We start from the raw sequence: 56,728 nt of genomic DNA, 5'->3' as shown, positions 1-56,728 counted from the left end.
GGTCGAGGGCGACGAATTCGCCGGCCTCGGCGATGCGCTTCTTGACGTCGTCGGGGTCTTCGAGGTCGCCGCTCTTGGAGGTGATGAGGCCGAGCACGACGATCTTGTCGCCCTCGGGCAGGAAGCGCAGCGGCTCGAACCCTCCCGCGCGTTCCGTGTCGTACTCGAGGAAGTACCCGTCGTAGTCGCAGCCGGCGAGCAGGTGCTCGGCGACCGGCTCGTAGCCGCCCGAGGAGATCCACGTCGACTTGAAGTTGCCGCGACAGACGTGGGTGGTGATGACCATGTCGGCGGGCTTGTCGCGGATCGAGTCGTTGATGAGTTTCACGTACTTGTCGGCGATTCCCTCGACATCGACCCCGCGAGCGGCGGCCTTCTCGATCTCGGCCTGAGAGCACAGGTAGGCCCAGGTGGTGTCGTCGAACTGCAGGTAGCGGCATCCGGCGTCGTAGAACGCCTGCACAGCGGCACGGTAGGCGGCGGCGAGGTCGTCGAGCATCGCGTCACGGTCGGGATAGAAGGCCGAGTCGATGCCCGACGATTCGGCGCGCCAGTGCAGCACCGTCGGCGACGGGATCGTCATCTTCGGCGTGACCGTCGTGTTCGCCGCGACGAAGGCGAAGTGGTCGAGGAACGGGTGGTTCGCCGGGAAACCGATCTTGCCGACGATCGCCGGGCTCTTCGGCTTGGTCTGCACACCCTGGAACTGGATGCCGTGGTCGATTTCGACGATCTCGACCCCTTCGAGCAGGCCGATGAAGTCGAAGTGCCACCACGACCGGCGGAACTCCCCGTCGGTCGCGAGCTGCAGGCCTGCCTTCTCCTGTTCGCGGATCAGGTCGATGATCTCCTGATCTTCGATGCGGCGCAGCTCAGCCGCATCCAGCTCTCCTGCTTCGTGCCGGGCGCGAGCTTCTTTGATGGCGGCCGTGCGCAGGAAGCTCCCCACCTGGTCAGCGCGATAGGGCGGTGTCGTACGGGGCATGTCGCTCAGCTTAGGGTGGTGCCATGGGTCGCCTGATCGCACCGTGCGTGGTCGCACACCTCCGTCCCGACGCGGGAACGGTCGGCACGACCGCGATCGACAAGCAGCCGGTCGACGGCCCGGTGAAGGTGGGCAAACTCGGGCTCTACGCCGACGTGCAGGCCGACCGCAAGCATCACGGCGGCGAAGCGAAGGCCGTCTACGCCTACGCCGCCGAGGATGCCGATTGGTGGGCCGAGCAGCTCGGCCGCGACATCCCGCCCGGTCTGTTCGGCGAGAACCTGCGGGTCGCGGGGCTCGAGGTCAGCAACGCCCGCGTGGGGGAGCGTTGGAAGATCGGCGAGAAGGTCGTGCTCGAGGTGACGGTGCCACGAACCCCGTGCATGACGTTCGCGCGCTGGATGGGGGAGGAGAACAGCGGCTGGGTGCGCCGCTTCTCGGATGCCCGCCGTCTCGGTGCCTACCTGCGGGTCGTGTCGACGGGTTCAGTGAGTGCCGGCGACGGGATCGAGGTCGTGCCGGCGCCCGAGGGTGCACCCACGATCCTCGACATCTACCAGGGCATCTAGTCTCGGTGGTCGAGTAACGGCCGAAGGCCGCGTGTCGAGACACTACGCACCCACGAATTCCGCAAGGTGTTGGCCTGTGAGGGTCTTCTACGCCTTCACCAGTCCGGCAGGGGTGCCTTCGAAGACGACCTTTCCGCAGTCGTGGCCGGCACCGGGGCCGATGTCGACGATCCAGTCGGCGTGCGCCATCACCGCTTGGTGGTGCTCGATGACGATCACCGACTTGCCGGCCTCGACGAGCCGGTCGAGCAACCCGAGCAATTGCTGCACGTCCGCGAGGTGCAGGCCGGTCGACCGAGACCCTTCAGTTTCGCGCGGTCGTCGAGGTGGCGGCCGGTGAGGGTGTCGCTGGCGCGCAGGGCCTCGACGGTGCCTTCGAACTGGATCTCGCCGCCCTTCGTGCCCGCGCGCGGCCCGAGGTCGACGACGTGGTCGGCGAGCTCGATCATCTCGGGCTTGTGTTCGACGACCAGTATCGTGTTGCCCTTGTCGCGCAGCCGCTGAGATTCGGCGGCGATGGTGCTGAAGACGAGGCTCGACTTGCCCGACCCGGACACGCCCGTGAACACCGTCAGCCAGCGCTTGGGGATGTCGACACTGATGTTCTTGAGTTGTTCTCAGGCGCACCGATGACGCGGGCTTCCTCAATCCTGCTCGAGCGCGAACTGGCCGGCGATCGAAATCGGGCGGGGTCGCACCCTTTCACTATTCGACGTCTGACGCCACCCCCCTGTGCGATCTCATCGGGCCGCGCAGACTCGAAGTATGGGAATCGGTCGACTTCTTCTGCGATTCGACGGGCCGGGCCCGCTCTCGGTGGATGCGGTCATCGGCAAGCACCGCTGGGGGGTGTTCTGGGGTCTGCTGGGTGCGGGCGCCGGAGTGCTCGCGTCGTCACTCGCTGTCGGGGCGGGGGAGGATGCCGCCCCGTCAACGCGCGCTTGCGCCTAGGGCGGGTCGGCCCCGACCTGTTCAGTGGTGCGGGTGGCGACTGCTCGAGCCGGTCGTGATCGATGTCGTCGACCGGTCGGGGACACCCAGTCGACGGTGCCGTCGGGGTGGATCGCCTCGATGCGCCAGCGCGTCTGGTGTTTGAGGGTGTGGTGGCCGCGACACAGGTGCCCGAGGTTGCAGTCGTCGGTGTGGCCGCCCTCGGCCCAGTCATCCTTGTGGTCGACATCGCAGGCCGCCGCGCGACGGAAGCAGCCAACAAACCGGCAGCGACCGTCGCGCACAGCGAGAAAGAGCCGCAGGTCTTCGGTGACCCGGTAACGTGTGCGGCCGAGAGCGAGGATCGCGTCGTCGCGCGGGTCGGTGAACATGCGGCGCAGCACCGGCGCTTGGGCGGTCAGTTCACGGGCCGTCGCAGCGTCGATCGGGCCGTAGCCGACGAGTTCGGCGAAGGTGTCGGATGCCCCCATCAGCACCGAGATCGGGACAGTGACGACGACGGTCGGTTTGGCATCCCCGAAGCGGCGTGAGTCGCGGCTGTCGCGGTCGAGCATCACGTCGACAAATGCGTCGGCGCGCAACTGTGCCATGGTGCGCCCGTCGGCGCTGAGTCGGGCGAGCCCACGCGCGTGGTCGTCGAGCCGGCTGTCGATCGCCAGAAGCTCGGGCGCCGGCAGATGCACGACAAGCCAGCCCATCCCGTCGCGCCCGGGCTGCGTGGTGACGTCTCGCTTCTCGAATGCTCGGCGATGCCGATCGATCGCCTGGTCGGCATCCCGGGTTTCGCGCAGGCGCTTCACGGCACGCTGGAACGACGTCGCCGACTGATCGGCTGCATCGAGCATGCGCTGCTCGAGCTCGGCACGTTCGTCGTCGTCGAGGTTGCCGAGCTCGTCGATGAGGATGCTGGCATGGCGGGGCGTGATGCGCCCTTCGGCGAGGGCGGCGCGGGTCGAGGGCAGGTAGCGGGCGAGGATCTCGGCCTCGTCGATGAGAGTCTCGGCGCTGCGTTCCGAGATGCGCAGGGCCGTCGCTAGTTCGGCGCGGAACTCCCGCTCCGCCAGTGCATGCGGCATCGGGCCGACCTGAGTGAGGTGGGCGAACTCGATGAGCTCGAGCTTCGCGGCGGTGATGGAGGCGATCATCCGGTCGGCTGCGACGATCGCGTCGATCACGCCGGCATCGGCATCCATGCGCGCTTCGAGGCGAGCGAAATCGTCGCTCGAGGGCTCGTCGCGGAAGGTGACCACGGTGATAGACAAGCGGCAACCACCGACATCGGATCGGCTCGCGCGGGTGCCCCCGCGAGGTCGGCTAGAGTAGGAGGCCGTGCCGCACTCCGCTGTTGGGGAGCGGCGCGATGCCACGGGCTGTGGCGCAGCTTGGTAGCGCACCTGACTGGGGGTCAGGGGGTCGCAGGTTCAAATCCTGTCAGCCCGACAAAATTGCCTGATCAGAGGGCACATCTTGGCCGGAGTCGAAGTCGGTCGGCCCGGGGACGACGCCGGGGCTACGAGTGCTGACCAACGGAGAACAATCGGGGACCAACCGCCCGGAAATCCGACACGTCGACAAAGCGGACGGATCTGAGCCCTCAGGGCTGCGATCAGGGCTGTAATCAGGCTGCGATCAGGGCTGCGATCAGGGCTGCGACCCGAAATCACGGAAACTCCCGCACGGGAGGACCTAAGGCCTTAGTGCGCAGCTCGCGTTTGGAGAATCGTTGCCTCCGTGAGGGGCTGCAACCACAGCCCCTCGGACGATCACCAACGCTGAGGAGGCACCATCATGATGTGGGGATACGGATATGACGGCTGGGGCTGGATGTGGCTGGTTGGCGGCCTCGTCCTCGTCGGAATCGTGGTTCTCGTCGTGTTCCTGGTCCGCAGTTTGGCGGCCTCGACCAGGTCCGGCCCGACCGTGACGGTACCGACGATGTCCATGCCGAAACAGATCCTCGCCGAGCGGTACGCGCGCGGCGAGCTCACCACCCAGCAGTACCGCGAACGAGTGGAGAACTTGGGCGGCACGGGCTCCCCCGGCGAGGGGGAACGGTGATGCGGGTACCCCGCCGCCGCACGGGTCCGACAGGGGCAGGGCCCTCGGCGCGAAAGGCGAGCATGAGATCCCGCCTGGCAGCAACCGCAGTCGCCGCTCTTGTGCTCCTCGGTAGCGTCGTGATGGCATCCCCGGCACGGGCGGACGGCGGCCAGTCGGTCGACGAGGGCTACGTCATGGTGTTGCAGGCGCTGAGTTTCCTCGTCAACGACCCCGGTCCGGACGGAACCGCTCAGGCGCTGGCCATGGTCGATGATGCGCTCTCGGCGGAGGACCAAGACGGGGTCGACGTTCAGACGCTGGAACGGGCCGCGATCAGCCTCGAAGCGGGACAGGCCGAGGAGGCGCGAACCCTGTTGCAGGAGTCGATCGCCGAGGCGGTCGCCGCCCTGGAGCCCGCGATCGGCGAAGAGAGCGGCACAACAGTGATGCTCGCGCCTCTGCCGCCCCGAGGAGCGCTGTCGGTGACGGACTGGTTCTTCCTCGTTCTCTCCGTCATCGTGGCTGCCGTCGGCATCGCGCTCGCCGTGATCTTCCGACCGCACGAGAGCCTTCGAGAGCTCAGGCGCGAGATCACAGCTGCTAAAGGCACCCGCGGCGACGCCGCATCGACCCAGGAGGAATCATGACGTCAACTGGACCGGGGACTCCCGTCGCCGTGAGCGATCGAGTAACCCGTAGCCGATCTCGTCGGGCTCTGGATGTCCTCGATGAACGACTCGGCATTTCAGCGTTGGCCTATCCGGTGCCGGAACACGCCAATCGCTTCGCCTGGACGCTCGGGGGAATCACCGCGATCAGCTTCTTCTTGCTGATCGGGTCGGGCATCCTGCTGGTCCAGTTCTATTCCCCGATGCCGGAAACCGCCAACCAGTCCATCCGGACGATCGAGACGGAGGTCTGGGGCGGCAGTCTGATCCGCGGCGTGCACTTCTGGGCATCGCAGGCGATGTACGTCAGTGCGCTGCTGCACATGATCCGGATCTTCTTGACCGGTTCCTACAAGAAGCCACGGGAGGGCAACTGGCTCATCGGGGTCGGGATGCTGGGTCTTGTCACGTTCGCGATCTTCACCGGCACGGTGCTCAAGTGGGATCAGGAAGGTTTCGAAGCGCTCGGGCACAACGTCGAGATCGGCTCCCTGCTCGGCGGTCTGGGCTTCTGGTTCTCGCCGGAGTTCGCGGGTCAGATCTCCATCCTGCTGCGCCTGTACGGAGCGCATGTGGTCATCATCCCCGGCATCATCCTCGTGCTTGTCGTGCTGCATTTCCTGCTCGTCAAGCGGCACCGGATGTCGCCGCACCCGCTCCTCCCGGCCGGCACGTCGACCGAGCAGGCCGCCGAGGCTGAACCGACCAAGCCGTTCACCCACCACATTCGCCGACTGGTCGCTTTCGGGATCGCACTCACCGGGATCCTCGGCATCCTGGCGGTGCTCCTCCCCGCTCCGCTGGGGTCGACTCCGGTTCCCGGAATCGAGATCACCAAGCCGCCATGGATGTTCTGGTGGCCGTTCACGCTGGAGAACTGGTTCGGCCTGTCCGCGATCGTGTGGGGTGAGCTGGCGTTCTTCTCGCTGCTCGCGATTCTGCCGTTCGTCGACCGGAATCCGAAACGCTGGTGGCGCCGTCGGCCGGTGGCGATGGGGGTCGCTCTCGTGCTCCTCGCGGTACTGGTGGTGCTCACCGTCCTCCTGGCGGTCACGCCGACGGAGGTCCACCTGTGAGCCGTCCCGAGGGGCTCCGCCGGCCCCCGGCGTCGCCGCTTCGGCGGGCGCACCGGTCGCTGTGGGTGCTGATCGCGGTCTCGATCCTGGCGTCGGGCGGGCTCTCGGCCGCCGTCTCGGCACCGCCCACCCCGACGACCGGGATGTGGTTTGCGTTCAGCGCGGTGGTGCTCGTCGTCGCTGGGTTCCTGGCGGCGCGCGTCGTCGTCGCGCTCGAGCGTGCCCGTCGCGCAGCGCGCCCGCCGGCCCAGCCGCTCGCGACCGGTTTTCCGGTGGTGAGTCGACTTGTCGGGATCCGCCGGGTCACGTCGGTGGCCGGGCATCGGGGGACAGGAGCCGACTCCAATGCCCCGTGAACTGCTGCGAACCCTCGGCAGCTTCTCCGGAGGCCGGAGCATGGCCGCAGGAGGTGGGCTCGTGAATCGTGACGGGCGATGAGATCGTTGACCTTGATTCCCGTCATCCGCTCGAGGGTGATGACGCTCTTCGTCGTCATCTCCCAGAAGACCCTCGGGACGACGACGCCGTCGTCCGCCGCGAAGTTCGCCCGGATCCGCTCTGCATTCCGGCCTTCCTGCAGATAGTCGAGTTCCGCGCGGAGGCTGACGGCGAATTCCGCGGCGATCCCCGGCAGGTCATAGTCGCGCGCGAAGTCCCAACTCTGGGTGGCTCGGGCCGCGAGGCTCTGCAAGATCTCGAGATCTTCCTCTACCTGGGCGACGACTCCGGGCCGTCGCACCTTCACGACGACCGACGTGCCGTCCCTCAGCGTCGCGGCATGAGCCTGCCCGATGGAAGCGGAGGCGAGCGGCTCGGGATCGAACCACGCGAAGAGCATCTCCGGTTCGGCGCCCAGCTCCGCGTGGATGGTCTGGCGGATCTCGTCGATATCGACGGGCGGGGCCGCGTCCTGAAGCTTGGCGAGCTCGGTGATGAAGTCGGGTGGCAGGAGGTCGCCGCGGGTGGAGAGAATCTGACCGAGCTTGACGAACGCCGGCCCGAGCTCCTCCAGCACCAGCCGAAGGTGCTCAGGGGTGGCGTACGACCGGTCTCGTCGTCGATGACCGAGGAGTCCGTGATGGAACGGCACGAGCGAACCAGCGCCGATGACGCCGACGAGGAAGCCGAGGCTGTGTCTGCGGAGGATGGCCCGGATCTGCCGAGAGCGTGCCGCGGTGGGGTTCATGGCCGACTCTCTCGCTCCGCGACGGGCTGCCGCAATTTCGACACGACGATGAGGAAGGCCATCGACGCAATCACGGCGGCGGTCCCGACCCAGCCCACCGCGCTCTGCCGCTCCTGCAGGAGTACGACCGACAACGTCATGCCGAAGACCGGCACCAGAAGCGTCCAAGTGGTGAGGATGCCCAGCGGCGCCTGCCGGACTTCGACGAGCCAGGCGACGTTGGTCGCGGCCGTTCCCACGAGCGCCAGGTACAGCAGCACGACGACGAAGCGCACCCCCCAGTCGATCGCGGGCGGCCCTTCGACGACGGCGGCCACCAGCGCGAGTACGGCTCCGCCGATGAGAAGCTGCCAGGCGGCGACGACGAACGGATCGGCGTCGACGACGCGGGCGATCAGGGTGCCTGCTGTGACAGCTGCCGCCGATGTCAGCGACAGCCACGCCCCGGTACCGAAACCGGACGGAATGGCGACCAACAGGAGGCCGGCGAAACCGACGAGCATCGCCGCGAAAGTCGGCCACGTGGGAGATTCACGAAAGAACAACCAGGCCGGCAGGAGGATGAGCAGCGGCTGGGCGTTGGCGAGCACCGACGCTGCCCCGGTCGAGAGTCCGATGATTCCGCCGAACATGGCCGCGTAAGCCAGCGCGACGTTGACGAGTCCCAGGGTGACGATCAGCATCCACGGCCGCGGACCGCGGGGGTATGGCGCGCGTCGCACCGTGGCGACCAGCAACACCGCGGCGCCCGCGACCAGCGCTCGAAGTGCGGCAAGCCACAACAACGGAGCGTCCTGCAGTCCGATGCTGATGGCGACGAAGCAGGAGCCCCAGGCGAAGGTCACCCACAACATCCGCCACGTCTTCGGGTTGCGCAGGGCGGGCGATGAGTTCCCTGTCGACGCGGGGATGTCCGGAGAAGCCGGGGCCCGCGTGGGCCTCATCGCGGGCTCTCGGCGGGCCTGAGGAAGTCGCTTTGCATGCCGAGGGTGTCGTCGGTGATCTTCATCGAGGTCGCGGCATCCGGCGCCGCGCCGGTCAGCGCCCGGATCGCGTCGATCGTCTCCGGCACGACGATGGCCTCGTTGTAGACCTGATACGTCAGGAACGCCTCATCGCCCTGCACGGTGACGAGGTCCTCCCACACGGCCACCTCCCACATGTCGCCGCGTGGCCGGCCGAGGTCCCGCATCAGCTCGATCGTGGAGTTGAGCGCGACCAGTCCGTCGGACATCCGGATGAACGCTATCCGTGGTGCGGCACGAAGGGCGTCCAGCACCTCGTCCCGGGACGCCTCTCGTGTCAGCTGAAGCGTCCAGTAGTGGTTGTGGGTCTGGGTGTGGGCGCCCTTGGCGGCGATGGTGACCAGGTCGAGGCCCGGCAGCACGGTCTGCGCGTCCGGGCCCTGATGCGAGGGGATGGTGGGTTCCGGGACCATCGTGTTCATGATGCCGCCGAGGTGTGATTCCCAGGGATCGGTGGCGCGGCGGATGAGCACGCCGCGCGCGCGCCGGAGCAATCCCGCCCCGTCGAGTGCCCCCAGCACCCGGACGATGCTTGTCGTATTGCACGACACCACCCGGGTGGTGTCGCGGCCGAGTGCGCTCTCGTAGTTCGCCTGCGCGACGAACGAGTGGCCGGTGGTCGCGTGGGATTCGCCGCCCTGGAATACCGCCTTGACCCCTGCCGTGCGATAGCGCTCCAGATTGCCGGCCGCCACGTGCTTGGGCGTGGTGTCGACGATGATGTCTGATCGCTCCAACAACTCATCGAGGGTGCCCAGCGGCCGCAGCCCGGCGGCCGCCATCGCCGCCTGGGCATCCGCAGTGGAGGCGAAGAGCGGCAGACGGTTGGCCGCAGACTGGATGCGCCAGTCGGTCGCGATGTCGGCGACGCCGACGAGTTCCATGTCGGGCTGCAACAACACGGCGTCGGCGACGCGCTTGCCGATGACCCCGTAACCGTTGACGCCTACTCGGATATTGCTCATTGACGTGCCTTTCTCATCGATCGCCGCTTCGCTGTGACGGTGACAGCGGGAACTCGTAGGACTGGCCCCCGCCGAGCGTCACCTGTGACGTTCCGGCGGAGAATCGGATGGGCTCGGCCGGACTGGGAAGCAGGTGCAGTCGCAGGGATTGGTGATCGAGGTCCACGTCGATCCGGTGCCCCCGATAGGCGAAGGGGAAGCGGACTCTCGCCAGCCGTGTCGGCAGCCGCGGTGTGAACTCGATCTGATGCGAGGCCAGGTTCAGGCCGGCGAACGACCGGGCGATCAGGTCGACGGAGCCGGCCATCGCCCCGAGGTGGATGCCTTCCCGGGTCGTTCCGCCCTGGGTGTCATCGAGGTCGGCGATCAGGGTCTCCCGGAAGAGCGCCCACGACCGTGATTCGTCGAGTCCGGCGAGCACGGAGGCATTCACGACTCGGCTCAGTGTCGAGCCGTTCGAGGTGCGGTCGAGGTAATAGTCGACGGTGCGCACGAGATCGTCGTGCGAGAACGGGTAGCCGAGCCTCGCCAGCTGTCGTCGTACTCCCTCCCGGCCGAGCAGGTAGACGAGCATGACGACATCGGGCTGCTTGGCGAGCTTGTAGCGATTGGTGGCGTCGTTCTCGGATTCGAGGATGAGGTCGAGGCGACCGATGTTGCCGTATCGCTGCCGGTAGTCGGCCCAGTCGAGTTCGAGGAGGCTCTCATACCCGTCGAATTGGCTGAGGATCCCGTCGGAATGGATGGGGACGGCGAGCCGTCGGCTCAGCTGCGCCCACCGGGCCATCTCATCGGGGTCGATGCGCAGACGGTCGACGACGTCGTCGCGAGCGTGGCCGGCCAGCTCATCGAGAGTCTCACCGGCGCGCTCGCAGACCCAGGCGGCCATGACGTTCGTGTAGGTGTTGTCGCGGACTCCGTCCCCCGGCGCGTCCGGGTAGCCGTCGTGGTACTCGTCGGGCCCCATGACGCCCGTGATATGAAAGCGATCTGTCGCGGCATCGTGCACGGCGGAGGCGGCGAAGTACCGGGCGACCTCGATGATCAGTTCCGCGCCACGGTCGGCCAGCCAGTCGCGGTCGGCGGTCACCTGGAAGTACTGCCAGGCGTTGTACGCGACCGCAAGTCCGACGTGCCGCTGGCGACTCGAGTTGTCGGGCATCCAGCGGGCTGAGCGCGGGTTGTACAACGTGTCGGGTGTCTCCTCCCGGCCGTCGCTGCCGCTCTGCCAGGGGAATAGTGCCCCCCGTAACCCTGCCGCCCGCGCCGCGCTGCGGGCCGCGTCCAACCGGTGCCATCGGTAGTCCAGCAGGGCTCGAGCCACATTCGGCAGCCGGAGACCGAGCACGGGAAGTACGAACAGCTCATCCCAGAAGACGTGCCCTCGGTAGCCCTCGCCGTGTAGACCGCGGGCGGGCACCCCGGCATCCAGCTCGGCGGTGTGCAGCGAGAGGGCCTGAAGCACGTGGAAGACGTGAAGGTTCAGCACGAGCCGGCTTCGCGGGTCGGCATCGATCGTGATGGCGAAGCGCTGCCAGAGACGCTCCCAGGCCGCCCGGTGACGATCGAGCGCGCCCTCGGTGTCTCCGGCGTGGTCGCGAAGTCGCGTGACCGCCGCCAGCTCGGGCGACGCGATCGCGGCGTCGCGGGAGGAGAAGATCGCCGCCGTCTTGGTGAGCGTCACCGGCTCGCCGTCCGCGACGGCGAACCCTACCGAGCGGCTATATCGACGCCCGCTCCTCGCGCTCGGTTCCTTCCAGACGCCGTCCGCTCCGGCGAGACGCAGGTGGACCGCAGTGGCGATCCGGATCCGGCTCTGCCTGGTCTCCACCGCGCAGAGCAGGATGTCGTCGATGGTCGTGAACGTCGGCGAGCTCAGATGGGTCGTATCGGAACCACGGTAGGCGGCGACGTTGGTGTTGCGAACCCCCGCGTCGATGCCCGCTCGGAGGGTGACCCGGCCACCCCATCCGCGCGCGACGAGAGTGGTCTCCAGCACCGCCAGGTGCGGGTCGTCCATCGAGACGAAGGACCGTTGGACGACGTTCAGGTGATTGCCGCGCGGGCCCACGAGTGTCGCGGATCGGGTCGAGATTCCCGACCGCAGATTCACCTCACGTCGTTCGTCGAGTGTCTCGACTCGCCCACTCGACCACCACGGACCCCCACCGATCCGAATGTCCAGCGGAAGCCAGTTGGGCAGGTTGACCAGGTGCTCCTCCTCGAGGCTCCGGTCGTGAATGGTGCTGACGAGGCGGTTATAGACCCCCGCCAGATACGTCCCGGGATAGTGCGTCCCGTCGTCGGCGAACTCGGGGCGGGCGCCCCGCGTGGCCAGGTATCCGTTGCCCAGGGCGGTCAGCGCTTCGCGGTGTCCCTCGTGGGCCGGGTCGAACCCGTGATACACGAGCACCCACGGATCGGTGGCGGATGCTCCCAGGTCGAGTTCGCTCACGTCGTTGAGGACGACGTCGGCTCCGGCCGCCTCGAGCTCCTCGCGATGCCCCAGGCGGGCGATCCCGACGACGAGACCGAATCCACCCCGACGAGCCGCCTCGATCCCCGACACGGCGTCCTCGACGACGGCCGCGCGCTCCGGGCGGACACCAAGTCGTCGGGCCGCCTCCCGGAACATCGCCGGGTCGGGTTTGCCGGGAAGTCGGTGCTCCAGCGCGGCCTGGCCGTCCACAACGGTGTCGAACAGGCCCGCGAGTCCGGCGGCCGCGAGCATCTGCTGGGCGTTTCGGCTTGCGGTGACCAGACCGACGGGCACACCGGCGTCGCGGAGCCGGGCGAGCAGCGCCGTCGTCCCGGGGTAGGTGCGCAGGCCGCGCGCATCCAGTTCTGCCAAGAACAGGTCGTTCTTGCGGGCGGCGAGGCCGGCGACCGTCCACATGTCAGGAAGGTCGTCAGGCTTCCCCGGCTCCAGGGTGATTCCGCGGGCGCCCAGATAGGCGGTGACGCCGTCTTCGCGGCTTCGGCCATCGACGTACCGACGGTAGTCGACGACGGGATCAAAGGTGCGCTCGGGATCGGCCACCCGAACCCGCGGGTCCTGCAGCACCTGGTCGAAAAGCTGCTTCCAGGCGGCGGCGTGGATCCCCGCGGTATCGGTGACCACGCCATCCATGTCGAACAGCACCGCGTCATAGACCGTGTCGACACGATGGGTTCCGGGAAGGCGGGGCACCTCGTTCATCTGAGCGGATCGACCGGGAGGAGCGGTTCGCGGTCAATCTCCTCCCACGTCCAGTCGCGGATCTCGGGCATGTCCTGCCCGTTCTCGCGGATGTAGACACGGTGCCGGATGAGGGCCTCGGTCAGGTCCTGCCGCACCTGCACGGACGCGTCGTGCAGCCGGGGAACCCGGTCGATGACATCGATGGCCAGGTGGAACCGGTCGATTTCGTTGAGCACGCACATGTCGAACGGGGTGGTGGTCGTGCCCTCCTCGCGGTAGCCGTGCACGTGCAGGTTGCCGTGTCCCGCGCGCCGGTAGGTCAGCCGATGGATCAACGAGGGGTAGCCGTGGTAGGCGAAGACGACAGGCTTGTCGGTGGTGAACAGCGCGTCGAATTCCTCGTCGGACAGTCCGTGGGGATGCGCGCGCGCGTCTTGGAGGCGCATCAGGTCGACGACATTGACGACACGAATGCGGAGGTCGGGGAGCGCCGCACGCAAGATCGAGACAGCCGCGAGGGTCTCCAGGGTCGGAACGTCGCCGGCGCAGGCCATGACGACGTCGGGTTCCTCGCCTGCGTCATTGCTTGCCCAGTCCCAGACGCCGAGGCCGTTCGTGCAGTGCTCGATCGCCTGCTCCATCGTCAAGAACTGCAGCTCGGGTTGCTTGCCGGCCACGATCACGTTGACGTACTGGCGACTGCGCAAGCAGTGATCGGCCACCGACAGCAGGGTGTTCGCGTCTGGCGGCAGGTACACCCGGACCACGTCGGACTTCTTGTTCACCACATGGTCGATGAACCCGGGGTCCTGATGCGAGAACCCGTTGTGGTCCTGCCGCCAGACGTGCGAGGTGAGCAGGTAGTTCAGAGAGGCGATCGGGCGACGCCAGGGGATGTCGTTAGCGGTGGTCAACCACTTCGCGTGCTGGTTGAACATCGAGTCGACGATGTGGATGAACGCTTCGTAGCAGGAGAAGAAGCCGTGCCGTCCGGTGAGCAGATAGCCCTCCAGCCACCCTTGGATGGTGTGCTCGGAGAGAATCTCCATCACCCGACCATCCGGTGCCAGATGATCGTCCCCGTCGATGGTGGCGGCGTTCCAGGCGCGGTTGGTCACGTCGAGAACCGCGTCGATCCGGTTGGAGTTGTTCTCGTCGGGCGAGAACACCCGGAAGTTGTCCATGTTGCCGCTCATCACGTCGCGCAACAGAACGCCGAGCGCCCGCGTGGACTCCGCAGTGGAGACGCCGGGACTCGCGACCGGAACCTCATAGCGCCGGAAGTCAGGCATCACGAGGTCCTTGATGAGAAGTCCGCCGTTGGCGTGCGGGTTGGCACTCATCCGCCGCGAACCCGATGGGTGCAGCGTGGCCACCGACGGGACCGGCGCGCCACCCTCATCGAAGAGCTCCTCCGGCCGATAGCTGCGCAGCCACTGTTCGAGGATGGCGCGGTGCTCGTCGTTCTCCCTCGCCTGGGAGAACGGAACCTGGTGGGCTCGCCAGGTTCCTTCCACGTGTTTGCCGTCAACTTCCTTCGGGCCAGTCCAACCTTTCGGAGAGCGCAGCACGATCATCGGCCAGCGAGGTCGTTCGGTGTCGCCGGCGCGCGCCCGGCGTTTGATCTCCCCGATCTCGTCGAGGCAGGCGTCCAAGACCTGAGCGAAATCCTGGTGCATCTGAACCGGGTCGTGACCCTCGACATAGAACGGGGTGTGCCCGAAGCCGCGCAAGAGGTGATCGAGCTCCTCCGCGCTGATCCGAGCCAACACGGTGGGGTTGGCGATCTTGTAGCCGTTCAGGTGCAGAATCGGCAGCACCGTTCCATCCCGAGCGGGGTTGATGAATTTGTTGGACTGCCAGCTCGCGGCCAGCGGCCCGGTTTCGGCTTCCCCGTCGCCGACCACCGCGGCGACGATCAGATCCGGGTTGTCGAACGCCGCGCCGTAGGCATGCGAAAGGGCGTACCCCAGCTCGCCGCCTTCGTGGATCGATCCGGGCGTCTCGGGGGCGACATGGCTGGGGATGCCTCCGGGAAAGGAGAATTGGCGGAACAGCCGTCGCATCCCGTCGGCATCCTGAGTGATCTCGGGGTAGGTCTCGGTATAGGTCCCCTCCAGCCAGGCGGCCGCGACGGGCCCCGGTCCGCCGTGGCCGGGACCCATGACGTAGATCGTGTCCAGGTCGCGCTCCATGATCGCCCGGTTCAGGTGGGCGTAGATGAAGTTCAGCCCCGGCGTGGTACCCCAGTGGCCGAGCAGCCGGGGTTTGATGTGCTCGGGGAGCAGCGGTTCGCGCAGCAGCGGGTTGTCCAGCAGATAGATCTGTCCCACCGAGAGGTAGTTCGCCGCTCGCCACCAGGCATCGATGCGATCGAGGTAGTCCTGATCCACGGCATCTGGAGCGGAAGTCGGATTGTTCACCGGTTCTCTTTCATGCTTCGACGTGCTTGGGGGGTTGCCATCGCATCCTGCGTTCGGGTCCGGCGTCGGAGGTGTCTCAGTTGGAGCAAGCTCACAACGAAGATGAGCAGCTGAATCGCCGACTGCTTCGGGAAGTGGTGACCCGAATGTGGGGATGAAATCGCTGGACACGTGCTGCTGCCTGACACCAGCCCCACGGCGAAGATGCGGCCCTCGACCTCGATTGCTCCGCTTCCCGCGTTCGGGCTAACGGGTAGTGACATCGGCTTCACCCTTCGACCGTTCCACCCGATCACCGGACGCCGCTGCGGAGCGAGACGCGGCGGCGGGCAGCCGAAGCCGCTTGAGGAGGAGGGCGTTGACCGCGACGATGACCGACGATCCGGACATGCTGATCGCGGCGATCTCGGGGCTGAGCATCAGCCCGAAAGCTGGGAAGAACACTCCGGCGGCGATCGGCAGGGCGATCGCGTTGTAGCTGATCGCCCATGTCAGGTTCTGCCGCATCTTCCGCAACGTCCCCTTTCCGATCCGCAGTGCGACGGCCACGTCCAACGGGTCGGAGCGCATAAGTACGACGTCGGCGGTCTCGATGGCCACGTCGGTACCCGCGCCGATCGCGATTCCGAGATCGGCACGGGCGAGCGCCGGGGCGTCGTTCACGCCGTCGCCGACCATCGCCACCCTCTTCCCGGCCTGCTGCAGCTCGGCGATCTTCGCGGACTTGTCTTCCGGAAGGACTTCGGCGATCACGGTATCGATCCCCAACATCGAGGCGATCCGCTCGGCGGTGGGCCGATTGTCCCCGGTGAGCATGACGACTTCGATCCCCGCCTCGTGCAGCGCGTCGATCGAATCCCGTGCGGTTTCGCGCGGTGCGTCGGCGAGCGCGATGACGCCCGCGATGCTCCCGTCGACGGCGAACATGATCGCGGTGCGGCCCCCATCTGCCAGAGACTGCTGCGCGCTTTCCACGGCCGAGACGTCGATGCCCTGTTCGGCCATCAGCCGGGGGTTGCCGAGTACCACCTGCCGACCGTCGACGGTGGCGATCGCGCCCCGCCCCGCGACGTTACGGAAGGCCGACGCGGTGCGGCGGGTGATCTTCCGGCCGTCGGCGTAGGCGACGATCGCTTTGGCCAGCGGATGCTCGGACTCCCGCTCGACGGCGGCGACGAGGGACAACAGCTCGAGCTCGTCCGTCCCGACGGGCAAATAGTCGGTGACCTCGGGCTCGCCCTTCGTGAGGGTTCCGGTCTTGTCCATGACGACGGTGTCGATGCGCGCGGCGGTCTCGATGCCGGTGGCGTTCTTGAAGAGCACCCCGCGCTTGGCCCCGAGTCCCGTGCCGACCATGATCGCCGTCGGCGTGGCCAAGCCCAACGCGTCCGGGCAGGTGATCACCACGACGGTGATCGCGAACAAGATCGCGGTCGGGAGGGGAGCGCCGGTCAGCCACCAGATCAGGAAGGTCAGGCTACCGCCGACCAGCGCCACCAGCACGAGCCAGGACGCGGCGCGGTCCGCGAGCCGCTGCCCCGGGGCTTTGGAGTTCTGAGCCTCCTGCACCAGCTTGACGATCTGAGCCAGCGCCGTGTCCGCGCCGATCTTCGTCGCCCGGATCCGCAACGTACCGACGGTGTTCACGGTGGCGCCGATGACCGCCGAGCCGGGGCCCTTATCCACCGGCAGGCTCTCGCCGGTGACCATCGATTCGTCGATCGCCGATTCCCCGTCTTCGACCTTCCCGTCGGTGGGAATCTTCGCGCCGGGCCGGACCAGCATGAGATCTCCCGGGACGACTTCGTTCGTGGGTATCTCGAGTTCGTTACCGTCACGGATCACCACGGCGCGCGGCGGTGCGAGCTCCAACAGTCGGCGAATGGCGTCGTTCGCCCCACCGCGGGCGCGCATCTCCACCCAGTGCCCCAGCAGGACGAAGGTCGCCAGTACCGTGGCTGCCTCGTAGAAGACATCGCCTCCGCCGCTGAGGGTGACGATGAGGCTGTAGAGCCACCCGGCCCCCACCCCCACCGCGACGAGCACCATCATGTCGAGGGTTCGGGCACGCAGCGCTCGGAAGGCGCCGTCGAAGAAGATCCAAGCCGCGTAGAACATGACCGGGAGTGAGAAGATCAGCGCGACGACGTCATCGCGGAGCCCGAACGGCGCCGGTACCGTGAAGCCGAGCACCTCCCGGCCGATCGGCGAGAACAGCGTGATCGGGATCGACAGGATCAGCGCGACAAGGAACCGGTTGCGCATGTCGCGGACCATCGACTCCATCGACATGCCGCCGTGCCCCCCGCCGTGTCCCATCACCTCCTGCGCGCTCCGCACCGGTGTCGCGTCGGCACCGTGACCGGCGCCCTGACCGGCTTCGTGACCGGCGCCCTGACCGGCTTCGTGCCCGGCGTGCGCGGTGTGGTCCTCGGGAGCTTCCGATGGGCCCGACGCGGCAGAGTGGACGGCAGGGGCAGGGTCGGGAGTAGGCGACGGGTGATGGTCGCCGTGCGACATCGCGTGCGGGTCGTGGGCGGGGTCGCAGATGTGATTCGGGACGGATTGACCCGAGCAGTGGTACCCGCACTCGATAACCCATTGCCGCAGATGAGCTTGGGAGGTGAGTTCGGGATCGTAAGACACGTTCGCCGTCTGCGAGACCGGGTTGGCCTCCACCGCGATCACACCTGGCTGACGCAGCAGGGTCGCCTCCACGACAACCTTCGAGGACGCCCAATGCACGCCGGACACTTCAAGGACGACAGTTCGTGTGCTCATCGTTCGTGGCCTCTTCGTTCTCGTGATCTCAGGTGGCTTGGTAACCGAGGATGGTCATCATCCCGGTCTCGGCGTGGTAGATGTTGTGACAGTGCGCCGCCCAGAGACCCGGGTTGTCGGCGTCGAACTCGACGGTCAGCGACGTGCGCGGGAGCACGATCGAGGTGTCCTTCCGCGGCCCGCCGCCGGCGTGCTGGTAGGTGTGGCCGTGCAGGTGGAACGGATGCCACATGTCGGTGGTGTTCTCGATGCGGAGCCGCACCCGTTCGCCCTGCCTCACCCCGAGTGCGCCATCGAGGGGGTTTGCTGGGTCGAATCGGCGACCGTTGATCGCCCAGTCGTAGGCCATCATCGAACCCGAGAGCTTGGCCGTCAGCTCGCGGTCGACGGTGCGGCTCGGGAACGCGACGGTCGGGTCGGCGGTGAGCGCGTCGGCCATGAGGACCGACCTCGACAACTCGGGGATCGTAGCGGAGGGGCGCGGCGTCTCGCCGGCCCCGGTGCGGACGATCGCGAGCGCCGTCTCGCCCTTGCCCTCCGCGACGGCAACGAACGGGAACACGCCGTCGCCGAGCGTGACGAGCACGTCGTACCGTTCGCCCATGCCGATCAGGATCGCGTCGGTGTCCACCGGGTTCACCGGGAACCCGTCGCTGTGGGTAACGGTGAGCCGGTGACCGCCGAGCGCCACCCGGAACGCCGTGTCGCTCCCGGCGTTGATGATCCTGATCCGCACCCGCCTGCCGGGGGCGCTCGTGAACGTCTCCGGGTCGGCGGGCGGGCGGCCGTTGATGAGGTAGAGCGGGTAGAACACATCGCCGGCGTCGCCGCCGAGCAGGTCTGAGCGAGCACCCATCAGCATGTGACTGCCCGAGCCGCCCATCATTCCCATCATCCCGCCGCGGAGCTCCTCGAGCACCTCGTCCGGGGTGCCCGTCACTCCGTCGAGCCAGTCATCGAGGATGACCACCCACTCGTCGTCGTAGACCAGCGGCTCGTTCGGATCCTCGACGATGAGCGCTCCGTAGAGACCGCGATCCAATTGCGGTCCGACGTGCGGATGGAACCAGTAGGTCCCGGGCTGCGCAGCGACGAACTCATAGCTGAATTCCCCACCCGCGGGGATGGGTGCCTGAGTTGCGCCGGGCACGCCGTCCATGTCATTCCGAAGCGCCAGGCCGTGCCAATGCACGGAGGTGTCGGCCGGGAGCTGATTGCGCACATTCGCGAGCAAGGTATCGCCCGCCGACAGACGGATCGTCGGCGCGGGCACCGACCCGAAGCTCCACGTGTCCGCGGTGGTACCGGCAAGGTCGACTTGGGTGGGAGCTGCGACGAGGTCGACACGGGTGACCCGGCCGGTGCCTCCGCGGGCTGCCTCCACCTGTTGCACCACGGCCCCGGTCGGGGAGAGGAATCGAGGTGGCGTTGAACACGAAGCCAGGGTGATCGCGGCGAGGGTGCCGGATCCGACCGCGAGGAAGCCCCGCCTGGTCAGGCTCGCGTGCTTGATTTCGGAATGCATATCGGTTCTTTCTCGTCGGCCGGTTCTCAGCCAATTTTTGTCGGGTGACTGTTGTTGGGGGAGAGGCGAAAGTCCTACCCTGTCGTCGGCTACCGGGTGCGCGCGGGGCAGACGGGTGCTGATGCTGATGCTGATACGGGCGAGGTCACGGTCGACACGAGGGCTGCGGACCTGACCGCCGCGGTCGAGTCGCCGCGCGGCGCATCAGCTTGTCCACAGCACGGTCCAGGTACCTCCGTCGTCGTCCGAAGCTGAGATGCCGCGGTCGTCGGCGACGATCAGTCGTCCGCTTGTGGGTACGACGAGCATCGCTTGGGGCGTTCCAGAGACCTGACCGCCGGCACTCCACGTTCCGGCTCCCTCGCTTCGGGTCCAGACGGTTCCTGCGGTGTCGATCCCGACGAGGCCTCCGTGTTCCGTTCCTCCGTCGCCGACCAGATAGAGCGGCGGCGAGTCCGGCACGAGGGTGAAGGTCGCGCCCCCATCCCGGCTCACCATGAGGCCCTCCGGGGTGGTCGCGAACAGGGTGTCCGAGTCGCCGGCCGGACTGAGGATGTCGCGAGCGCCGATCGTCGCGACGCTCGTCCAGGAGAGGCCACCATCGTCGCTCCGCTCCACGGTGGAGCCGGCTAGCCCGTAGATCCTGCTGACCCGGGATTCGCTGATCGCCAGGTCGTGGAAGTCGGTCGTGCCGACCAGCGAGACGTTCGTCCAGCTCGCCCCACCGTCCGCCGAGCGGATCAGCCCAAGGCTTGGGCTGCCGAACGTGGCGGGCGTCGACGGGCCCGGATGGCCCGACGCGTAGGCGACGTCGCCGACGAGCGTGAAACCCATCGCATCGATGTCGAGGTCGCCGACCGGCCCGGTGACGGCGGCGGGGGTCTCTTGGATGTCGAGCCGGAAGACGCCGCCGTGCGTGGCGACGACGAGCGCATCCTGTCCCGAGTCGAAGGCGAGCCCGTGAATGTGGGTGAGTGCCGCCGGAGCGGCATCTTGAGGCGATGCGACCGCGCATCCGGCGAGGGTCATCAGGACGAAAGCGGTCGCGACAAGTCGTGCGCTCATGGCTGTCATCTCAGGCGATGTGAGGGTCAGGGGGCAGCCGTGTGCGACCACCCCCTGACGAACTCACAGCTGCGCGAGAAGCTCCTGAATCTCGGCGATCTCCGCCGTCTGGTCGTCGATGATCGTCTGCGCGAGTTCGAGCGCGGCAGGGTTCTCACCGTTGTCCAGTTCTTGCTGAGCCATCGCGATGGCGCCGGTGTGGTGCTGGACCATCTGCTCGAGGAACAGCTTCGAGGCCTCGGAGCCGGTCGCGGCTTCGAGAGCGGCCATGTCGTCTTCCGACATCATGGCCCCTCCGCTGTGATCCATTCCTTCCATTCCGCCGATGTCGGAGCCCACGCCCCATGCTTCCAGCCACGAGGTGAGGAGATCGATCTCGGGCTGTTGAGCGGCTACTATCCGCTCGGCCAGGGCGACGACTCGCGGGTCGACGCCCTCCTTGTCGAGCACCATGGAGGCCATCTCGACAGCTTGTTCGTGATGAGGGATCATGCCACTCGCGAACGTTTCATCTGCGGCGTTGAAGGTGGTGTCGATAGGCGCCGAGGAGGGCGAGGCGCTGCTCCCGCCTTCCATGCCTTCCATTCCTTCCATGCCGTCCATTCCAGCCATGGAACATCCGGCGAGTACGAGTGCGATGGCGAGCGCCGTTGAGGCGATCGCTGCGGTGCGAAACTTCATGATGGTTGCTTTCTTTCAGTTGAGTCGATTCGGATTTGGGCGCGCGGATGCGCGCACAGGCACGCCTGCGTGACCGCAGGCTGGGCCGAATCACGTTCTACTGATGGAAAGGGCTATCAGAGAGGGCGGGACTGGGAGCGCTGCCCGCAGGGCGGAGTGCAGCACTCGGCCACCGGACCGCAGTCTCGCCAACCAGCGCGTGACGTAGGGCGCTGCCGCGAATGCCACGGAGGCGAGGATGAGGGCGAGAACGCAGATCATGAAGCCCATGGCGTGCATCGGCTCACAGCCAGATGTGCCGCAGTCACCCGATGTCGCGGGCGGTTCTGCAGAGCGGGCGGCCGCACCCGCTTGGTGCTCCATCGACGATACCGCCGCAGCCGGGATGTGGGTCGTTTCGTCAGGGCTGAAGGGGTGCATCGCCAGGAGGCCGACGACGACCGCGGCGATGCTGAGGAGACTCAGCATCGCCGTCCGCACCGCCGCGGTGCGCGGGTATGCGGCCGCTCGAATCGCTGAAAGTGTCACCATCCCACTCCTAGCGTAGCTGCGTTACCGTCAGATCGCCTGAAGCCACCGTCCGTCTCGATGGCAGCGAGGACCGACTGGCACCCTCCGAGCGCACGGGGCTTACGACCGCACCAGTCGCGCGATCGCTGCGGTGGCCTCGCGCAGCTTCTCCTCCGCGACCGGGCCACCTTGTGCGGTGGCTTCGGCGACGCAGTGCGTGAGGTGATCCTCCAGGAGCGCAAGCGCCACCGCCTCGAGTGCCTTGGTGGTGGCCGCGACCTGAGTCAAGACGTCGATGCAGTAGGTGTCGCCATCGACCATTCTCCCCAGCCCACGGACCTGGCCTTCGATCTTCCGAAGCCGACTCAGCAGCGCATCCTTGTTGCCGATGTATCCGTGCGTGCTGTGATCCACTGTCGGCGAGTGTTCAGTGTGCGGCATGTTGCGGGTGGCCATAGCGGTGCGGATCTGCATCGAAGGTGTCGGCGCAGCCGGTGGAGCAGAAGTAGAACGTCGTGCCGTCGTGCTCGCGCGTCGTCGCGGCCGTCTTCGGGTCGATCTTCATGCCGCAGACCGGGTCGGTGACAAGAGTGGTGTCGCCGGTCGTGTGCTCGGTGTGGTGTTCCATGGAATGTTCCTCATCTGATTTCTGGTTGCCGATCTCGACCACCGGGTCGGTGGTCGAGGCCGCAGCCGACGTGGCCACGGGCTTGGGGGTGAACCGGCGCAGCCGGCTGGAGTTGGTGACGACGGACAGCGATGACAGGGCCATCGCCAGGGCGGCGATCACCGGGCTGAGCAGCAGCCCGAACGCCGGATACAGCACGCCCGCCGCGAGGGGAATGCCGACCACGTTATACCCGAACGCGAACACGAGGTTCTGCCGGATGTTGCGCATCGTGGCGCGGGACAGGTCGATCGCGGTGACCAGGCCACCGAGGTTCCCTGAGATCAGGGTGATGTCGGAGGCCTCGATGGCCACGTCGGTTCCGGTTCCGATTGCCGAACCGACATCAGCCTGAGCCAGCGCGGGGGCGTCGTTGATGCCGTCCCCGACCATCCCGACGACCCGCCCTTCCGCTTGGAGGCGTCGCACCTCGCTGGCCTTGTGCTCGGGCATGACCTCCGCGACCACCCGTCGGATGCCGACCTGACGCGCGATCGCGGCAGCGGTTGCGCGGTTGTCGCCGGTCATCATCACGACCTCGATCCGGCGGGCTGCCAGCTCGGCGATGGCGGCGATCGAACCGTCCTTGATCGTGTCCGCCACGCCGACCACGCCGGCCGGCCGCCCGTCGACGGCGACAAGCATGGGGGTCTTGCCGTCGGCGGCCAGCGCTTCCATGCCCGCGGTCAGGCTCGAGGCGTCGACGTCGGCCGCAGCCAACAGCCGCGCGTTGCCGACGAGCACGGTCTTGCCATCCACGTGGGCGCGCACGCCTTGGCCGGTGATCGACTCGAACGTGCGTGCCCGCGGGATGCCCAGGCCGCGGCTTTCCGCGCCGGCCACGATCGCGGTCGCCAGCGGGTGCTCCGAGTCGCGTTCGGCGGCGGCGATCAGCGCGAGCAGCGCATCGGCGTCGAATCCGTCGGCCGGGAACACGTCGGTCAGGATCGGGGTGCCGTTGGTGATGGTGCCGGTCTTGTCCAGCACGACCGTGTTCACCTTGTGGGCGGTCTCGAGGGCCTCCGCGGAACGGATCAGGATGCCGTGGCCGGCGGCCTTGCCCGCCGCGACGGTGATGGACAACGGGGTGGCCAGCCCGAGCGCGCACGGGCAGGCGATGATCAGCACGGCCACCGCAGCAACCAGGGCATACACTCCGGCCGGCGGCGGTCCGATCAACCACCAGACGGCGAACGTCCAGATCGCGATGGCGATGACCGCCGGGACGAAGTAGCTGGAGACCTTGTCGGCCAGACGTTGGATCGGGGCCTTCGAGCCCTGCGCCTCACGGACCAGCCGGATGATCTGCGCCAGCATCGTGTCCGCCCCGACCTTGGTCGCCGCGTAGCGGAACGAGCCGGTCTGGTTGATCGTCGCGCCGATCACCGTGTCGCCGGCGGACTTGACCACCGGGATCGGCTCTCCGGTGATCATCGCCTCATCGACCGCGGAGCTGCCTTCTGTCACCTGGCCGTCGACCGGGAGTTTCTCGCCCGGGCGGATCACCACGACGTCGCCCACCACGACGTCACCGACCGGGATCTCCAGCTCGCTGTCACCGCGGACCACCCGTGCGGTGCGGGGCTGGAGACCGATCAGGGTGCGGATCGCCTCGCCCGTGCCGGCCTTGGCCCTGGTCTCGAGGAGGCGGCCGAGCAGGATCAGGGTGAGGATGACGCCCACCGCTTCGAAGTAGACCCCGCGTGCGTCGGCGGGCAGCACCCAGGGGATGAAGGCGGCCACCAGGCTGAATCCGTATGCGGCGATCGTGCCCAGCGTGATCAGCGAGTTCATCTCGGCCTGCCGGTTGGCCAGTGCCAGCCACCCGGTGCGGTGGATCGGCCACCCGGTGTAGAACATCACCGGCGTCACCAATAGGAATTGGAACCACGGTGCGAGCAGCAGCGGCGGCATCCATGAGGCCCCGAACACGTCGTGGGCCATCACCGCGAGGAACACCGGCAACGTGAGCACCGCGCCGACGATCACCCGACGGCCGAGGTCGGCGATCTCCTTGGCATGCTCCGCAGCCTCCTGGGCACCGTCGTCGTCCATCGCGTCGGCGATCGACCCGGTCGTGCCCGTCTCGTCGACGGTGGGCGCTTCGAGCACGGCGGTCGCGGTCCGCGGCGCGTCAGCCGATGCGGGCACGACCCTGACCGTGCCGTGCAGCATGTTCATTCCGCACGCGAAGCCGAAGTCACCGACCTCATCCGGCATGAACTCCACGGCGGTCGTCGCGTAGGCGGGCAGGCCCTGGTTGACCTTGAACTCCGGGAGCACGACTCGGGAGGAGCACTCGCCGGCCTCCTGCCGGTCGAAGAGCAACCGGGTGCGAACGCCCTGCACGACCTCGATCACGCTGGGCGAGTAGCCACCCCTGACCGTGATCGTCTGCACCTGGAGATCGCCTTCGACCGTGGCGCGTTTCGACGCACGCGGGGCGAAGAAGTACCACGCCAACAAGCCGGTCAACAATACAGCTGCGACCACGACGAACACACTCACGGCGTCACTCCTTCTGTCGGTCGGCGGCGAAGCGCCAGACCCCATCCTCGACTATACCCTGTGGGGGTATAAGTCGTGGAGTGGCGGCGATATTCCGTCAAGCACGGGAATTCGATGTCGGCCCCGCGGCGGACCAAGACCTCGCGAAGAAGAGTTCACCGCCGAGTCGTCGTCGCGACCGCCCGTCTGCGGGTGACTGACGCCCCGGCCCAGATCAGTAGGGCAGCGCCCAGGCCCAGCAGGAGTGCACCGACAAGGATCTGTCCGGGCGGCGGAGCGACCGCACCCCCGACCGGTTGGTACAGGTCGCGGCGCTCAGTCGTGGTCGAGGCGAGCATCTGATCGACGGGCAACCACACTTCAAGCGTTCGCCCCCGGTCGGTGAACTGGGCGTAGACGAACCACAGGCCAGGTTGCGGCAGCTGCACCGACCCTGAGAAGCTGCCCGCGCGCTCGGCGCTCGCCGACAGCGGTCCGGCAACGGACTCACCGGCACGACGTGCCACGACTCGGACCGGGGTCGGGCTCTCCGCTGTTTCGGATTCCAGGTCGGTGACGGACACCGCTACGAGGCCGGCGCCCTCGCCGGAGACCGTGATCGTCGCGGTCCCGAACGAAGCCCCTTGTCCCGGGTCGTGGGCCTGGGCGGGTGACGGCTCGGGCGCGGCCACCAGCGACACCACCAGGAGCAACCCGGCGAGACCCGCGCCCGCGACCCGGCGCCGCCTCACCGCCAGGAGCACTGCAGTTGCAGCCAGAACTGCTCCGACGACCACCAGCGACTGGGCGACGGGGACGAGTCCCACGCTGCTGAGGCCGGTCACCGACGCGGCGACGTGCAGGATGCCGATCGCCGCTGCCGCCAGGATCCACCGCCACGGCCCGACGGGGATGGTGAGGGCGAACAGCCCCACCAGCGCCAGAGGTGCATCCGGCGCAATCCAGCCCACCGCCCCGAGGGCGGCCAGCACGATCATCCGAAACGCGAGGTAGCCGGCGACGGCAGCCGGGAGCGCACGCCGGTCCGCCGTCAGCGCCGTGATGACCCACGCCGTACCCAACGCGGTGGCGATGAGCAACGGCAGATAGAACACCTCGGCGAATTGGGGGACATCGGTGTCGTACTCCATGACCACGATCTGAGACGCGCCGAGAAGGGCGGCACCGAGCGACGCGCGGGCCGCCAGCCCGGCGCGCGCATCCAGCCCGATCAACAACGCCACCAGAAGGACGATCGTGGCGATGACCGAGAGCAGGTGCGGAGGCGACCACAGGACCGCGTCACGACCGAAGGCGTTATGCCAGAAGGCGTCCGCGGGAGCAGCGACGACCGTGGCCGCGGCCGCCGCTGCGGCGAGTGCGAAGCCCGGGGTGCTCAGGAGGGCGCGCAGCGAGCGCCCGTGCCGCAGCACCCGGATTCCCCAAACGGCCAACACCAGCCCCACGAACACGATGGACGAGTACAGCAGCAGGTGCGGGGGGATCAGGGCGCTGTCGCGGCCCAGAGTGGTGTGCCAGGCATCGTCCCAATAGGCGGAGAGAAGGCCGGCGCCGGCACCGATCGCCGCGGCCACTGCCTCCCTCCCGTTCAGTCCCGGTTCCGTGACGTGACGGTCAGACTCCGACAACATGTTCTCCTCCCCGACGTGGGACCGAGACCGCCGACGAAGGCGTCTCGCGTATACCCTAGTGGGGTATGGGACGGATGTCTCGGTCGCCGAGGCAGGATCGGATTGCTGGACGCTCGGCGATTCGCGATCGCCCGCGATCGCCGCAGGTCTCCGGAGCTCCCGGACGGCGTCGGCGACCGGGGTGCCCGACTATGATTCTTAGATCGACAGGGCTCCGGAGATCGTCGGGAGGCCCGGGAGGTGCGGATGACGAGTGTGACCACGCACGCTGACCGGCGCGTGCTGCGCCGGCTGGCGCTCGGTGTGCTCGGTGTTGCCGCCCTCGTCGTCTGTCTGCTGGCCCTCAACCACGGGGCCGGCTACTCCGCGAGCGGTTCAAGCAAGGTGGCCGTGGCGGCGCAGACGGCACCGTCGCCCGACCAAGTCACGACCTCGGCCCGCGATCGAGGCACGCCCCCGCTGAGCCGCGAACCGTGCGGTGTGGCGTGCGCGCCGACCCTGGGGGTGGTCGCCGTGGCGTGTCTGCTGGTCGTGCAGGTTGCCGTGGCACTCCTCGTCGCCGACCTGATCCTGACCCGTCGCAGTTTGCTCCATCAGATCCTTGTCGATCTCGCCGCCAAGGCGGCTGCACTTGCGCCGCCCGCGCCGCCTTCCCTCGTCGTGCTCTCGATCAGCCGAACCTGATTCTCTTGACGTACGGTCAACCCAGGGCATGCGGTGCCGATGGGCGCGTTCATCGGTGGAAGCCACGCTGCCGAACCTCGTCGATGTCGAACGACGTGCACCTGTCGCGCACAGGGATATGCTGCCCCGGGCTCGCCATGGGGAGACCGCTTCGCTTGACGATCCTTCATCCTTGACCCGCGGGCGTTCGCGTCCGAGAGAGTGAATCTTGAGTTACTCCGACCCCCGTATCGGCGCCGATCCCCGTCGTCTCGTGACGCAGGCCCATCTACCTGTCGCGATCTCTCGTCGACGGGCACGGGCTGGGCTCATCCTCCTGGCAGCCGTAGCCCTCGTGGCGGCGCTCACCGGGTGCGCGTCCGAGTCCACCGACCTCCGCGATGCCGGAGGCGACTACATCACCGGGACCGGAACCATCACCGAGATCCCCCGTGACGAGCGGGGAGCCCAGATCTCCTTCTCGGGCGAGCTCGACTCCGGCGGCACTGCGGACTCCGACGACTGGCTCGGGTCGGTCGTCGTCGTCAACTTCTGGTACGCCGCCTGCCCGCCCTGCCGCGCAGAGGCCCCCGATCTGGAGTCGCTGTATCAGCAGTTCCTTCCGGACGGCGTCGTCTTCATCGGTGTCGATGTGCGTGACGAAGCAGCCACGGCACTGGCCTTCGCCGAATCCTTCGGGATCTCCTACCCGTCGATCCTGGACACCCGGGGCGGTGAGGTTCAGCTCGCGTTCGCGGGTGAGATCGCTCCGAATGCCGTGCCGACGACGATCGTCCTCGATCGTGAGGGGCGCGTGGCCTCCCGGATCATCGGGCAGATACCCGATCGATCGGTGCTCGAGACGCTGATCGAAGATGTGGTCGGAGAAGAGGGATGATCTTTCCGCAATCAGCCGCGTCCATTCCGAGTCCGGACATCAGCTACATCGATCTCGGCCCGCTTCGGTTGCACTTCTACGCGATCTTCATCCTCATCGGCGTCGTCCTCGCGGTGCTCCTGACGGGGCGGCGCATCCGGGCCAGCGGGTTCACCGGCGGCGAGGCGATCGACATCGCGCTGTGGGCGGTCCCGTTCGGAATCGTCGGCGCTCGCCTCTATCACGTCGTCACCCATCCGGGCGACTACTTCTATCCCGGGGCCGATCTGCTCAAGGTCCTCTATGTCTGGGAGGGGGGAGTCGCGATTTTCGGCGCCGTCGTCTTCGGCCTCGTCGGCATCTGGATCGGCACGCGTCGGACGAAGATCCCGTTCCTGGTCTTCCTCGACGCACTGGCCCCGGGGATGCTCATCGCACAGGCGATCGGTCGCCTCGGCAACTACTTCAACCAGGAACTCTTCGGTTCGCCCACGACGCTTCCGTGGGGTCTGCAGATCGACCCGAGCAGCCCCGCCTTCCCCGCGGGCCTGCCCGCAGACACTCTGTTCCACCCGCTGTTCCTCTACGAGCTTCTCTGGAATCTGGCCGGCGCCGCGACGATCCTGTTGGTCGAGCGAGCCGTCTTCCGCGACCGCAGGCCCCGTCCCGGCACCGGCCTGAGCCTGGGTCTCTACCTCGTGTGGTACGGCATCGGTCGTGCCTGGTTCGAATGGTTGCGCCTGGATCCGACCGAACTGCTGGTGGCGGGAGTGAAGATCAATCTGATCACGGCACTCGCGGCCGCGGTGATCGGCATCCTCATCGTTGTCAACGCGCTTCGAGGCGAGAGGCGCCGTGAACCCGAGCCCGACAGAGCTCTCGTTGGGCAACGCTCATGACTCGGACCGAGGACGCGGGAGCCGCCAGCGGGATCGTCCGGGTGGACCGTCCCGCCGACCACATCGACCAGTCGGAAGCCGCCATGCGCGCCCCGCAGCTCGGACCAGCGGGCTGGGCGCGCTGGGCCTGGCGGCAACTGACCTCGATGCGTACCGCGTTGTTGTTGTTGCTGCTGCTCGCCCTGGCAGCCATTCCTGGGTCGCTGTTTCCTCAACGTAGCGCCGACCCCAACGGGGTCGTCCAGCACTTCGCCCGTGACCCGGCCGGTGCCAGAGTGCTCGACTGGTTCCAGCTTTTCGACGTGTATTCCTCGGTGTGGTTCTCGGCGATCTATCTGCTGCTGTTTCTCTCGCTCATCGGCTGCCTGGTGCCTCGAATCCGTCACCATCTGACAGCGATCCGCTCGTCGCCACCACTGACCCCGAAGAACCTCGGCCGGCTCCCGGCGCACCGGGAGGAGATCATCGACGACGTTCCGGTGGCGCGGGCGATCGAGGAGGCCGAACGGGTACTCAGGTCCTCGCGTTACCGCGTGGTCCGAGTCGACGAAGCGCAGGGGCGGGTCAGCCTGGCGGCGGAACGCGGGTACCTGCGCGAGACCGGCAACCTGATCTTCCACCTCGCGTTGATGGGGATGCTCGTCACCGTGGCGATCGGCGGTGGTTTCAAATACATCGGTCAACGCGTGCTCGTCGAGGGGCAGACCTTCGTTAATTCCCGGTTGGCATTCGACAGCTTCAACGCGGGGCGATTCGTCTCCGACGACTCTCTTCCTCCCTTCTCTTTGACGCTCGACCGTTTCACGGTCAGCTATGTCACCGACAACGTCAACGCTCTCGGTCTTCCTCGTTCCTTCATCGCGGATGTCTCGATCGCTGGTCAGGGCACCGACTCACGCACGAGCGCGACGATCGAGGTCAACAGCCCGCTGTCGGTCGCGGGATCGGAGGTCTACCTGCTGGGGAACGGGTATGCGCCGCGGATCACCGTCCGCGATCCGGGTGGAACCGTCGTCTTCAGCGACACGGTGCCGTTCCTGCCCCAGGATTCCAACCTCACGAGCCTCGGGGTGGTGAAGGTTCCCGACGGACTCAGCCGACAAGTCGGCATGATCGGGTTCTTCTACCCGACCCGAGCCAACAGCTCTTCGGGCGCGTCGTACTCCAGCTACCCCGACCTCGTCTCTCCCGTGCTCACGCTCAACGTCTACGTCGGCGACCTGGGGTTAGACGCGGGGAATCCCAAGTCGGTCTACCAGCTCGATACCTCCGGCATGACCGAAGTCGCCGGCGGCGACTCGGGCGTGTCGGCTCTCGAACTCACGCCGGGCTCACAGACCGAGTTGCCCGACGGTCTCGGCACCGTCGAGCTCGAGGACATCCCTCGATTCGCCTCGTTCGATATCGCCTACGACCCCACGCAGGTTCCGGCTCTGCTCACTTCGATCGCAGCTCTCGTCGGCTTGGCCCTTTCGCTCTTCGTCCCCCGGCGACGGATCTGGATCCGAGCGACGCCACTCGACGACTCCGTCCGACTGGAGTACGGCGGCCTCGCTCGGGGGGACGATCCGCAACTGCTCCCGAGCGTCGAGAGTCTCGCCCGACGCGTCTTCGACCGCTTGACCCCCACGACCCCAAGGGAATCCGCATGACATCTCAGCTCGACCCGATCTCGCTCGTTCTCACCTACTCGGCGATCGCCGTCTACGTCGCCGCGTTCCTCAGTTACGTCTTCGCTCTCGCCGGACACGCCACCAACGCGCGCAGGCAACTGGTGAGCGTCGGAGGGCCGACCGTCAGCCAGCGCGGCGAAGAAGCCCAACCCGAGGCCGCGCCTGACAGTCGCTCGGCGAGAGTCGGCTACGCCCTCACCGCACTCGGCTGGGTTCTGCATCTTGCGGCGGCCGTGGTCCGCGGCGTCGCGGCCGAGCGAGTTCCCTGGGCCAACATGTTCGAGTTCTCGCTCACGGGCACCCTCCTCATCGTCGCGGTGTTCCTCGTCGTGTCCCGCCGAGCGCGCATCCTCATCCTCGGCCCGGTGGTCGTCGGACTCGTGATCCTCCTGCTCGGGGGCGCGACGGTGGCGTTCTATGTGCCCGTGATCCCGTTGCCGCCGGCATTGGAGTCGGCGTGGCTCGTCATCCACGTGCTGGTCGCGCTCCTGGCGACGGCATTCTTCGGAATTGCAGCCGTACTGAGCGTCACCCAGCTCGTCAAAGCCCGTCATGAGAAGCGAAGCGTCCCCGCCGTTCGCACCGCGAGGCTGCTGGACGCGATCCCCGCGGCGGACTATCTGGACCGCCTCGCCTACCGGCTGACGATCATCGGGTTCGCGCTCTGGACGTTCACCCTGATGGCGGGCGCGATCTGGGCGGGACGAGCCTGGGGACGCTACTGGGGCTGGGACGTCAAGGAGGTATGGACCTTCGTCATCTGGGTCGTTTACGCCGCCTACGTCCACGCGAAAGCTACCCGCGGATGGGAGGGCAACCGCGCCGCCTGGCTGTCCATCATCGGCTTCGCTGCGGTGTTGTTCAATTTCGGAGTTGTCAACGTCTTCTTCACGGGCCTGCACTCCTACTCAGGCCTGTGACGCCCCCATCCGCCAACCGAAGAAAGGGAAACCCCAGTGGTTGCCAAGAAAGTCGCTGAAAGCACCCCGAACGAGTTCGAACGCAGTTGGAGGCTTCATCGCCGACTCGTGCGCATCGGCCAGCTGCTCATGATCGCCGGAGCCCTCGTCGCAGCTACCCACTGGCTGGCCCATCTCGAAGCCTTCGGACCCGGGCAACCCCCCGGGTGGCTCGACCTCGTGGCCGGATACCCCACCGGCCTCCTCCTGCTGGTGGCCGGCGCGATCATGGCGGGCCGGAAGCGGCCGTCCAAGCAGACCCGATGAATCCGGCCATGACGTCGGGAAGCGCGAACCTCACGGTCAAGCAGCGCCGGGCGGCCAAACGCGAGGAGAAGCTCGCGAAGCTCCGACGACAGCAGCAGCGGAGCCGCCGCAACCGACGGATCGCCGCGATCTCGATCCCGGTCGCGGTGCTCGCCGTCGTCGCGGCGATCGTGCTGCCCGCGATCCTGATTCCGAAACCGCCCAGCTACGAGGCCGGAGGATCGGGAGCCGTGGTCGAGGGGGTGTCGACGTTCGAGAACGTCTCGACTCACGTCGAGACACCGGTCAGCTACCCCGAGACGCCGCCTGCGGGCGGTGACCACAGTCCGACGTGGTTGAACTGCGGCGTCTACACCGAGCCCGTCCCGGATGAGAACGCGGTGCACTCGCTCGAGCATGGTGCGATCTGGGTGACCTATGACCCCTCGCTGGGTGCGGATCAACTGGGGGTCCTTCGTTCCCAGTTGCCGGCCACCCATGTGATCCTCTCGCCATACGATGAACTCGCCGCGCCGATCGTGCTCAGCGGATGGAACGTCCAGCTAGAGCTCGAGAGCGCCGACGACCCACGAATCGAGGAATTCATCGAGGAGTACTGGCAAGCCGAGAACGCTCCGGAACCCGGCGCATCCTGCACCGGCGGCGTCGACGGATGATCTCGAGAAGGATCCAGGCAGCCCATGGCTGAGGTGATCGGAAGCGGTCAGCTCTGGCTTGCGATCCCGCTCGCGCTGCTCGCAGGGTTGGTGTCTTTCGCGTCACCATGCGTGCTTCCTCTGGTACCCGGATACCTCGGCTACGTCACGGGCTCGTCGGGTGGCGGCTCACGCTGGCGTCCGGTCATCGGTGTCGGCCTGTTCATCCTCGGGTTCGCCCTGGTCTTCGTCGCCTACGGCGCCGCGTTCGGGTCCTTGGGCGGTTGGCTGATCCGCTGGCAGGATCCGCTCACGCGGATTCTCGGCGGGGTGGTCATCCTCATGGGGTTGGTGTTCATCGGAGCATTCCGCCTTTTCCAACGCACCGCGAAGCTGCCGATCACCCCGCGCACCGGCCTTGCCGGCGCCCCGCTACTCGGCGTCGTGCTGGGACTCGGCTGGACTCCCTGCCTGGGCCCCACCTTGGCCGCGATCTCAGCGTTGAGCATCGGCACCGGGTCCGCGACGCGGGGCGCGCTCCTCACCGCCGTCTACTCCATCGGACTCGGCCTCCCCTTCCTGGTCGTCGCCGCGGGCCTCGGCTGGGCGACCACGGCCGTCGCGTTCCTTCGCCGTCACATCCGCGCGATCAATATCGCCGGCGGCCTCACCATGGTGGCGATCGGAGTGCTCATGGTCACCGGCGTCTGGACTGCGATTCTCTATTCCCTTCAGACCCTCATCGGGGGAACCGTACTCCCCATATGAAGCCGATTGCTCTCCATTCCAGACGGCCACGCTGGCCCGTGATCCTCGCAATCGTCGTGCCGCCGGCCGTGCTCTTTGCGGTGCTGATCCCGTCGATCTCGAACCCAGGACCAACGACACAGGACATGTGGGTCGGTGCCACGCCCTTCGGCCCGACCAGCGAAGCTTCCGCCAGCGAGGTCGAAATCATCCATGCGGCCCTTCACGGAATCGCAGCACAGTGCGCGGAGACCGATCCCGACCTGGGCGCGATCGCGGCGCACGTCGACCGCATCATCGAGTTCTCGCACCGGTACCCGGTGGGTCGGTTCCCGATCGACGATGAGACCGCTACCGCTTCATCCCTCCTCCTGGTCACGCGAGAAGCCGTGAAGAGCTGTGCGCCAGCCGAGGTGGACCGAATCGATGCCGCGCGTCAGTAGACCCGCGCGGTCGGCAACGAGGTTGAGCCGGCGTAGCGCTTCGAACCGGGAAGGGATCGGCGAAGACCCGCCGACTTTGATCGTGAAGTGCAGATGCGCGCCGCCGCTCGCGATAGGCGGCGCGCACGGGAATGGCCACCGAACCGATCATGGTGTGTCGGTGCGCGCGGGGCGAGGCGCGCTCGACGTGTTCCGGAACATCCGAGGCTGGTGGAAGGCTTGACCTGGAGAGGACCGATTCATGACCAATTGGTACGTCATCACGGGAGGCCCTAGCTCGGGCAAGACGACGACCGTCGACATGCTGCGCAACCTTGGCCACACGACCACGATCGAACATGCCCGGCACTACCTGGACCTCAAGCGGGTCGAGGGGAAATCCGTCGAGGAAGTACGCGCGCGCCGACGCGAGTTTCAGCACGGAGTTCTTGCCATGCAGTTGGACCAGGAGGCGAGTCTGGACCCCGACGAGATCATCTTCCTCGATCGCGCCATCCCTGACTCGCTGGCTTACTATCGGTTCCTCGACCTCGAGCCCGACGCAGAGCTCCTCGACGCGCTACAGCGTGTCTCCTATCGAAAGGTTTTCATCCTCGACTTGCTGCCCCTCGCTGCGGACTACGCCCGTACCGAGGACGCCGCCGCCCAACTGCGCATCCACACTCTTCTCGCCGAGGTTTACCAAGACCTCTCGACCCCGGTTGTTGACGTGCCGGTTCTCAGCCCGACTGACCGGGTCGCATACATTCTGGATCGGCTTAGCTGAGACTCAGAAGATGTCGCGACGCCGAACTTACGATGGGGCCCGTGAGAGTCGAGATCCTGCACATCGCCGAGTGCCCGAACTTTGTCGAAGCAGGTGCTCGTGTGCGCGCAGCTCTGCGGGCTGCTGGGCTCAGCACGGTCGATGTGAGCTTTCGGTTGCTTTCCAACTCTCAGGAGGCGGCCGAGACGGCGTTCGCCGGGTCTCCGACGATTCTGATCAACGGGTCGGATGCTTTCCCAGGAGGTGTTCGGACAGCGAACCTCGCTTGCCGCGTATATCGAACCCGGTCGGGGTTTGCCGGGGTGCCGACCGTGGAGGAAATCGCGCGTGCTATTCGCGCGTCATCATCGCGGCGCGGTTAGTCAGGCCGGCGATCTTGCCGTCAGACGTTCCAGGTCATGGCTCAGCCCGGGGTTGTTGGGGTGGGCTTGCATACCCCGGTCCGTCGACCGGCTGCGTCGCGCGGCGCGACTTCTCCATCAGGGCGAACAGGCCGAGTACGTCGTCTTTGAGCTGGGTGTGCCCGACGGCATGCCAGTTGGCGTGAAAGTAGTCACTCAGGAATTCGATGATGTGTTCCAACGAGACGGTGTGCCACGCCCTGGTAGCTCTGATGTGATGTGGATTGCCGAATGCGACGGTTCGGATGACATGCCCGGCGGGTGCTACGACACGACCGGTGCGCAGCAGATCGTCGACTAGATCGGCGGCCATGTCTGCTGGGCAGCACCCGAAGCGGGTGAAGGCGGCCTCCAGCACGGCCGGGTCGCGCATGGCAGGGTTGAGGTGCGGCGTACCCTCTTTGACTTCGCCGACGATCATGTCCGCCGCCCCGAGCTCGGCGCCAAGAGCCGAGTCGAGGTCAGTGGCATCGGGGCCGCCATGCGCCTGCGGCTCACGGTGGAGCCTGATCGCAAGAATGTCCAGATCGGTCACCGTTCGCGTGGGGATGTGTGGCGATACCTCGAGAACGGGGTACTCAGCGACGGTGAAGTACCCGTTGATGCGCAGGTACGCCTGAACGAGTGCCACAGCGGTGTCCATTGATCGTGCTCATCTCTCCCAGCGCGTCGCAACGTCGTTCAGGTGGATCCGAACCGTGTGAGCGGGGCGTCGGCGATCTGTCGGACGCACCAATTTGCGTAGGCCTTGCCGCCGATCAACCCCCAAACGCGCCCTCGTCGGGGAAGGGTGTAGTCGATCCACACGGTCAGGTTCGACGTTGTCCCGGAGCCGGCGATAGTGAATCCGAGTGTGTAGGCGCCGATCACGATGAGTCGCTCAGCGACGGTAGTCCAGCGCTTGGTGATCGGCGGAGTGCGCGTGGCGACGATCTCATCAACGAACAGTCGGAGGCCGAAGGCCGAGCCCCGCATCACGACGTGAGATCCCAGGACGCGCCCTTGCCCCTCATCGAGGATGAGCTCCGTGTGGCCGCCGCCCATCATCGGAGATCTGGGACTCGCCATGTGTGAAGACAAGTTGTGGTGGTCGTCGAGAAAGGCGAAGAGTTCGGAAGCCGACGCGGCGACCCCGACGGTCGTCGTCGTGTGCCGCTCGTACGCCGATCGGGCTTCCTTCACGTTCCCATTGTGGGATCAATGACCGCGGGGCAGCGAGGCCTTTAGTCCTAAGCATCCGGATCCCACCGGATCTGTTGTCGTCGGGCCACGTGGCGCCCTCCGGTGGCACTGGTTGCGACGCAACCTGAAGATCGCACGCTGTGCCGTGTGGCTTCGCGAACCCGAGGACGGCATTGACGAGCAGGCGCGGGATTGACGCACGCGGGTGTGACTGGCGTTGTCGCGGCCCCGCCGTCAGGGAGGCTTTCGGCCGGAGGTTCGGCCGCTCGAGCGCCAGCACCTCGAAGCCGTCGCCTGAGTTCTCGATGACACCGAGACGACGGCGCCCCTCGGTGGGTGGAAAGCAGTGCTCGCGGATCCTCCGCTGGTGTTCGCTGAGTGCGACGACTTCGAGCTTCCCGTCGTCGTCGGATGGCGTCATTGCCGTTTCTCGTCGCCCCTTCTGAGAACCTCATCGTCGCCGGGCGACCCCGCGCACCACCACGGCGACGACTGCGGCGGCGAGCACCCAGGGTCCGGCGACGATCAGGGGATCCATCCACTGGTGGCGGACGTCGGCGCGCCCCCGCCCGAAGCGCGACGAGAAGCCGCGTCGCCGCACCTCGCTGAGCACACCGGTCTGGGTAATCGGGTTGTCGGGACGAAGTGTCGCGAATGAGCGGACGTGACTGCCCAGCGCGTCGACCCGGTCGCCGAGGATCAGCAACAGCCAATGGACAGCGCGCGCCTCACTGAACCGACGATAGGCGAGTCGGCGGATCGCACCCGAGAGGCCCCGAAGCGGAACCGCGGTTCCGAACACCGGGGGGAGTTGGGCGTGCTCGATCGAGCGTTCCCGAGGGCCCTGAACCTCCTGGCGCTCGGGAAAGCGCCACCGCGCCCCGGTACCAGCCGGGTCGAAGCGCTCCCGAGGAACGGAGGGCCGATCAGCGGGGTCGAGATCGACACCCCATCCGGGGATTCTTGCTCGCAGCGCGACGCTCGACTCGCGGGCGACCGGTCGTTCGGCGGTGTAGGGCACTTCGATAACCTCCCGGATTGATGCCGTCAGGCAGCCGCGGCGAGCACGACGGGCTTGATGCAGTCGTCGAGTTTCGCCGAGAACATGTGGTATCCCTCGGCGATGTCGTCGAGCGGAATGCGGTGGGTGATGACGTCGCGCGGCACGATGTGGCCGGCGCGGATGTGTTCGAGCAGCCGCGGCCACTGTCGTTTCACGGGGGCCTGGTTCATGCGCAGAGTCAGCCCCTTGTTCATCGCGTCGCCGAATTTCACGGCGCTGAACATCGGTCCGTAGGCGCCGACCACCGAGACGGTGCCGCCCTTTCGCACCGAGTCGATCGCCCAGTTCAGCGCGATCGGCGAACCGCCCTGAAGCTTGAGTTTCGCGGCCGTGATGTGTTGCAGCAGGTTGCCGTCGGACTCCGCACCGGCGGCGTCGATCACCACGTCGGCACCGAGGTAGTCGGTCGCCGCCTTCAGCTCCACGACGATGTCGTCGAACTCGGCGAAGTTCCTGGTTTCGGCGAACGCGAACTGTCGCGCCTTCTCGAGCCGATAGTCGAGGTGATCCACGACGATGACCCGGCCGGCGCCCATGAACCACGCCGATCGCGCCGCGAACAAGCCGACCGGGCCGGCGCCGAACACGACCACCGTGTCTCCTTCGGAGATGTCACCGAGCTGTGCGCCGAAGTACCCGGTCGACAGCGCATCGGTCAGCATGAGGGCATCCTCGTCGTGCAGCCAATCGGGGATGACGCTCGGCCCCACGTCGGCGAACGGCACCCTCACGTACTGCGCCTGTCCGCCGTCGTAGCCCCCGCAGGTGTGCGAGTAGCCGTAGATGCCACCGACCGCCGTCGCGTTGGGGTTGACATTGTGGCAGTTCGAGTAGAGGCCGCGGGCGCAAAAGAAGCATGAGCCGCAGTAGACGTTGAACGGCACCATCACCCGGTCGCCCGGCTTGAGAGTCAGCACCGACGACCCGACCGACTCGACGACACCGATGAACTCGTGCCCGAATGTGGAGCCCACCCTCGTGTCGGGCATCATGCCGTGGAAGAGATGGATGTCCGAGCCGCAGATCGCGGCGAGCTCGACCCGAACGATGGCATCGTTGGGGTGCTCGATCGTCGGCACATCCTTCTCTTCGACCCTCACCTTGTACGGCCCTCGGTACACCATCGCGCGCATGACTCGACGCTACGTTCGGCCGGCGGACGAGTCACGGGCTTGCGGTCGTCCCGTGCGCGAGCTACGACGCGCGGCCGACCCTCGGGATCCAGCACCGTACCTGTGCCCGATACGCCAGATACTCGTTCCCGAACTTGGCGGTCAGGTCTGCCTCCTCGACGGGCCGGACGAACCAGTTCCACACGACTGATCCGGCGATCGCGTAGAGCACGACGAGCCACGACTGCAGAGTGAGTCCGACGCCGACCCCCTGCACGATCCCGGCCACCGCCATCGGGTTGCGCACGAAGCGATAGGGGCCGGAGGTCACGAGCCGGGTCGTCGCCGCCGAGGGGAGCGGCGTGCCGCTGCCGCGCGTCGACATCGTGAGCGCCGACCACAGGCCGAGGGCGCTCGCGAGCAGCAAGATGACGACGCCGGTCACGACGACCGCCGCGGGCATCCCGACGCTCAGACCCCAGCGCTGCTCCAACGCCGCGATGCCAAGCGGGAACACGACGAGGAATAGTCCCCAGAATGCGACGAGCTGCACCGCGGTCGCTGCGACGTGCCGGCCAGCCGACCCGGCGCGGGCGTCGCGGAATCCCAGGGGGCCCACCAGCATCCGTTCGGTCGGGATCTGCCCGAACAACACGAGCATTCCGGCGCCGACACTGCCCGCCGAAGCCGCCAGCATCAGCAGCACACCCCAGCCCGCCTCGGTCGTGATCGTCGCATACAGGGCGAGCGCGGTGGTCACGATCAGCGTCCACGGCACGACGATCCACACCGCAATCCGAACTCCCGCGGCCGCGAGCGCCGACGCGACGACGAACAACGGGATGTCGACCACCGCGACGAGCGTCGGCGGCAGGCCGCCGAGGGTGGCGTTTCGGACGAACGGCACGGTGAATACCGCCACCCACCATGCCGCGCCGGCTATCGCCTGCGCGGCGAAGTACCCCCGACCCCACCCGCGCGTCGGGGTGACCGCGCTCACCGTGAGCTGTTCGCGGTGCGGCCGCGCACAATCCCGACGAACACGTTGCTGAGCGGATGCGCCGCCCCCGTCGGCCACACCAATGAGATGCCGGTATCGGGGGCGTCCCGCAGCGGCCGGGCGACGACATCCTTGCGCGACAGCGCCCGCGCGACCGACTGCGGCAGCACGACCACGCCGACGTTCGCCGCGACGAGTTCGACGGCATCCTCGCCGCTCCCGCCGAGCAGGTCGACGGGCAGCACGTTCTCACTCTTGAGGTCGGCGAGGTCGACGGCATCCAGGGCCGCGACGAGCGACCCCTTCGGTGCGACGACGACGGGCGACTCCCGGTAGAGCGGGATGGCGTGCCGGCTATCGTCGGCTGCGACGTCCCGCGCGAGCGCCATGTGCACCGTGCCGTCATCCAGCGCCGCTAGCGCCGCAGCCTGGGGGAGCGGCATGAGGTCGAGCCGACCGCCGGGTCGGCGCTCACGCCACACCCGTTCCCACTTGCCGGGCGTGACGCCGGTCACGAAGGCGACGAGCAGCGGATCCGGCATGGCACAGAGTCTTTCAGACGCGCGCTACGCGGCAGCCCCGTACCCTCGAAGCATGACCGACGAGCCGCGCGAAGACCGCCGCCAGCAGCCGAAACCGCCGAAGCAGCAGCTGCTGAGCCCCAAGACGGCGGCCGACAAGCTCGGCGTGTTCCTGCCGGCGACGCCCGACGAGTTCCGCGCGGCGCCGATCGCCCGGGATGCCGTGCAAGCGCTGCAGACCGACCCGCCCGCGTGGCTGGTGACCCTCCGTCGCGAGGGGCCGCACCCGCGCGGCGAAGTCGCCCGTCGGCTCGGCGTCTCCAACTCGGCACTCGCCCGGGCCGGGGTGAGCGACTCGATGACGACGTCCGAGATCCGCACCCTGCTGGCCGACATGCCGGAGTGGCTGTCGATCGAACGCGACAAGCACGCGCCCGGAACCGGCGCTGCTCCGGGGACGGCCATCGGCGAGCGACCCCCGCGGCGGGAACCCGAACCCGAAGACGACGAAGCGGACGACTAAGCAGACGTGACGGGCGCGGCGGGAAGCCGCACCGTCATCGTCGTACCCTGCCCGACGGTCGAATCGACGGCGCACCTCGCCGGCGCCGTCGATGCGCGCAGCCTCGATGATCTCGTCGGGAACGCTCGCCGACGCGTAGATGCGCGACAGGTAGACCCCGAACGGGCTGACCAGGCTCGGCAGCAGAACGGCCCAGATGGTGTTCGTCGCCCCCGCCTGGCTGAAGATCAGGAACAGCGGGAGCGCGAGCGCCGTCGCCGGCACCAGCACGCCGCCCAGCACGACGTTGAACAGGGTCTCGCGCCCGCGGAAGGTGTACTTCGCGATCGCGTATCCGGCCATCGCCGCGATCAGGGTCGCGAGCAGCGCGCCGACTCCCGCGTACAGCGCGCTGTTGAGCAGCCAGCGCAGGAAGACGCCGTCGCGGTACCCGATGAGGGCCGCGACGTTGTCGAACAGCGCGAAGTCGGCGAACCACAGCGGGGCGGTCGTCGTGAAGTCGGAGCGCGTCTTGGTCGCGGCGACGAACAGCCACCACAGCGGGGTGAGGAAGTACAGGGTGGCGACGAGCATGACCGCCATGGCGATCGTGCGCGACACGGCGCTCTCGCGGGTGGCCCCGCCGCGCCGGCGCACGGGGATGGATGTCATGGTCATAGCGTTGCCCTCCGTTGCGTGAGCTTCAGAACGGTGAACGAGAGCACGAAGGTCGCCACGGCGAGTACGACCGACATGGCCGCCGCGAGACTCATGTTGGGTACCGACGCGGTCGAGTAGATCGTCAGGTTCGGGGTGAACGTGCTGGTGACCGCCGACGAGAAGCTGGCGAACACCTGCGGCTCCGCCAGCAACTGGAGGGTGCCGATGATCGAGAAGATGCCGGTCAGCACCAGCGCGGGCGCGACAAGGGGGATCTTGATCGACCAGGCGATCCGCAACTGGTTCGCACCATCGAGTCGGGCCGCTTCGTAGATCTCCTGCGGAATGGACAGCAGCGCCGAGTAGATGATCAGCATGTTGTAGCCGACGTAGACCCAGGTGACGACGTTGGCGATCGACCACAGCACCGTCTCGGCCGACAAGAAGTCGAAGGTGCTCGTGACCGCGGTGAACGGCGAGAGGTTCGGCGAGTACAGGAACCCCCACATGATCGCCGCGATCACGGCCGGAACCGCGTACGGCGCGAAGAAGGCGAGCCGGAAGAACCTCGTGCCGCGCACCAGCGGGGAGTCGAGAAGGAGCGCGAGCGCGAGGGCCACGCCGAGCATGATCGGCACCTGAACCGCGCCGAAGCTCAGCACCCGAACGATGGATGCCCAGAACGGTTCGTTCTGGAACACCGCGATGTACTGGGTCAGGCCGCCGAACACCTGCACGGCAGGCCCGAAGGTTCCCTCGCGCTCGACGGTGAGCAGTGATTGGTAGACCGCGTACAGGATGGGGATGACGTAGAACAGGGCGAACAACACCCCGAACGGCAGCAGGAACACGGCGAGTGCCGTGCGATGTCTGACCGCTCTCGACGGGGTGACGACGGTGTCACTTGCCACGAGTGCTCCTCTCAGTGATGACCACGCGAACGCCGCCCGCGGCAACGGGTGTCGTATCGGTGACCGTCTCGCCGGTGACGAGATCCAGTCCGCTGACGGGCACGGTGATCGGCTCGTCGCGGTGGTTGATGACGAAGGTCGCGTCATGTGTCGGCGTGACGCGCGTGACGAGGTCGACGTCGGGTCCGACCGCGACGACCGGAATGCCCGCTTCCGCGCAGAGGCGGTTCAACAGATCGATCAGCCGCGCGTCGTCGAGCATCGTCGCCACGTACCAGGCCGAACCGGATGCCACGCCGCGTCGGGTGAGCGCGGGGGAGCCGGCAGCGGGTCCGTCGCTGAAGGTGTCGATGACCTCGGCGTCGAGCACCCGGATCGCCTCGCTCCAGATCGTGCCCCGGGCTCCGCCCGCGAGAGTGATGGTCTCGTCGGCGGCGAGGGGGCGGAACTCGTCGATGGCGAGGCCGAGCAGATCGCGGAACGGACCGGGGTAGCCCTCGGCGTGGATGGCGTCGGTCTCGTCGACGATGCCGCTGAACGGCGTGACGAGCACGGTCGCACCGCGTTCGCTGGCTGCGGCGATGACGGCGGCATCCGTGGCGGTCGCCGAGTACAGCGTCGGAACGATCACCAGGTCGTAGCCCTCGAGCGGCGCTCCCGCGGCGACCAGGTCGACGGTGACGCCGAGGGCGCGCAGGGCGCGGTGGTAGCGGTGGGCTTCGGGCAGGTAGCGCAGCAGGCTGCTGGGCTGCGAATCGCCCTCCGCCGCCCACCACGACGGCCAGGAGAAGACCATCGCGGTCCGAGCGGCGACCCGCGAGCCGACCAGCGGCGTGAGGCGGTCGAGCACGGCCGACAGTTCTCGGCTCTGGGCCCACCCGATGGCGTCGACGCCGCCATGCGGAAGCAACGCGGAGTGGAACTTCTCGGCGCCGCGCCGTGAGGCACGCCACTGGAAGAAGCAGATCGAGTCGGCGCCCCGGGCGACATGCCCGAGAGCGGTGCGCAGCAGTTCGCCGTCGCGCTTGGCGTGGTTGACCGGCTGCCAACTGACGGCGCTTGTCGAGGTCTCCATGAGCATCCACGGGTCGCCGTCCGCGAGGCCGCGGGTGAGGTCGGCACTGAAGGCGAGTTCCGCGAGCGGATCGGCGAGCCGGTGATCGAGGTAATGGTCGTTGGCGATGAGGTCGAGGTCGCTCGCCCACGAGAAGTAATCCTGGCTGCTGATGTGCGCTGTCACCATCAGGTTGGTCGTGACGGGGGCCGAGGTGTGCGCTCGCAGTACCGCCGTCTCGGCCCGGTAATAGGCCAGCAGCTCGTCGGATGAGAACCGTTTGAAGTCGATTGCCTGGCTCGGGTTGCCGGCCGACCGCGTGCTGCGCGGGGGCAGAACGTCGGCCCAGTCGCCGACGCGTTGGCTCCAGAACGACGTGCCCCACGCCTCGTTGAGGGCATCGAGCGTCGCGTAGCGTCCCTGTAGCCAGGTGCGGAACGCCGCCGCCGAGACGTCGCAGAAGCAGTACGCGTTGTGGCACCCGAGCTCGTTCGAGACGTGCCACAGCGCGATGGCGGGGTGATCGCCGTAGCGCTCGGCCATGGCGGCCACGAGAGCGAGCGCCTTCTCGCGGAAGACGGGCGAGCTCGGGCACCAGGCCTGCCGGCCGCCCGGCCACACGATCGTGCCGTCGGCCGCCTGCGGCAACGTCTCGGGGTGCAGGCGGGCGAGCCACGGCGGGGGAGAGGAGGTGCCGGTTCCGAGATTGATGCGGATGCCGGCGCCATGCAACAGGTCGACGATGCGGTCGAGGCTACGGAAGTCGAAACCACCGGGCGTGGGTTGCAGTTGAGCCCAGCCGAAGATGTTGATGGCCACCAGATCCACGCCGAGTTCGGTCATCAGGGCGATGTCGGCGAGCCAGACCGATTCGCTCCACTGCTCGGGGTTGTAGTCGCAGCCGAGTGTGATCGTTCCCGTCGCCCATCCCGGAATGAGCGCCGACGCGGCGTCCAGGGTCTCGGGGATGCTCACGGGCCGTTCCTTCCGCGGTCGGATCAACGTCATTGTCGTTCGACACCGAGACTCTGTGAGCGTGCACAGATCGTCGTGCAACAGGAGGAGTCAAGGATTTCTGTGAACGCTCCCAGATTAGCCACAGTTTCGCGCGAGTGTCAATACACTGAGCCCGTGCCACCACACGCTTCGCGTCACAAGCGCGCCACGATCTTCGATGTGGCCGCTGAGGCGGGCGTCTCCCGGGGCACGGTCTCCCGGGTGCTCAACGGCGAACCGTATGTCTCGGCGAAAGCGCGGGCGGCCATCGAGGCGGCCATCGCCAAGGTCGGCTACGTGCGCAACACCGCCGCCCGCAACCTCGCCACCCAGTCGTCCGGCGCGATCGCGCTCATCGTGCACGAACCGCACTCCGTCTTCGTCGACGACCCCAACATCGGCGCCATCCTGCTCGGCATCAACTCGTCGCTCTCGGCGGCCGACTACCAGCTCGTCTCGCTCGTCATCGACACCGAGCGCGACTCGCAGCGGGTCACCGGCTACCTCGGCGGCGGCTTCGTCGACGGCGCCATCATCGTCTCGGCCCGCGAGGGCGACCCGATCTCGCAGGCGATCGCCGACCTGCGACTCCCGGCCGTCATGATCGGTCGGCCCGACAATCAGCCGCAGTTGCCGTGGGTCGGCATCGACAACCGAGGCGCCGCGAGACAGATCACCGAGCGCCTCATCGGCACCGGCCGGCGTCGCATCGGGATGGTCGCCGCGGGTCTCGACCGCGACAGCGGCCGCGACCGCCTCGCCGGGTTCCGGGATGCCCTCGGTGACCGTTACGACGATGCGTTGGTGTCGCGCCAGAGCCTCTACACCCATGCCGCTGGGGTGGCGGGCATGACCGAGCTGTTGCGAGCCGAGCCGCAGCTGGACGGCGTCTTCGCCGCATCCGATGCGGTGGCGGTCGGGGCGCTCGAGGCGCTCGCTGCCGCCGGTCGCCGGGTTCCGCACGACGTCGGCGTCGTCGGGTTCGACGACAGCGCCTGGGCGCGGCGGGCACAACCCGCTCTCTCGACCATCCGCCAGCCGGCCGGCGATCTCGGCGCCCGAGCCGCCGAACTCGTGCTCGAACAGGTGCGATCCGGAGCGCCCGTGAGCGACGGCGTGCTGTTGCCGACCGAGATCGTCTGGCGCGACTCCGCATAGCTCGTGCGACCCTCCCAGCGGGCGACCCGTAGCCTGGAGCGCATGGCTTCGGATGCGGTGCGCGGTGAGATCCGCCAGGTGCGCCCGAAGGCGGAGGGCTGGAAGCAGAAGCTCGACACCGACGGCCGCCCGCTGTTGCAGTTCGCGAGCCCGAAGCGCGGCAAGCCGCCGGAGCACCTCGCCGACCTCACCCCCGAGGAGCGCGCGGGCAAGATCACCGAGCTCGGCATGCCGGCCTTCCGGGCGAAGCAGATCGCGACGCACTACTTCGGTCACTCCACATCCGACCCCACCGAGATGACCGACCTGCCGGCCGCCGGCCGCGCCGAGCTGGTCGCCGGACTGCTGCCGCCGCTGCTCACCGAGCTGCGCCGCCTCGAGACCGACCGCGGCGACACGATCAAGTTCCTCTGGAAGCTGCACGACGGCGCTCTCGTCGAGTCGGTGCTCATGCGCTATCCCGGCCGCATCACGCTGTGCATCTCGTCGCAGGCCGGATGCGGCATGAACTGCCCGTTCTGCGCGACCGGTCAGGCGGGGCTCACCCGCAACCTCTCCACCGCCGAGATCGTCGACCAGATCGTGCGGGCCAACCGGGTCATCGCCGAGGGCGGGCTCGGCGGCAAGAAGCAGACCGACCACTCGATGGAACGGGTCTCCAACATCGTCTTCATGGGCATGGGGGAGCCGCTCGCGAACTACGCGCGAGTGTTGCGCGCCATCCGCACGATGGTCGCCCCGGCGCCCGACGGCTTGGGCATGAGCGCCCGCGGCATCACCGTCTCGACGGTCGGTCTCGCGCCGGCGATCGGCAAACTGTCGGCGGAAGGCATCCCGGTGACGTTCGCCCTGTCGCTGCACGCGCCCGACGACGAACTGCGCGACGAACTCATCCCGGTGAACTCGCGCTGGAAGGTCGACGAAGTGCTCGATGCCGCGCGCGCGTACTTCGACGCCACGAAGCGCCGGGTGTCGATCGAGTACGCGCTCATCAAGGACATGAACGACCACGGTTGGCGCGCCGACCTGCTCGGCGACAAACTCAACGCGCGAGGTCGCGGCTGGGTTCACGTCAATCCGATTCCGCTCAACCCGACGCCCGGCTCGATCTGGACCGCGAGCGAACCCGACGTGCAGCGGGAGTTCGTCCGCCGCCTCGAGGCGAAGGGCATCCCGACCACCCTTCGCGACACCCGCGGCAAAGAGATCGACGGCGCCTGCGGCCAGCTCGCCGCCGCCGACGAGACCCCGTAGGACCTTCGGCCTGACCGCCGGGCGAGACCCGGCGCGATGCTGATGCCGTGACTCGCAGCTACGTCGTCACCGGTGCCGCGAGCGGCATCGGCCTCGCCACCTCCGAACTGCTCGTCGAACGCGGCCACCGCGTGATCGGCGTCGACATCCACGACACCGACGTGAACGTCGACATCTCGACTTCCGAGGGCCGCGAACACCTCGTCGCCCGGGTCACCGAATTGAGCGGCGGCACGATCGACGCGGTCATCGCCAACGCCGGGCTCGCGACGCCCACCGCGGCGACGGTCGCCGTCAACTTCTTCGGAGCGGTGGCGACCCTCACCGGGCTGCGACCGCTGCTGGCCGGATCGACGGCCCCGCGGGCGGTCGTGACCGTGTCGATGGCGTCGCTGTTCCCGCCCGACGAGGTGCTTCTCGAGGCGCTGCGCGCCGAAGACGAGACGGCGGCGCTCGCACGTGGCGCCGAGCTCGAAGCCGCCGGTGGCGACGCCGCCAACCTCATCTACGGCACCACGAAGCGGGCGCTCTCGCTCTGGGTGCGCCGCAACGCGGCGACGGCCGAGTGGGCGGGTGCCGGGATCCCGCTCAACGCCGTCGCCCCGGGAGTCGTCGAGACGCCCATGACGGCAGCCTTCACGGGCACTGACGAAGCCCGGGAGGCGATCCTGCAGATGGTTCCGATGCCGTTGAACGGCATCTTCCAGCCGCGCGACGTCGGCTACCTGTTGGCCTGGCTCACGAGCGAAGAGAACGCCCACCTCTGCGGGCAGGTCGTGTTCATCGACGGCGGATCCGACGCCGTCATGCGCGGCGACACCACCTGGTAGCTAGCCCGCGATGGGCAGGGCGGCGAGGATGCGGGTCATCGCCGAATCGAGGCCCCACCGTTCGGCGAACGAGCGTGCCGTCGCGACCTGTTCTGCGATGAGCGGGCGGATGGTCGCGTCGACCTGGGGCAGGTCGAGATCGCGAACGACATTGACGACGGCGGGAGCAACGCGCAGATAGTCGGATGCCGCCAGCAGTTTCGCGCGCACCGATGGCGAGAGCGTAACGGCCGGGTCGGCCGCGGCGGCGACGATCCCGTCGAGGTCGCCGAACTCGCGCAGCAGCCCGGCAGCGGTCTTCTCACCGACACCGGCGACACCCGGGAGACCGTCGGAGGGGTCGCCGCGCATCGCCGCGAACGCCGCGTACTGCGCCGGGGTGATCGCGTACTTCGCCTCGATCGCGGCGCCGTCGAGCGTCTCGAGGTTCGCCATCCCGCGACCCGTATAGATCACCCGCACCCCTCGGGAGTCGTCGACGAGCTGGAACAGGTCGCGGTCGCCGGTGACGACATCCACCGGCATGCCGGCCGTCGACGCCAGGGTGCCGATGACGTCGTCGGCCTCGTGCTCGGGCGCACCGATGATCGGGATGCCGAGCAGCCGCAACGACTCGGCGATGATCGGCACCTGCACGGTGAGCGGATCCGGGACGACCTCGACGTCGGGCCCGACCTCGACCACCTCGGCGACTCGATGCGTCTTGTACGTGGGAATGAGGTCGACCCGCCACTGCGGGCGCCAGTCGTCGTCCCAGCACGCGATGAGGTGCGTCGGCTGAAACTGCGACACCAGCCGCGCGATGATGTCGAGCGTTCCACGCACCGCGTTGACGATCGTGCCGTCCGGGGCCTTCACGGTGTCGGGCACGCCGTAGAACGCACGGAAGTAGATCCCGGCCGTGTCCAGCAGCATGAGGCGGTCGGTCATGCCCGCCATCGTGTCAGGTCTCGACACGCGCTGCGCGCTACTCGACCAACGAAATCGGCGGCGTGCGCTTGCCGCCGCCGGCGGCGAGGCGCATGAGGTCGCTGTCGAGCTGGATGCCGGGGTCGTTGGGTGAGCCGAGCTGGGTCTGGTAGCGGGACGAGTTGTCTCGACGCACGGTGCCGGCGACGTCAGCCCGCATCAGCGCGACGAGTTCGACGGCCGCGCGGTCGATGCGCGCGGTGAGCGCCGCATCCGCCCAATCCTCGGGAGCGGCGAACAGCGCCGTCGGCACCGTCATCGCGCGCAGGTAGCCGAACATCCCGCGCATCTGGTCGTCGGCGACGAGGGCGTGCCGGCCCGTGCCCGCTGTCGCGGCGAGAATCACCGGCGTTCCGACGAGCGTGTCGGTCTCGAGCACCTGGAAGAACGAGGTGAACAGTCCGCTGGGCCCCGCGGAGTACACCGGGGTCGCCGCGATGATCCCGTCGGCGGCCGCTACGGCATCCATGGCGGTACGCAGGGCGGGTGCGACGTGCTGCGATACCAGAGCCGTGGTCACGTCGGTCGCGATCGCGCGCAGGTCGATCACGTGGATGTCGACGCCGTCTGCCAGGGCGGCGACGCGTTGGGCGGTGCGGTCGGCGAGCAGCCGCGTCGACGACGGATCGCCCGTGCCCGCATTGATAACCACGAGATTCATGACACCTTCTCCTTCGATCCGAGAAGCGTCCGGGTGATTCTCAGCAGTTCTTCGAGATCGGGGTCACCGACCGACGTCGTCATCGCGGTCGTGACGTCGCGGGCGTGCGCGGCACCGACCTCACGCTGCCGCGACCGGCCCGCCTCGGTGAGCGCGAGCCGCACCACCCGCCGGTCGCCGGCATCCTCGCAGCGCTCGACCAGCCCGCGCTCGACGAGCCGGTCGACCATGCGCGACAGGGCGGGCTGACTCAGCAGCACCCGACGGTGCAGATCGGTAATCCGCACCGGCGCGTCGGCCTTCGTGAGCGCATAGAGCACGTCGTACTCCTTCATCGAGACGTCGCCCCAGATCGGCGCCGCCGCGAACGACTTCATGAAGGCCGCGTGCACGGTGAGCAGCGACTCCCACGCGTCGTTCGCGAGCCGAGCCCGGCCGGTCATTAGGCGGCCTCGCCCTCGGAATCGGGCTGGGTTTCGGTGTCCTGATAGGGAGATCCGCCGGTCACGTTGTCGCCGCGGTTGGCGTTCGGGCGCGGCTGGCGGGGTGCCTGGTCGCCGTACTTCGCCGTGACCCGGGCGGCGTGGGTCGGGGCATCCGCCGCCTCGGGGTCGCGCTTGGCCGCCAGTTCTCGTCTCAGCACCGGTACCACCTCGGAGCCGAGCAGCTCGAGCTGCTCGAGCACCATCGGCAGCGGAAGCCCCGCGTGGTCGATGAGGAACATCTGCCGCTGGTAGTCGCCGAAGGTCTCGCGGAAGGTCAGCGTCTTGTCGATGACCTCCTGCGGCGATCCCACCGAGAGCGGGGTCTGCGCGGCGAAGTCCTCCATGCGTGGGCCGTGGCCGTAGACCGGAGCCTCATCGAAGTAGGGGCGGAAGCTGCTCCAGGCATCCTGCGACTTCTTCGCGATGAACGCCTGACCGCCCAAGCCCACGATCGCCTGCTTCGCCGTGCCGTGCCCGTAGTGCTCGAAGCGCTGCCGGTAGAAGTCGATGAGCCGCAGGTAGTGCTCCTTCGGCCAGAAGATGTTGTTGGCGAAGAACCCGTCGCCGTAGAACGCGGCCTGTTCGGCGATCTCCGGGGTGCGGATGCTGCCGTGCCAGACGAACGGCGGAACGTCGTCGAGCGGGCGCGGCGTCGAGGTGAACCCCTGAAGGGGAGTGCGGAACGAGCCCTCCCAGTCGACGACGTCTTCGCGCCAGAGGCGGTGCAGCAGGTTGTAGTTCTCGAGCGCCATCGGCAGGCTCTGCCGGATGTCCTGCCCGAACCACGGATAGACCGGGGCGGTGTTTCCGCGGCCGAGCATGAGGTCCATGCGGCCGCCCGAGAGGTGCTGCAGCATCGCGTAGTCTTCGGCGATCTTGACAGGATCGTTCGTGGTGATGAGCGTCGTCGCGGTCGACACGACGAGTCGCTCGGTCAGGGCGGCGATGTGCGCGAGCAGGGTCGTGGGGGAGGAGGAGAAGAACGGCGGGTTGTGGTGCTCGCCGATCGCGAAGACATCCATCCCGACCTCTTCGGTCTTCTTCGCGATGGCGACCGCGGCTTGGATGCGCTCGGCTTCGCTGGGCGTCTCGCCCGAGACCGGGTCACGCGTGATGTCGCTGACCGAGAAAACTCCGAACTGCATGGCCACTCCTTCTGTGAGCACTGGGCTCCTGACGTACCGATTATATGCGTTTGCATACAACTGTAACGCCGCAGTGGCCCCCGCATTCCCCACTCGGTGGTCGAGTAGCGGCCGTAGGTCGCGTGTCGAGACCTAGCTGATCTTGCGGCGATAGGTGAACATCGCCAGCAGGTAGGCGACACCCAGGATGCCGACGCACCAGGCGAGGGCGATCCAGATCTCGACGCCCACCGGCTGTTGCTCGAGCAGAGCGCGGATCGCGTTCACGATCGACGTGACTGGCTGGTTCTCTGCGAAGAAGCGCACCGGGCCCGGCATCGACTGCGTCGGCACGAACGCCGAACTGAGGAAGGGCAGGAAGATCAGCGGATACGAGAACGCGCTCGCGCCGTCCACCGACTTCGCCGACAGCCCGGCGATGACGGCGAGCCAGGTCAGCGCGAGCGTGAACAGCACCAGGATGCCGACGACCGCGAGCCACGCCAGCACACCCGCACCGGACCGGAACCCCAGCAGCAGGGCGACGCCCACGACGACCGCGAGCGACACCAGGTTGGCTACGACCGAGGTCAGCACGTGCGCCCAGAGCACGCTCGACCGGGCGATCGGCATCGACTGGAATCGCTCGAAGATTCCGCTCTGCATGTCGAGGAAGAGCCGGTAGGCGGTGTACGCGATGCCCGACGCGATCGTGATCAGCAGGATGCCGGGCAGCAGATAGTTCACGTAGGAGCCCACACCGGCGCCCGCCCCGATGTCGATCGCCCCGCCGAAGACGAAGACGAACAGCATCAAGATGGCGACCGGCATGATCGCCGTCGTCACGATGGTGTCGGGGCTGCGCAGAATGTGCCGCAGCGACCGGACGGTGAGTGTCACCGTGTCACTCACGAAGTGGGTGCGTGCGAGGGTGTTCATTCGCTCTCCTCCGTTGCCTTCGTGCCCACGACGGCGAAGAAGATCTCCTCCAGAGTGGGTTGCTTTTCGACGTACTCGACCTTCGCCGCCGGCAGCAGCTTCTTCAGCTCACGCAACGTGTCGTTCACGATGATGCGGCCGTCGTGCAGAATCGCGATGCGATCGGCCAGGTGCTCGGCCTCTTCGAGGTACTGCGTCGTGAGCAGCACGGTCGTGCCGTTCTGCGCGAGCTGTTTCACCGTCGCCCATACTTCGAGACGCGCCTCGGGGTCGAGGCCCGTCGTCGGTTCGTCGAGGAAGATCACCGGCGGGTTGCCGATGAGGCTCATCGCGATGTCGAGCCGACGGCGCATGCCACCCGAGTACGTGGCGACTTTGCGGCCGCCGGCCTCGGTAAGCGAGAAGCGCGCGAGCAGGTCGTCCGCGATCTTCTCGGGTCGTCGCAGGTGCCGCAGGCGAGCGATCAGCATGAGGTTCTCGCGCCCCGTGAGCACCTCGTCGACGGCAGCGAACTGGCCGGTGAGGCTGATCGTCTCGCGGACTTCCGCGGACTGGGTGGCGACATCGAACCCCGCGACGTGGGCGGAACCGGCGTCGGCGGCGAGCAGTGTCGAGAGGATGCGGATGATCGTCGTCTTGCCCGCGCCGTTCGACCCGAGCAGAGCGAAGATGCTGCCGCGTTCGACGGTGAAGTCGACGCCCTTCAGCACGTGCAGCTTCTTGTACGACTTCTGCAGGCCTTCGACCTGGATCGCGCTCAAGAGTCTGCCTCCTCGCCGGTCGCGCGATCGATCGACTTGCGCAGACGCTCGCGCTCCCTTTCGATCCAGCCCCCATCGGAGTAGGTGCGCACGAACGTCTCGACGAACTCCAGTGGGTCGTCGCCGACGATCTCGCGAACCGGGGTGCCGTCGGCCGCCGCCCGTTCGAACAACTCGGCGAGATCTTCGAACATCCTCGCGGCGCGGTCCCAGTCGGCGGGCGTGTCACCCGAGTGCATGAGGTAACGCTCGACTGCCTCGACCGCGGTGCGGTACTCGGTGGGGAGCGCCTTGACGCGCGCTCTGTAAGCGCGCCACTGCTTCTTGTCGTCGAACGATCCGATGATCAGCTCGAGAAAGTTCTTGGCCATGTCAGTTCCCTTCGGTGCGGAGTTGGTCGAGACGCGCGGAGAGGAAGCCCCACGTTTCCCAGAATTCGTCGAGAGCAAGTCGCCCCTCGGCGTTGAGCGTGTAGACCTTGCGCGGCGGGCCCTTCTCGGAGGGCACCTTCTCGATGTCGACGAGGCCGCGCTGCTCGACCCGCACGAGCAGCGCGTAGACCGTGCCCTCGGCGATGTCGGTGAAGCCCTGGTCGCGTAACCACGCGGTGATCTCGTACCCGTACGCGGCGCGGCCGGCGAGGATCGCGAGCACGATGCCCTCGAGGGTTCCCTTGAGCATCTCGGTGATCTGCTTGGGCACGGACGCTCCTTCCTGCTACTCAGTGTCGATGACTACCGGTACAAAGTAACACTGAGTACCGGTAGATAGCAACACTGAATAGCGCGCGGACTCGTCACGTCGCGCGCGGATCCTCAAGCCGGAGCGGCCCGGTGTCCTCATGCTTCCTCGCGCGGTCGATCGCGTCGGCGGCGCGCACGAGCGCGAGATGTGAGAAGGCCTGCGGAGTGTTGCCGACGTGGCGCTCGTTCCTCGTGTCGTACTCCTCGGAGAGCAGGCCGACATCGTTGGCGAGGCCGACGAGCCGCTCCATCAGTACGCGGGCGTCGGAGATGCGACCTGACAGGGCGTACTGCTGCACCAGCCAGAACGAGCAGGCGAGGAACGGATGCTCCTCACCCTCGAGTCCGTCGACCCCCGACTCCACGCGATAGCGCAGCAGCAGCCCGTCGCGCAGCAGATCCCGCTCGATCGCGGCGACCGTGCCCAGCATCCGCGGGTCGTCGGGTTCGATGAAACCGATCTGGGGGAGGGTGAGCAGGGAAGCGTCCACCTCGGTGCCCCCGTAGTACTGCACGTAGCATCCGAGCTCTTCGTTGAACCCGTGGGCGTCGATTTCGCGACGCAGCTCATCGCGGATGCCCTCCCAGCGTTCGACGGGCCCGGGGAGCCCGTGGTCGCGAACCGCGCGGATGCCGCACTCGAACGCTGCCCAGACCATCGCCCGCGACTGGGTGAACCGCCGCGGAACACCGCGGATCTCCCAGATGCCGTGGTCGTCGCGCTCCAGATTCGCCTCGATGTGGCCGAGCAGCGCGACCTGAAGCGGCCACGACACCCGGTCCTCGCCGACCCCGATCATGCGGGCCTGCTCGAGCGCGAGCATGATCTCGCCGAAGACATCCCCCTGGAACTGCGTGTACGCACCGTTGCCGACCCGTACGGGAGACGCGCCGAGGTAGCCGGGCAGCGTGTCGACCTCCCACTCGGGAAGTCTCCGCTCGCCGCCCAGGCCGTACATGATCTGCACGTCGGCCGGGTCGCCGGCGATGGCCCGCAGCAACCAGTCCCGCCACTCCTCGGCCTCGACCGCGAACCCGTGCAGCATGAGCGCCTGAAGGGTGAGTGAGGCGTCGCGCAGCCAGACGTAGCGGTAGTCCCAGTTGCGGTCGCCGCCGAAACTCTCGGGCAGGCTCGTGGTCGGGGCGGCGACGATGCCCGCGGTGTCCTGGTGGGTCAACGCGCGCAACACCAGCAGGGATCGCCGCACGGCACCCGCGTAGGGGCCCTCGCCGTCGAGGTGCTGCGCCCAGTTCGTCCACCAGGCGCGGGTCTCGTCGATACTGCGGGCCACGTCGGGCATCGGCGGCGGCGGCTCGTGCGCCGCGAACCACGTCATCACCAGATCGACGGTCTCACCGGCGGAGATCTCGAACGCCGAGCGGTGGGCGAAGCCGTCGGCATGGCGGCGCGGTCCCCGCACGACGACCGAGTCGGGGCCGGCGACGGCGATCAGGGCGTGCTCGTGCTCGCCCGTGCCGCGTTGCGACCGCGACTGCCGAATCCACGGGATCGCAGCGGCGTAGTCGAAGCGGATGCGCAGCACCTCCTCGACGCGCACGGTGCCGCTCACGCCGCGCACCCGGCGGATGATGTCGGCGCGGCGGCCGCCCATCGGCATGAGGTCGATCACCTCGATCTCACCGTCATCCGTGACCCACCGCGTGACGAGCGTGAAGCTGTCACCGTCGTAGTGACGTTCGGCGCAGCGCTCCGCGCCGACGGGCCGAACGGTCCAGTGGCCGTGCTCGTCGTCACCCAACAACCCGGCGAACGTCGATGCGGAGTCGAATCGTGGCAGGCACAGCCAGTCGATGCTCCCGTTCGTTCCGACGAGAGCGCCGGTGTGGCAGTCGCCGATGAGTGCGTAGTCCTCGATCGCAAGCGGCATCCTCCAATCCTCACACCACTCCCTTCCCCCTAGCGAGGGTCGGCGGCCCGGCGCAGAATGGCCCCATGAGCGTGTTGAACCCTTACCTCAACTTCCGCGGCCAGGCGAGGGAGGCGCTCGAGTTCTATCACGCCGTATTCGGCGGCGAACTCACCGTCAGCTCGTTCGCCGACCTCGGGATGGCCGATCTGCCCGAGGGGGAACGCGATCTGGTCATGCACGGCCAGCTCGAGACTCCAGCGGGCTTCACCCTGATGGCCGCCGACGTGCCGAGTCACATGGACTTCGCCCCGGGCACCAACCAGTACTCGATCTCGCTGAGCGGGCCGAGCGACGACGACGCGCAACTGCGGAGCTACTGGCAGAAGCTCGGCGAGGGCGGCACGATCACCGAGCCGCTCGCGACCGCGCCGTGGGGAGCGAGTTTCGGGATGTTCACCGACCGGTTCGGCGTGAACTGGCTGGTCAACATCGCCGCCGACGCCGCCTGATGCCGGCCGCCGTCACTCTCGAGGTACCCGGCCCGGCGGGCGTCAGGCAGGTACGGGTCTCGAGTCCCGACCGGGTGCTCTGGCCGGAAGTCGGCATCACCAAGCTCGACCTCGCCCATTACGCGATCGCCGTCTCCGAGGCGTTCCTCGCCGCGAACGGCGATCGGCCCGTCGCGCTCGAGCGGTACTCCGCGGGCGTCGACGGCGAGAGCTTCTTCTCCAAGAACCCGCCGAAGGGAGCCCCCGAGTGGCTGCGCTCGGTGCCGGTCGTCTTCCCGAGCGCGCGATCGCATCCGCTCGTCGTGCTCGACGAGCCGGCCGGCATCGTCTGGGCGGTGCAGATGAACACCATCGTCTTCCATCCGTGGCCGTCGCGCACCGGCAACACCGACAACCCCGACCAGATGCGCATCGACCTCGACCCGCAGCCGGGCACCGACTTTTCGGATGCGGTGCCCGCGGCTCTCGAGATGCGGAACGTGCTGCGCGAGGCCGGCCTGGAATCGTTCATCAAGACCTCGGGCAACCGCGGCATCCACCTCTACGCACCGATTGAGCCGGCGTGGGAGTTCCTCGACGTGCGGCACGCGGTCATCGCCGCGGCGCGCGAACTCGAACGACGCATGCCGGATGCCGTGACCACATCGTGGTGGAAGGAAGAGCGTGGGCGGAAGGTGTTCGTCGACTTCAACCAGGCGAACCGCGACCGCACGATCGCCGGTGCGTACAGCCCGCGTGCGCTCGCTCACGCCCCCGTGTCGACGCCCATCACCTGGGACGAGCTCGAGTCCTGCGACCCGAAGCAGTTCACCGTGCTGACCGTGCCCGAACGGCTCGCGACGGTCGGGGATCCGTGGGCAGGCTTCCACGCGGCGCCCGGTCGCATCGACACCCTGCTCGCGTGGTGGCAGCGGGATCTCGACGCCGGGTTGGGCGAAATGCCGTTCCCGCCCGACTACCCGAAGATGCCCGGCGAACCCCCGCGCGTGCAGCCGAGCAAGAAGAACGCCGACAACTGGGACGCCGACGGCAACCCCATCACATCGGTGGTCGAGTAGCCGCCGCAGGCGGCGTGTCGAGACCCCTACTGCAACACGTCGTCCAGGTCGTACGCGACAGGCACGTCGAGTTGGTCGTACGTGCACGACTCCGGGTCGCGGTCGGGTCGCCACCGCTCGAACTGCACGGTGTGCCGGAAGCGCCCGGCCTCCATCTGGTCGTACCGCACCTCGAGCACCCGTTCGGGGCGCAACTGCACGAACGACACGTCTTTGCCCGACGAGAACCGGCTGCGCTCCTTCTCGCCGGTCACCGCCGCACCGTCGTCACCGCGTTCGACCAGAGGCGCCAACTCGTCGATCAACTCCAGCCGCCGCGCGTTGCTGAACGCCGACACCCCGCCGACCGGGCGTAGCTGTCCGTCGTGGTACAGCCCGAGCAGCAGCGATCCGACCCCCTGACCCGACTTGTGGATGCGGTAGCCGAGCAGCACGACATCCGCGGTGCGCTTGTGCTTGATCTTGAACATCGCGCGCTTGCCCGGCTGGTACGGCTGGTCGAGCGGCTTGGCGACCACGCCATCCAGCCCGGCCCCTTCGAACTCGTCGAGCCAGCGCCGGGCGAGTTCGACGTCGCGGGTGGTGCGGGTGAGATGCA

55 protein-coding genes, 1 tRNA gene and 1 pseudogene (2 of these 57 only partly in view) are annotated in these 56,728 nt (G+C 67.6%); 23 read left to right on the top strand and 34 right to left on the bottom strand.

Annotated elements, in window-relative coordinates:
* A protein-coding gene (locus tag WBL06_RS03845; protein ID WP_424454654.1) for a 5-methyltetrahydropteroyltriglutamate--homocysteine S-methyltransferase crosses the window boundary here: on the bottom strand, positions 1-985 show its 5' portion. Its footprint begins 122 nt before the window's first position; 985 of the gene's 1,107 nt are visible here — the first part of the coding sequence; its start codon is at positions 983-985; its stop codon lies off the left edge, out of view.
* 23 nt (positions 986-1,008) lie between these two features.
* Between WBL06_RS03845 and WBL06_RS03840 the strand changes: the two genes are divergently transcribed.
* Entirely contained in the window at positions 1,009-1,554 is a 546-nt protein-coding gene (locus tag WBL06_RS03840; RefSeq protein ID WP_424454653.1) for an MOSC domain-containing protein, read from the top strand.
* Positions 1,555-1,641: 87 nt separating this feature from the next.
* Here WBL06_RS03840 and WBL06_RS03835 read toward each other — a convergent pair.
* Positions 1,642-2,054 (bottom strand): annotated as a pseudogene (locus WBL06_RS03835) (hypothetical protein); the annotation flags it as partial.
* Between the two features lie 265 nt (positions 2,055-2,319).
* On the opposite strand from WBL06_RS03835, the gene WBL06_RS03830 reads away from it, so the two are divergent.
* On the top strand, positions 2,320-2,505 hold the full coding sequence (locus WBL06_RS03830) for a hypothetical protein (protein ID WP_424454652.1): 186 nt from the start codon (positions 2,320-2,322) through the stop codon (positions 2,503-2,505).
* Here WBL06_RS03830 and WBL06_RS03825 read toward each other — a convergent pair.
* Complete coding sequence (locus WBL06_RS03825; RefSeq protein WP_424454651.1) at positions 2,502-3,767, bottom strand: DUF222 domain-containing protein; 1,266 nt, start codon at positions 3,765-3,767, stop codon at positions 2,502-2,504. The two genes, WBL06_RS03830 and WBL06_RS03825, sit on opposite strands and share 4 nt — an antisense overlap.
* 104 nt (positions 3,768-3,871) lie before the next feature.
* Between WBL06_RS03825 and WBL06_RS03820 the strand changes: the two genes are divergently transcribed.
* The 4 genes from WBL06_RS03820 to WBL06_RS03805 all read left to right on the top strand — a co-directional run bounded on the left by WBL06_RS03820 (position 3,872) and on the right by WBL06_RS03805 (position 6,289).
* Positions 3,872-3,945: transfer RNA gene (locus WBL06_RS03820), tRNA-Pro, on the top strand.
* 348 nt (positions 3,946-4,293) lie between these two features.
* The gene (locus WBL06_RS03815; RefSeq protein WP_424454650.1) at positions 4,294-4,563 is read left to right on the top strand and encodes an SHOCT domain-containing protein; all 270 of its coding nucleotides are present in this window, start codon (positions 4,294-4,296) and stop codon (positions 4,561-4,563) included.
* 62 nt (positions 4,564-4,625) lie between these two features.
* The gene (locus WBL06_RS03810; RefSeq protein ID WP_424454649.1) at positions 4,626-5,192 is read left to right on the top strand and encodes a hypothetical protein; all 567 of its coding nucleotides are present in this window, start codon (positions 4,626-4,628) and stop codon (positions 5,190-5,192) included.
* A gap of 116 nt (positions 5,193-5,308) precedes the next feature.
* On the top strand, positions 5,309-6,289 hold the full coding sequence (locus tag WBL06_RS03805) for a cytochrome b N-terminal domain-containing protein (RefSeq protein WP_424454648.1): 981 nt from the start codon (positions 5,309-5,311) through the stop codon (positions 6,287-6,289).
* Here the strand turns inward: WBL06_RS03805 and WBL06_RS03800 are convergent.
* From WBL06_RS03800 to WBL06_RS03740, 13 genes are all read right to left on the bottom strand, one after another.
* The gene (locus WBL06_RS03800) at positions 6,264-7,475 is read right to left on the bottom strand and encodes an ABC1 kinase family protein (protein ID WP_424454647.1); all 1,212 of its coding nucleotides are present in this window, start codon (positions 7,473-7,475) and stop codon (positions 6,264-6,266) included. The genes WBL06_RS03805 and WBL06_RS03800 overlap by 26 nt on opposite strands.
* Complete coding sequence (locus WBL06_RS03795; RefSeq protein WP_424454646.1) at positions 7,472-8,329, bottom strand: DMT family transporter; 858 nt, start codon at positions 8,327-8,329, stop codon at positions 7,472-7,474. The genes WBL06_RS03800 and WBL06_RS03795 overlap by 4 nt, the downstream gene beginning before the upstream one ends.
* An 86-nt stretch (positions 8,330-8,415) precedes the next feature.
* Positions 8,416-9,465: a type II glyceraldehyde-3-phosphate dehydrogenase gene (locus WBL06_RS03790; protein ID WP_424454645.1), complete on the bottom strand. Its 1,050-nt coding sequence runs from the start codon at positions 9,463-9,465 to the stop codon at positions 8,416-8,418.
* A 13-nt stretch (positions 9,466-9,478) separates the two neighbouring features.
* Complete coding sequence (locus WBL06_RS03785; protein ID WP_424454644.1) at positions 9,479-12,664, bottom strand: HAD-IA family hydrolase; 3,186 nt, start codon at positions 12,662-12,664, stop codon at positions 9,479-9,481.
* Positions 12,661-15,069: a phosphoketolase family protein gene (locus tag WBL06_RS03780; RefSeq protein WP_424454643.1), complete on the bottom strand. Its 2,409-nt coding sequence runs from the start codon at positions 15,067-15,069 to the stop codon at positions 12,661-12,663. Before WBL06_RS03780 ends, WBL06_RS03785 begins: the two co-directional genes overlap by 4 nt.
* A gap of 246 nt (positions 15,070-15,315) precedes the next feature.
* Positions 15,316-17,850, bottom strand: a complete 2,535-nt coding sequence (locus WBL06_RS03775; RefSeq protein WP_424454642.1) for a heavy metal translocating P-type ATPase — start codon at positions 17,848-17,850, stop codon at positions 15,316-15,318.
* 28 nt (positions 17,851-17,878) lie between these two features.
* Positions 17,879-19,375, bottom strand: a complete 1,497-nt coding sequence (locus WBL06_RS03770; protein ID WP_424454641.1) for a multicopper oxidase family protein — start codon at positions 19,373-19,375, stop codon at positions 17,879-17,881.
* 204 nt (positions 19,376-19,579) lie between these two features.
* Positions 19,580-20,440 carry a F510_1955 family glycosylhydrolase gene (locus WBL06_RS03765; RefSeq protein ID WP_424454640.1) on the bottom strand — a complete coding sequence of 287 codons (861 nt, stop codon included), beginning with the start codon at positions 20,438-20,440 and terminating at the stop codon, positions 19,580-19,582.
* A 63-nt stretch (positions 20,441-20,503) separates the two neighbouring features.
* Positions 20,504-21,121 (bottom strand): DUF305 domain-containing protein, encoded by a 618-nt coding sequence (locus tag WBL06_RS03760; RefSeq protein WP_424454639.1) that lies wholly within the window; start codon positions 21,119-21,121, stop codon positions 20,504-20,506.
* Positions 21,122-21,211: 90 nt separating this feature from the next.
* A complete protein-coding gene (locus tag WBL06_RS03755) occupies positions 21,212-21,589 on the bottom strand; it encodes a DUF6153 family protein (protein ID WP_424454676.1) in 378 nt (125 codons plus the stop codon).
* A gap of 162 nt (positions 21,590-21,751) precedes the next feature.
* Positions 21,752-22,087 carry a metal-sensitive transcriptional regulator gene (locus tag WBL06_RS03750; RefSeq protein ID WP_424454638.1) on the bottom strand — a complete coding sequence of 112 codons (336 nt, stop codon included), beginning with the start codon at positions 22,085-22,087 and terminating at the stop codon, positions 21,752-21,754.
* Entirely contained in the window at positions 22,059-24,806 is a 2,748-nt protein-coding gene (locus WBL06_RS03745) for a heavy metal translocating P-type ATPase (protein ID WP_424454637.1), read from the bottom strand. The genes WBL06_RS03750 and WBL06_RS03745 overlap by 29 nt, the downstream gene beginning before the upstream one ends.
* Positions 24,807-24,961: 155 nt before the next feature.
* Entirely contained in the window at positions 24,962-26,380 is a 1,419-nt protein-coding gene (locus WBL06_RS03740; RefSeq protein WP_424454636.1) for a hypothetical protein, read from the bottom strand.
* 312 nt (positions 26,381-26,692) lie between these two features.
* On the opposite strand from WBL06_RS03740, the gene WBL06_RS03735 reads away from it, so the two are divergent.
* From WBL06_RS03735 to WBL06_RS03690, 10 genes are all read left to right on the top strand, one after another.
* Positions 26,693-27,121, top strand: coding sequence for a hypothetical protein (locus WBL06_RS03735; protein WP_424454635.1), 429 nt, complete (start codon positions 26,693-26,695; stop codon positions 27,119-27,121).
* Between the two features lie 208 nt (positions 27,122-27,329).
* The gene (locus WBL06_RS03730; protein WP_424454634.1) at positions 27,330-27,998 is read left to right on the top strand and encodes a TlpA family protein disulfide reductase; all 669 of its coding nucleotides are present in this window, start codon (positions 27,330-27,332) and stop codon (positions 27,996-27,998) included.
* Complete coding sequence (gene lgt, locus WBL06_RS03725; RefSeq protein WP_424454633.1) at positions 27,995-28,876, top strand: prolipoprotein diacylglyceryl transferase; 882 nt, start codon at positions 27,995-27,997, stop codon at positions 28,874-28,876. Before WBL06_RS03730 ends, lgt begins: the two co-directional genes overlap by 4 nt.
* Positions 28,873-30,528, top strand: coding sequence for a cytochrome c biogenesis protein ResB (gene resB, locus WBL06_RS03720; protein ID WP_424454632.1), 1,656 nt, complete (start codon positions 28,873-28,875; stop codon positions 30,526-30,528). The genes lgt and resB overlap by 4 nt, the downstream gene beginning before the upstream one ends.
* Positions 30,525-31,469, top strand: a complete 945-nt coding sequence (gene ccsB / locus WBL06_RS03715; RefSeq protein WP_424454631.1) for a c-type cytochrome biogenesis protein CcsB — start codon at positions 30,525-30,527, stop codon at positions 31,467-31,469. The genes resB and ccsB overlap by 4 nt, the downstream gene beginning before the upstream one ends.
* A gap of 36 nt (positions 31,470-31,505) precedes the next feature.
* Complete coding sequence (locus WBL06_RS03710) at positions 31,506-31,775, top strand: hypothetical protein (RefSeq protein WP_424454630.1); 270 nt, start codon at positions 31,506-31,508, stop codon at positions 31,773-31,775.
* A gap of 8 nt (positions 31,776-31,783) precedes the next feature.
* On the top strand, positions 31,784-32,431 hold the full coding sequence (locus tag WBL06_RS03705) for a DUF3105 domain-containing protein (RefSeq protein ID WP_424454629.1): 648 nt from the start codon (positions 31,784-31,786) through the stop codon (positions 32,429-32,431).
* Between the two features lie 24 nt (positions 32,432-32,455).
* Positions 32,456-33,178 carry a cytochrome c biogenesis CcdA family protein gene (locus WBL06_RS03700; protein WP_424454628.1) on the top strand — a complete coding sequence of 241 codons (723 nt, stop codon included), beginning with the start codon at positions 32,456-32,458 and terminating at the stop codon, positions 33,176-33,178.
* Positions 33,175-33,600 (top strand): hypothetical protein, encoded by a 426-nt coding sequence (locus tag WBL06_RS03695; RefSeq protein WP_424454627.1) that lies wholly within the window; start codon positions 33,175-33,177, stop codon positions 33,598-33,600. The genes WBL06_RS03700 and WBL06_RS03695 overlap by 4 nt, the downstream gene beginning before the upstream one ends.
* A gap of 241 nt (positions 33,601-33,841) precedes the next feature.
* Complete coding sequence (locus WBL06_RS03690; RefSeq protein ID WP_424454626.1) at positions 33,842-34,366, top strand: AAA family ATPase; 525 nt, start codon at positions 33,842-33,844, stop codon at positions 34,364-34,366.
* 396 nt (positions 34,367-34,762) lie between these two features.
* Here the strand turns inward: WBL06_RS03690 and WBL06_RS03685 are convergent, their stop codons facing one another.
* The 6 genes from WBL06_RS03685 to WBL06_RS03660 form a co-directional block, all read right to left on the bottom strand.
* The gene (locus WBL06_RS03685) at positions 34,763-35,302 is read right to left on the bottom strand and encodes a hypothetical protein (protein WP_424454625.1); all 540 of its coding nucleotides are present in this window, start codon (positions 35,300-35,302) and stop codon (positions 34,763-34,765) included.
* A gap of 146 nt (positions 35,303-35,448) precedes the next feature.
* Entirely contained in the window at positions 35,449-35,949 is a 501-nt protein-coding gene (locus WBL06_RS03680; protein ID WP_424454624.1) for a hypothetical protein, read from the bottom strand.
* Positions 35,950-36,400: 451 nt separating this feature from the next.
* Positions 36,401-36,970, bottom strand: coding sequence for a hypothetical protein (locus WBL06_RS03675; protein WP_424454623.1), 570 nt, complete (start codon positions 36,968-36,970; stop codon positions 36,401-36,403).
* A gap of 26 nt (positions 36,971-36,996) precedes the next feature.
* Positions 36,997-38,145, bottom strand: a complete 1,149-nt coding sequence (locus WBL06_RS03670) for a zinc-dependent alcohol dehydrogenase (protein WP_424454622.1) — start codon at positions 38,143-38,145, stop codon at positions 36,997-36,999.
* A gap of 61 nt (positions 38,146-38,206) precedes the next feature.
* Complete coding sequence (locus WBL06_RS03665; RefSeq protein WP_424454621.1) at positions 38,207-39,124, bottom strand: methyltransferase family protein; 918 nt, start codon at positions 39,122-39,124, stop codon at positions 38,207-38,209.
* Positions 39,121-39,666, bottom strand: a complete 546-nt coding sequence (locus WBL06_RS03660; RefSeq protein WP_424454620.1) for a LysR family transcriptional regulator substrate-binding protein — start codon at positions 39,664-39,666, stop codon at positions 39,121-39,123. Before WBL06_RS03660 ends, WBL06_RS03665 begins: the two co-directional genes overlap by 4 nt.
* Here WBL06_RS03660 and WBL06_RS03655 point away from each other — a divergent pair.
* Positions 39,566-40,168: a DUF5997 family protein gene (locus WBL06_RS03655; protein ID WP_424454619.1), complete on the top strand. Its 603-nt coding sequence runs from the start codon at positions 39,566-39,568 to the stop codon at positions 40,166-40,168. The two genes, WBL06_RS03660 and WBL06_RS03655, sit on opposite strands and share 101 nt — an antisense overlap.
* A gap of 196 nt (positions 40,169-40,364) precedes the next feature.
* The gene (locus WBL06_RS03650) at positions 40,365-40,847 is read left to right on the top strand and encodes a hypothetical protein (RefSeq protein ID WP_424454618.1); all 483 of its coding nucleotides are present in this window, start codon (positions 40,365-40,367) and stop codon (positions 40,845-40,847) included.
* On the opposite strand, the gene WBL06_RS03645 is transcribed toward WBL06_RS03650, so the two are convergent.
* Positions 40,822-41,718 carry a carbohydrate ABC transporter permease gene (locus tag WBL06_RS03645; RefSeq protein ID WP_424454617.1) on the bottom strand — a complete coding sequence of 299 codons (897 nt, stop codon included), beginning with the start codon at positions 41,716-41,718 and terminating at the stop codon, positions 40,822-40,824. The two genes, WBL06_RS03650 and WBL06_RS03645, sit on opposite strands and share 26 nt — an antisense overlap.
* Positions 41,708-43,747 (bottom strand): beta-galactosidase, encoded by a 2,040-nt coding sequence (locus WBL06_RS03640; RefSeq protein WP_424454616.1) that lies wholly within the window; start codon positions 43,745-43,747, stop codon positions 41,708-41,710. The genes WBL06_RS03645 and WBL06_RS03640 overlap by 11 nt, the downstream gene beginning before the upstream one ends.
* Before the next feature lie 156 nt (positions 43,748-43,903).
* Here WBL06_RS03640 and WBL06_RS03635 point away from each other — a divergent pair, with 156 nt between their 5' ends.
* Genes WBL06_RS03635 through WBL06_RS03625 form a run of 3 tightly spaced genes read left to right on the top strand, consistent with a single transcriptional unit; the run spans position 43,904 to position 47,010 of the window.
* Positions 43,904-44,926 (top strand): LacI family DNA-binding transcriptional regulator, encoded by a 1,023-nt coding sequence (locus WBL06_RS03635; RefSeq protein WP_424454615.1) that lies wholly within the window; start codon positions 43,904-43,906, stop codon positions 44,924-44,926.
* A gap of 42 nt (positions 44,927-44,968) precedes the next feature.
* Positions 44,969-46,180, top strand: coding sequence for a 23S rRNA (adenine(2503)-C(2))-methyltransferase RlmN (gene rlmN / locus WBL06_RS03630; protein ID WP_424454614.1), 1,212 nt, complete (start codon positions 44,969-44,971; stop codon positions 46,178-46,180).
* Positions 46,181-46,227: 47 nt separating this feature from the next.
* Positions 46,228-47,010, top strand: a complete 783-nt coding sequence (locus WBL06_RS03625) for an SDR family oxidoreductase (RefSeq protein WP_424454613.1) — start codon at positions 46,228-46,230, stop codon at positions 47,008-47,010.
* Here the strand turns inward: WBL06_RS03625 and WBL06_RS03620 are convergent, their stop codons facing one another.
* The 9 genes from WBL06_RS03620 to WBL06_RS03580 form a co-directional block, all read right to left on the bottom strand.
* Complete coding sequence (locus tag WBL06_RS03620; protein ID WP_424454612.1) at positions 47,011-47,940, bottom strand: 5'-3' exonuclease; 930 nt, start codon at positions 47,938-47,940, stop codon at positions 47,011-47,013.
* 37 nt (positions 47,941-47,977) lie between these two features.
* Complete coding sequence (locus WBL06_RS03615; RefSeq protein WP_424454611.1) at positions 47,978-48,640, bottom strand: CE1759 family FMN reductase; 663 nt, start codon at positions 48,638-48,640, stop codon at positions 47,978-47,980.
* The gene (locus tag WBL06_RS03610; protein ID WP_424454610.1) at positions 48,637-49,083 is read right to left on the bottom strand and encodes a MarR family winged helix-turn-helix transcriptional regulator; all 447 of its coding nucleotides are present in this window, start codon (positions 49,081-49,083) and stop codon (positions 48,637-48,639) included. The genes WBL06_RS03615 and WBL06_RS03610 overlap by 4 nt, the downstream gene beginning before the upstream one ends.
* Positions 49,083-50,270, bottom strand: a complete 1,188-nt coding sequence (locus WBL06_RS03605; protein WP_424454609.1) for an LLM class flavin-dependent oxidoreductase — start codon at positions 50,268-50,270, stop codon at positions 49,083-49,085. Before WBL06_RS03605 ends, WBL06_RS03610 begins: the two co-directional genes overlap by 1 nt.
* 132 nt (positions 50,271-50,402) lie before the next feature.
* Positions 50,403-51,188, bottom strand: a complete 786-nt coding sequence (locus tag WBL06_RS03600) for an ABC transporter permease (RefSeq protein WP_424454608.1) — start codon at positions 51,186-51,188, stop codon at positions 50,403-50,405.
* The gene (locus tag WBL06_RS03595; protein WP_424454607.1) at positions 51,185-51,949 is read right to left on the bottom strand and encodes an ABC transporter ATP-binding protein; all 765 of its coding nucleotides are present in this window, start codon (positions 51,947-51,949) and stop codon (positions 51,185-51,187) included. The genes WBL06_RS03600 and WBL06_RS03595 overlap by 4 nt, the downstream gene beginning before the upstream one ends.
* Complete coding sequence (locus WBL06_RS03590) at positions 51,946-52,320, bottom strand: DUF1048 domain-containing protein (RefSeq protein ID WP_424454606.1); 375 nt, start codon at positions 52,318-52,320, stop codon at positions 51,946-51,948. The genes WBL06_RS03595 and WBL06_RS03590 overlap by 4 nt, the downstream gene beginning before the upstream one ends.
* A 1-nt stretch (position 52,321) precedes the next feature.
* Positions 52,322-52,651, bottom strand: coding sequence for a PadR family transcriptional regulator (locus WBL06_RS03585; protein ID WP_424454605.1), 330 nt, complete (start codon positions 52,649-52,651; stop codon positions 52,322-52,324).
* Positions 52,652-52,745: 94 nt separating this feature from the next.
* Entirely contained in the window at positions 52,746-54,581 is a 1,836-nt protein-coding gene (locus WBL06_RS03580) for a glycoside hydrolase family 15 protein (RefSeq protein WP_424454604.1), read from the bottom strand.
* 65 nt (positions 54,582-54,646) lie between these two features.
* Between WBL06_RS03580 and WBL06_RS03575 the strand changes: the two genes are divergently transcribed.
* On the top strand, positions 54,647-55,072 hold the full coding sequence (locus WBL06_RS03575) for a VOC family protein (protein ID WP_424454603.1): 426 nt from the start codon (positions 54,647-54,649) through the stop codon (positions 55,070-55,072).
* Positions 55,072-56,130 (top strand): non-homologous end-joining DNA ligase, encoded by a 1,059-nt coding sequence (ligD, locus tag WBL06_RS03570; protein ID WP_424454602.1) that lies wholly within the window; start codon positions 55,072-55,074, stop codon positions 56,128-56,130. Before WBL06_RS03575 ends, ligD begins: the two co-directional genes overlap by 1 nt.
* Positions 56,131-56,156: 26 nt before the next feature.
* On the opposite strand, the gene WBL06_RS03565 is transcribed toward ligD, so the two are convergent.
* Positions 56,157-56,728: the 3' portion of an ATP-dependent DNA ligase gene (locus WBL06_RS03565; protein WP_424454601.1), read on the bottom strand. It continues 445 nt past the right edge of the window; 572 of the gene's 1,017 nt are visible here — the last part of the coding sequence; its start codon lies beyond the right edge, outside the window; the stop codon is at positions 56,157-56,159.

This window comes from Pseudolysinimonas sp. (assembly GCF_049651805.1).
Lineage (GTDB): Bacteria > Actinomycetota > Actinomycetes > Actinomycetales > Microbacteriaceae > Pseudolysinimonas_A.
The sequence above is the reverse complement of the archived record's forward strand: the minus strand, read 5'-3'. Positions and strand labels throughout refer to the sequence as shown.

Bases quoted from the DNA above. Each gene is read 5' to 3' on its own strand.
- WBL06_RS03660 (WP_424454620.1), bottom strand. From the start codon at position 39,666: ATGCCGGATCCGCTGCTCGTCGCCTTCGTGACCGGCGTCACGCCCGGC.
- WBL06_RS03610 (WP_424454610.1), bottom strand. From the start codon at position 49,083: ATGACCGGCCGGGCTCGGCTCGCGAACGACGCGTGGGAGTCGCTGCTC.
- WBL06_RS03770 (WP_424454641.1), bottom strand. From the start codon at position 19,375: ATGCATTCCGAAATCAAGCACGCGAGCCTGACCAGGCGGGGCTTCCTC.
- WBL06_RS03615 (WP_424454611.1), bottom strand. From the start codon at position 48,640: ATGAATCTCGTGGTTATCAATGCGGGCACGGGCGATCCGTCGTCGACG.
- WBL06_RS03750 (WP_424454638.1), bottom strand. From the start codon at position 22,087: ATGGCCACCCGCAACATGCCGCACACTGAACACTCGCCGACAGTGGAT.
- ligD (WP_424454602.1), top strand. From the start codon at position 55,072: ATGCCGGCCGCCGTCACTCTCGAGGTACCCGGCCCGGCGGGCGTCAGG.
- WBL06_RS03700 (WP_424454628.1), top strand. From the start codon at position 32,456: ATGGCTGAGGTGATCGGAAGCGGTCAGCTCTGGCTTGCGATCCCGCTC.
- WBL06_RS03670 (WP_424454622.1), bottom strand. From the start codon at position 38,145: ATGCGCGCGATGGTGTACCGAGGGCCGTACAAGGTGAGGGTCGAAGAG.
- ccsB (WP_424454631.1), top strand. From the start codon at position 30,525: ATGACATCTCAGCTCGACCCGATCTCGCTCGTTCTCACCTACTCGGCG.
- WBL06_RS03755 (WP_424454676.1), bottom strand. From the start codon at position 21,589: ATGCTGAGTCTCCTCAGCATCGCCGCGGTCGTCGTCGGCCTCCTGGCG.
- WBL06_RS03690 (WP_424454626.1), top strand. From the start codon at position 33,842: ATGACCAATTGGTACGTCATCACGGGAGGCCCTAGCTCGGGCAAGACG.
- WBL06_RS03810 (WP_424454649.1), top strand. From the start codon at position 4,626: ATGAGATCCCGCCTGGCAGCAACCGCAGTCGCCGCTCTTGTGCTCCTC.
- WBL06_RS03620 (WP_424454612.1), bottom strand. From the start codon at position 47,940: ATGACCGACCGCCTCATGCTGCTGGACACGGCCGGGATCTACTTCCGT.
- WBL06_RS03600 (WP_424454608.1), bottom strand. From the start codon at position 51,188: ATGAACACCCTCGCACGCACCCACTTCGTGAGTGACACGGTGACACTC.
- WBL06_RS03760 (WP_424454639.1), bottom strand. From the start codon at position 21,121: ATGAAGTTTCGCACCGCAGCGATCGCCTCAACGGCGCTCGCCATCGCA.
- WBL06_RS03590 (WP_424454606.1), bottom strand. From the start codon at position 52,320: ATGGCCAAGAACTTTCTCGAGCTGATCATCGGATCGTTCGACGACAAG.
- WBL06_RS03695 (WP_424454627.1), top strand. From the start codon at position 33,175: ATGAAGCCGATTGCTCTCCATTCCAGACGGCCACGCTGGCCCGTGATC.
- WBL06_RS03795 (WP_424454646.1), bottom strand. From the start codon at position 8,329: ATGTTGTGGGTGACCTTCGCCTGGGGCTCCTGCTTCGTCGCCATCAGC.
- WBL06_RS03655 (WP_424454619.1), top strand. From the start codon at position 39,566: ATGAGGTCGAGCCGACCGCCGGGTCGGCGCTCACGCCACACCCGTTCC.
- WBL06_RS03790 (WP_424454645.1), bottom strand. From the start codon at position 9,465: ATGAGCAATATCCGAGTAGGCGTCAACGGTTACGGGGTCATCGGCAAG.
- WBL06_RS03775 (WP_424454642.1), bottom strand. From the start codon at position 17,850: ATGAGCACACGAACTGTCGTCCTTGAAGTGTCCGGCGTGCATTGGGCG.
- WBL06_RS03705 (WP_424454629.1), top strand. From the start codon at position 31,784: ATGACGTCGGGAAGCGCGAACCTCACGGTCAAGCAGCGCCGGGCGGCC.
- WBL06_RS03840 (WP_424454653.1), top strand. From the start codon at position 1,009: ATGGGTCGCCTGATCGCACCGTGCGTGGTCGCACACCTCCGTCCCGAC.
- WBL06_RS03800 (WP_424454647.1), bottom strand. From the start codon at position 7,475: ATGAACCCCACCGCGGCACGCTCTCGGCAGATCCGGGCCATCCTCCGC.
- lgt (WP_424454633.1), top strand. From the start codon at position 27,995: ATGATCTTTCCGCAATCAGCCGCGTCCATTCCGAGTCCGGACATCAGC.
- WBL06_RS03580 (WP_424454604.1), bottom strand. From the start codon at position 54,581: ATGCCGCTTGCGATCGAGGACTACGCACTCATCGGCGACTGCCACACC.
- rlmN (WP_424454614.1), top strand. From the start codon at position 44,969: ATGGCTTCGGATGCGGTGCGCGGTGAGATCCGCCAGGTGCGCCCGAAG.
- WBL06_RS03650 (WP_424454618.1), top strand. From the start codon at position 40,365: ATGGTGTTCGTCGCCCCCGCCTGGCTGAAGATCAGGAACAGCGGGAGC.
- resB (WP_424454632.1), top strand. From the start codon at position 28,873: ATGACTCGGACCGAGGACGCGGGAGCCGCCAGCGGGATCGTCCGGGTG.
- WBL06_RS03785 (WP_424454644.1), bottom strand. From the start codon at position 12,664: ATGAACGAGGTGCCCCGCCTTCCCGGAACCCATCGTGTCGACACGGTC.
- WBL06_RS03815 (WP_424454650.1), top strand. From the start codon at position 4,294: ATGATGTGGGGATACGGATATGACGGCTGGGGCTGGATGTGGCTGGTT.
- WBL06_RS03605 (WP_424454609.1), bottom strand. From the start codon at position 50,270: ATGCAGTTCGGAGTTTTCTCGGTCAGCGACATCACGCGTGACCCGGTC.
- WBL06_RS03575 (WP_424454603.1), top strand. From the start codon at position 54,647: ATGAGCGTGTTGAACCCTTACCTCAACTTCCGCGGCCAGGCGAGGGAG.
- WBL06_RS03765 (WP_424454640.1), bottom strand. From the start codon at position 20,440: ATGAGCGCACGACTTGTCGCGACCGCTTTCGTCCTGATGACCCTCGCC.
- WBL06_RS03830 (WP_424454652.1), top strand. From the start codon at position 2,320: ATGGGAATCGGTCGACTTCTTCTGCGATTCGACGGGCCGGGCCCGCTC.